General features: G+C 57.6%; 55 protein-coding genes (1 of these 55 cut by a window edge). 22 read left to right on the forward strand and 33 right to left on the reverse strand.

Annotated elements, in window-relative coordinates; translation table 11 throughout:
* Positions 1-5: 5 nt before the first annotated feature.
* Positions 6-5,534: an MG2 domain-containing protein gene (locus ABJZ52_RS22010; protein WP_348187008.1), complete on the reverse strand. Its 5,529-nt coding sequence runs from the start codon at positions 5,532-5,534 to the stop codon at positions 6-8.
* A 316-nt stretch (positions 5,535-5,850) separates the two neighbouring features.
* Here ABJZ52_RS22010 and ABJZ52_RS22015 point away from each other — a divergent pair, with 316 nt between their 5' ends.
* Positions 5,851-6,819, forward strand: a complete 969-nt coding sequence (locus ABJZ52_RS22015; protein ID WP_348187010.1) for an aldo/keto reductase — start codon at positions 5,851-5,853, stop codon at positions 6,817-6,819.
* 67 nt (positions 6,820-6,886) lie between these two features.
* Here ABJZ52_RS22015 and ABJZ52_RS22020 read toward each other — a convergent pair whose 3' ends face one another.
* The 5 genes from ABJZ52_RS22020 to phnC form a co-directional block, all read right to left on the reverse strand.
* Complete coding sequence (locus ABJZ52_RS22020) at positions 6,887-8,092, reverse strand: lytic murein transglycosylase (protein WP_348187012.1); 1,206 nt, start codon at positions 8,090-8,092, stop codon at positions 6,887-6,889.
* An 87-nt stretch (positions 8,093-8,179) separates the two neighbouring features.
* Entirely contained in the window at positions 8,180-9,514 is a 1,335-nt protein-coding gene (gene phnE / locus ABJZ52_RS22025; RefSeq protein WP_348187014.1) for a phosphonate ABC transporter, permease protein PhnE, read from the reverse strand.
* Positions 9,515-9,525: 11 nt separating this feature from the next.
* On the reverse strand, positions 9,526-10,374 hold the full coding sequence (gene phnE / locus ABJZ52_RS22030) for a phosphonate ABC transporter, permease protein PhnE (protein ID WP_348187016.1): 849 nt from the start codon (positions 10,372-10,374) through the stop codon (positions 9,526-9,528).
* Between the two features lie 74 nt (positions 10,375-10,448).
* Positions 10,449-11,369, reverse strand: a complete 921-nt coding sequence (gene phnD, locus ABJZ52_RS22035; protein ID WP_348187019.1) for a phosphonate ABC transporter substrate-binding protein — start codon at positions 11,367-11,369, stop codon at positions 10,449-10,451.
* A 52-nt stretch (positions 11,370-11,421) separates the two neighbouring features.
* Positions 11,422-12,264: a phosphonate ABC transporter ATP-binding protein gene (gene phnC, locus ABJZ52_RS22040; RefSeq protein ID WP_348187021.1), complete on the reverse strand. Its 843-nt coding sequence runs from the start codon at positions 12,262-12,264 to the stop codon at positions 11,422-11,424.
* Between the two features lie 331 nt (positions 12,265-12,595).
* Between phnC and ABJZ52_RS22045 the strand changes: the two genes are divergently transcribed.
* The 3 genes from ABJZ52_RS22045 to ABJZ52_RS22055 all read left to right on the forward strand — a co-directional run bounded on the left by ABJZ52_RS22045 (position 12,596) and on the right by ABJZ52_RS22055 (position 14,632).
* Positions 12,596-13,222: a chloramphenicol acetyltransferase gene (locus ABJZ52_RS22045; protein ID WP_348187023.1), complete on the forward strand. Its 627-nt coding sequence runs from the start codon at positions 12,596-12,598 to the stop codon at positions 13,220-13,222.
* 203 nt (positions 13,223-13,425) lie between these two features.
* Positions 13,426-14,019 carry a L,D-transpeptidase gene (locus tag ABJZ52_RS22050; RefSeq protein WP_348187025.1) on the forward strand — a complete coding sequence of 198 codons (594 nt, stop codon included), beginning with the start codon at positions 13,426-13,428 and terminating at the stop codon, positions 14,017-14,019.
* Between the two features lie 268 nt (positions 14,020-14,287).
* Complete coding sequence (locus ABJZ52_RS22055) at positions 14,288-14,632, forward strand: hypothetical protein (protein WP_348187027.1); 345 nt, start codon at positions 14,288-14,290, stop codon at positions 14,630-14,632.
* Between the two features lie 36 nt (positions 14,633-14,668).
* On the opposite strand, the gene ABJZ52_RS22060 is transcribed toward ABJZ52_RS22055, so the two are convergent.
* From ABJZ52_RS22060 to ABJZ52_RS22075, 4 genes are all read right to left on the reverse strand, one after another.
* Positions 14,669-15,034: a DUF971 domain-containing protein gene (locus tag ABJZ52_RS22060; RefSeq protein ID WP_348187029.1), complete on the reverse strand. Its 366-nt coding sequence runs from the start codon at positions 15,032-15,034 to the stop codon at positions 14,669-14,671.
* 51 nt (positions 15,035-15,085) lie between these two features.
* A complete protein-coding gene (locus tag ABJZ52_RS22065) occupies positions 15,086-16,522 on the reverse strand; it encodes a deoxyribodipyrimidine photo-lyase (RefSeq protein WP_348187031.1) in 1,437 nt (478 codons plus the stop codon).
* A gap of 91 nt (positions 16,523-16,613) precedes the next feature.
* Positions 16,614-17,045, reverse strand: a complete 432-nt coding sequence (locus ABJZ52_RS22070) for an SRPBCC domain-containing protein (protein WP_348187033.1) — start codon at positions 17,043-17,045, stop codon at positions 16,614-16,616.
* Positions 17,042-17,371, reverse strand: a complete 330-nt coding sequence (locus tag ABJZ52_RS22075) for a metalloregulator ArsR/SmtB family transcription factor (RefSeq protein ID WP_348187035.1) — start codon at positions 17,369-17,371, stop codon at positions 17,042-17,044. The genes ABJZ52_RS22070 and ABJZ52_RS22075 overlap by 4 nt, the downstream gene beginning before the upstream one ends.
* 381 nt (positions 17,372-17,752) lie before the next feature.
* Between ABJZ52_RS22075 and moaA the strand changes: the two genes are divergently transcribed.
* The gene (gene moaA / locus ABJZ52_RS22080) at positions 17,753-18,742 is read left to right on the forward strand and encodes a GTP 3',8-cyclase MoaA (protein ID WP_348187182.1); all 990 of its coding nucleotides are present in this window, start codon (positions 17,753-17,755) and stop codon (positions 18,740-18,742) included.
* 4 nt (positions 18,743-18,746) lie between these two features.
* Positions 18,747-19,085, forward strand: coding sequence for a hypothetical protein (locus tag ABJZ52_RS22085; protein WP_348187037.1), 339 nt, complete (start codon positions 18,747-18,749; stop codon positions 19,083-19,085).
* A 13-nt stretch (positions 19,086-19,098) separates the two neighbouring features.
* Here the strand turns inward: ABJZ52_RS22085 and ABJZ52_RS22090 are convergent, their stop codons facing one another.
* Together ABJZ52_RS22090 and ABJZ52_RS22095 are read right to left on the reverse strand one after the other, a co-directional pair.
* Complete coding sequence (locus ABJZ52_RS22090) at positions 19,099-19,818, reverse strand: DUF3306 domain-containing protein (RefSeq protein WP_348187039.1); 720 nt, start codon at positions 19,816-19,818, stop codon at positions 19,099-19,101.
* The gene (locus tag ABJZ52_RS22095) at positions 19,808-20,350 is read right to left on the reverse strand and encodes a DUF3305 domain-containing protein (RefSeq protein WP_348187041.1); all 543 of its coding nucleotides are present in this window, start codon (positions 20,348-20,350) and stop codon (positions 19,808-19,810) included. Before ABJZ52_RS22095 ends, ABJZ52_RS22090 begins: the two co-directional genes overlap by 11 nt.
* 187 nt (positions 20,351-20,537) lie before the next feature.
* Between ABJZ52_RS22095 and ABJZ52_RS22100 the strand changes: the two genes are divergently transcribed.
* Positions 20,538-22,610, forward strand: a complete 2,073-nt coding sequence (locus tag ABJZ52_RS22100; protein ID WP_348187043.1) for a 4Fe-4S dicluster domain-containing protein — start codon at positions 20,538-20,540, stop codon at positions 22,608-22,610.
* A gap of 76 nt (positions 22,611-22,686) precedes the next feature.
* Here ABJZ52_RS22100 and ABJZ52_RS22105 read toward each other — a convergent pair whose 3' ends face one another.
* From ABJZ52_RS22105 to apbC, 15 genes are all read right to left on the reverse strand, one after another.
* The gene (locus ABJZ52_RS22105; RefSeq protein WP_348187045.1) at positions 22,687-23,916 is read right to left on the reverse strand and encodes a multidrug effflux MFS transporter; all 1,230 of its coding nucleotides are present in this window, start codon (positions 23,914-23,916) and stop codon (positions 22,687-22,689) included.
* 101 nt (positions 23,917-24,017) lie between these two features.
* The gene (locus tag ABJZ52_RS22110) at positions 24,018-24,887 is read right to left on the reverse strand and encodes a DMT family transporter (RefSeq protein WP_348187047.1); all 870 of its coding nucleotides are present in this window, start codon (positions 24,885-24,887) and stop codon (positions 24,018-24,020) included.
* A 100-nt stretch (positions 24,888-24,987) separates the two neighbouring features.
* The gene (locus tag ABJZ52_RS22115; protein WP_348187049.1) at positions 24,988-26,001 is read right to left on the reverse strand and encodes a DUF6352 family protein; all 1,014 of its coding nucleotides are present in this window, start codon (positions 25,999-26,001) and stop codon (positions 24,988-24,990) included.
* A complete protein-coding gene (locus ABJZ52_RS22120) occupies positions 26,001-26,495 on the reverse strand; it encodes a DUF6505 family protein (protein ID WP_348187050.1) in 495 nt (164 codons plus the stop codon). Before ABJZ52_RS22120 ends, ABJZ52_RS22115 begins: the two co-directional genes overlap by 1 nt.
* 23 nt (positions 26,496-26,518) lie before the next feature.
* On the reverse strand, positions 26,519-27,304 hold the full coding sequence (locus tag ABJZ52_RS22125) for a biotin/lipoate--protein ligase family protein (protein ID WP_348187051.1): 786 nt from the start codon (positions 27,302-27,304) through the stop codon (positions 26,519-26,521).
* Positions 27,305-27,335: 31 nt separating this feature from the next.
* Positions 27,336-27,527 (reverse strand): DUF6494 family protein, encoded by a 192-nt coding sequence (locus ABJZ52_RS22130; protein WP_348187053.1) that lies wholly within the window; start codon positions 27,525-27,527, stop codon positions 27,336-27,338.
* A 158-nt stretch (positions 27,528-27,685) separates the two neighbouring features.
* Positions 27,686-27,856 carry a hypothetical protein gene (locus tag ABJZ52_RS22135; RefSeq protein ID WP_153769651.1) on the reverse strand — a complete coding sequence of 57 codons (171 nt, stop codon included), beginning with the start codon at positions 27,854-27,856 and terminating at the stop codon, positions 27,686-27,688.
* Positions 27,853-29,241 (reverse strand): c-type cytochrome, encoded by a 1,389-nt coding sequence (locus tag ABJZ52_RS22140; protein ID WP_348187055.1) that lies wholly within the window; start codon positions 29,239-29,241, stop codon positions 27,853-27,855. The genes ABJZ52_RS22135 and ABJZ52_RS22140 overlap by 4 nt, the downstream gene beginning before the upstream one ends.
* 8 nt (positions 29,242-29,249) lie before the next feature.
* Positions 29,250-30,392, reverse strand: a complete 1,143-nt coding sequence (locus ABJZ52_RS22145) for a formate dehydrogenase subunit gamma (RefSeq protein WP_348187057.1) — start codon at positions 30,390-30,392, stop codon at positions 29,250-29,252.
* Between the two features lie 139 nt (positions 30,393-30,531).
* Complete coding sequence (locus tag ABJZ52_RS22150) at positions 30,532-30,738, reverse strand: hypothetical protein (RefSeq protein WP_348187059.1); 207 nt, start codon at positions 30,736-30,738, stop codon at positions 30,532-30,534.
* Between the two features lie 93 nt (positions 30,739-30,831).
* The gene (gene fdh3B, locus ABJZ52_RS22155; protein WP_153769653.1) at positions 30,832-31,431 is read right to left on the reverse strand and encodes a formate dehydrogenase FDH3 subunit beta; all 600 of its coding nucleotides are present in this window, start codon (positions 31,429-31,431) and stop codon (positions 30,832-30,834) included.
* Positions 31,432-31,445: 14 nt separating this feature from the next.
* Positions 31,446-34,343 (reverse strand): formate dehydrogenase subunit alpha, encoded by a 2,898-nt coding sequence (locus tag ABJZ52_RS22160; protein ID WP_348187062.1) that lies wholly within the window; start codon positions 34,341-34,343, stop codon positions 31,446-31,448.
* Positions 34,344-34,436: 93 nt separating this feature from the next.
* Positions 34,437-34,628, reverse strand: a complete 192-nt coding sequence (locus ABJZ52_RS22165; RefSeq protein ID WP_348187063.1) for a twin-arginine translocation signal domain-containing protein — start codon at positions 34,626-34,628, stop codon at positions 34,437-34,439.
* A 98-nt stretch (positions 34,629-34,726) separates the two neighbouring features.
* Positions 34,727-35,335 carry a molecular chaperone TorD family protein gene (locus tag ABJZ52_RS22170; protein ID WP_348187064.1) on the reverse strand — a complete coding sequence of 203 codons (609 nt, stop codon included), beginning with the start codon at positions 35,333-35,335 and terminating at the stop codon, positions 34,727-34,729.
* A 597-nt stretch (positions 35,336-35,932) separates the two neighbouring features.
* On the reverse strand, positions 35,933-37,123 hold the full coding sequence (apbC, locus tag ABJZ52_RS22175; protein ID WP_348187066.1) for an iron-sulfur cluster carrier protein ApbC: 1,191 nt from the start codon (positions 37,121-37,123) through the stop codon (positions 35,933-35,935).
* A 259-nt stretch (positions 37,124-37,382) separates the two neighbouring features.
* On the opposite strand from apbC, the gene ABJZ52_RS22180 reads away from it, so the two are divergent.
* The 7 genes from ABJZ52_RS22180 (at position 37,383) to glp (ending at position 42,842) form a co-directional block, all read left to right on the forward strand.
* Complete coding sequence (locus ABJZ52_RS22180) at positions 37,383-38,060, forward strand: SDR family NAD(P)-dependent oxidoreductase (protein ID WP_348187067.1); 678 nt, start codon at positions 37,383-37,385, stop codon at positions 38,058-38,060.
* A 42-nt stretch (positions 38,061-38,102) separates the two neighbouring features.
* Positions 38,103-38,699, forward strand: coding sequence for a GNAT family protein (locus ABJZ52_RS22185; RefSeq protein ID WP_348187069.1), 597 nt, complete (start codon positions 38,103-38,105; stop codon positions 38,697-38,699).
* 215 nt (positions 38,700-38,914) lie between these two features.
* Positions 38,915-39,376 (forward strand): BLUF domain-containing protein, encoded by a 462-nt coding sequence (locus tag ABJZ52_RS22190; protein ID WP_348187071.1) that lies wholly within the window; start codon positions 38,915-38,917, stop codon positions 39,374-39,376.
* Positions 39,377-39,480: 104 nt separating this feature from the next.
* The gene (fdhD, locus tag ABJZ52_RS22195; RefSeq protein WP_348187072.1) at positions 39,481-40,359 is read left to right on the forward strand and encodes a formate dehydrogenase accessory sulfurtransferase FdhD; all 879 of its coding nucleotides are present in this window, start codon (positions 39,481-39,483) and stop codon (positions 40,357-40,359) included.
* A gap of 53 nt (positions 40,360-40,412) precedes the next feature.
* Positions 40,413-41,069 carry a molybdenum cofactor guanylyltransferase MobA gene (gene mobA / locus ABJZ52_RS22200; protein WP_348187073.1) on the forward strand — a complete coding sequence of 219 codons (657 nt, stop codon included), beginning with the start codon at positions 40,413-40,415 and terminating at the stop codon, positions 41,067-41,069.
* Positions 41,066-41,587 (forward strand): molybdopterin-guanine dinucleotide biosynthesis protein B, encoded by a 522-nt coding sequence (gene mobB, locus ABJZ52_RS22205; protein ID WP_348187074.1) that lies wholly within the window; start codon positions 41,066-41,068, stop codon positions 41,585-41,587. The genes mobA and mobB overlap by 4 nt, the downstream gene beginning before the upstream one ends.
* On the forward strand, positions 41,580-42,842 hold the full coding sequence (gene glp, locus ABJZ52_RS22210) for a gephyrin-like molybdotransferase Glp (protein WP_348187076.1): 1,263 nt from the start codon (positions 41,580-41,582) through the stop codon (positions 42,840-42,842). Before mobB ends, glp begins: the two co-directional genes overlap by 8 nt.
* Positions 42,843-42,853: 11 nt before the next feature.
* On the opposite strand, the gene ABJZ52_RS22215 is transcribed toward glp, so the two are convergent.
* Positions 42,854-43,501: a glutathione S-transferase family protein gene (locus ABJZ52_RS22215; RefSeq protein WP_348187078.1), complete on the reverse strand. Its 648-nt coding sequence runs from the start codon at positions 43,499-43,501 to the stop codon at positions 42,854-42,856.
* Between the two features lie 761 nt (positions 43,502-44,262).
* Between ABJZ52_RS22215 and ABJZ52_RS22220 the strand changes: the two genes are divergently transcribed.
* The 4 genes from ABJZ52_RS22220 (at position 44,263) to ABJZ52_RS22235 (ending at position 47,886) form a co-directional block, all read left to right on the forward strand.
* Positions 44,263-45,039, forward strand: a complete 777-nt coding sequence (locus ABJZ52_RS22220; RefSeq protein WP_348187080.1) for a transporter substrate-binding domain-containing protein — start codon at positions 44,263-44,265, stop codon at positions 45,037-45,039.
* A gap of 94 nt (positions 45,040-45,133) precedes the next feature.
* The gene (locus ABJZ52_RS22225) at positions 45,134-45,847 is read left to right on the forward strand and encodes an ABC transporter permease (protein WP_348187082.1); all 714 of its coding nucleotides are present in this window, start codon (positions 45,134-45,136) and stop codon (positions 45,845-45,847) included.
* Positions 45,844-46,674: an ABC transporter permease gene (locus ABJZ52_RS22230; protein WP_348187084.1), complete on the forward strand. Its 831-nt coding sequence runs from the start codon at positions 45,844-45,846 to the stop codon at positions 46,672-46,674. Before ABJZ52_RS22225 ends, ABJZ52_RS22230 begins: the two co-directional genes overlap by 4 nt.
* 60 nt (positions 46,675-46,734) lie before the next feature.
* On the forward strand, positions 46,735-47,886 hold the full coding sequence (locus ABJZ52_RS22235) for an aminotransferase class I/II-fold pyridoxal phosphate-dependent enzyme (protein ID WP_348187085.1): 1,152 nt from the start codon (positions 46,735-46,737) through the stop codon (positions 47,884-47,886).
* Here the strand turns inward: ABJZ52_RS22235 and ABJZ52_RS22240 are convergent.
* Positions 47,883-48,791, reverse strand: a complete 909-nt coding sequence (locus tag ABJZ52_RS22240) for a LysR family transcriptional regulator (protein WP_348187087.1) — start codon at positions 48,789-48,791, stop codon at positions 47,883-47,885. The two genes, ABJZ52_RS22235 and ABJZ52_RS22240, sit on opposite strands and share 4 nt — an antisense overlap.
* Positions 48,792-49,150: 359 nt before the next feature.
* On the opposite strand from ABJZ52_RS22240, the gene ABJZ52_RS22245 reads away from it, so the two are divergent.
* Positions 49,151-50,032 carry an NAD(P)-dependent oxidoreductase gene (locus ABJZ52_RS22245; protein WP_348187089.1) on the forward strand — a complete coding sequence of 294 codons (882 nt, stop codon included), beginning with the start codon at positions 49,151-49,153 and terminating at the stop codon, positions 50,030-50,032.
* Positions 50,033-50,067: 35 nt separating this feature from the next.
* On the opposite strand, the gene ABJZ52_RS22250 is transcribed toward ABJZ52_RS22245, so the two are convergent.
* Both ABJZ52_RS22250 and ABJZ52_RS22255 read right to left on the reverse strand, forming a co-directional pair.
* Positions 50,068-50,571, reverse strand: a complete 504-nt coding sequence (locus ABJZ52_RS22250) for a DUF302 domain-containing protein (protein ID WP_348187091.1) — start codon at positions 50,569-50,571, stop codon at positions 50,068-50,070.
* A gap of 106 nt (positions 50,572-50,677) precedes the next feature.
* Positions 50,678-51,163: an Lrp/AsnC family transcriptional regulator gene (locus ABJZ52_RS22255; protein ID WP_348187093.1), complete on the reverse strand. Its 486-nt coding sequence runs from the start codon at positions 51,161-51,163 to the stop codon at positions 50,678-50,680.
* Positions 51,164-51,396: 233 nt separating this feature from the next.
* Here ABJZ52_RS22255 and ABJZ52_RS22260 point away from each other — a divergent pair, with 233 nt between their 5' ends.
* Positions 51,397-52,371, forward strand: a complete 975-nt coding sequence (locus ABJZ52_RS22260) for a sulfurtransferase (RefSeq protein WP_348187095.1) — start codon at positions 51,397-51,399, stop codon at positions 52,369-52,371.
* 51 nt (positions 52,372-52,422) lie between these two features.
* On the opposite strand, the gene ABJZ52_RS22265 is transcribed toward ABJZ52_RS22260, so the two are convergent.
* Complete coding sequence (locus ABJZ52_RS22265) at positions 52,423-53,040, reverse strand: uracil-DNA glycosylase family protein (RefSeq protein WP_348187184.1); 618 nt, start codon at positions 53,038-53,040, stop codon at positions 52,423-52,425.
* Positions 53,041-53,190: 150 nt separating this feature from the next.
* On the opposite strand from ABJZ52_RS22265, the gene ABJZ52_RS22270 reads away from it, so the two are divergent.
* Positions 53,191-54,729 carry a HAMP domain-containing sensor histidine kinase gene (locus ABJZ52_RS22270; RefSeq protein WP_348187097.1) on the forward strand — a complete coding sequence of 513 codons (1,539 nt, stop codon included), beginning with the start codon at positions 53,191-53,193 and terminating at the stop codon, positions 54,727-54,729.
* A 16-nt stretch (positions 54,730-54,745) separates the two neighbouring features.
* On the opposite strand, the gene cobT is transcribed toward ABJZ52_RS22270, so the two are convergent.
* Positions 54,746-55,771: a nicotinate-nucleotide--dimethylbenzimidazole phosphoribosyltransferase gene (gene cobT, locus ABJZ52_RS22275; RefSeq protein ID WP_348187099.1), complete on the reverse strand. Its 1,026-nt coding sequence runs from the start codon at positions 55,769-55,771 to the stop codon at positions 54,746-54,748.
* A 129-nt stretch (positions 55,772-55,900) separates the two neighbouring features.
* Here cobT and cobS point away from each other — a divergent pair, with 129 nt between their 5' ends.
* Positions 55,901-56,114, forward strand: partial view of an adenosylcobinamide-GDP ribazoletransferase gene (gene cobS / locus ABJZ52_RS22280; RefSeq protein WP_348187101.1) — the 5' portion only. 614 nt of this gene lie beyond the right edge of the window; the window shows 214 of its 828 coding nt (coding positions 1-214); it begins with the start codon at positions 55,901-55,903; the stop codon falls past the right edge of the window.

Below are 56,114 nucleotides of genomic sequence, written 5' to 3' on the forward strand. Positions count from 1 at the left end.
TCTGCTTACCGAACCGGTCCAAGCACCGCCAGGCGCCCTGTGCTGGTGATTGCGCGGCGCTCCGGCCGATACATGTCCTCGACGGACGCCGGCGGATGCGCATAATTGCCCGGTGTCACGGCCCGGGCGAGATACGCAAAATTCAATTCCGACCCGCCAGTGCGCGTCTGATCGACGGAAACCTCGAACCTGTCACCGTGGAACTGGGCGTGCTCGGGTTGATCAACGGTCTTCAGCCATTGAAGAGCGCCGATATCGCCGGAACGGACCAACCGTAGATTATCAATGACAAGGCCCGCTGGAATACGGTCAACCACCATCAGGCGTCCCGGCGTGTCGGTCAGGGCGCGAACAGTGACGACCACGGCGAGGCGCGTGCCGACCGGAACCGCCCCGGGATCAACCAGGTTGCCATCCAGATCAAACATCCGACGTTCAATGACATAGTCCGTACCACCGGCGGGTTCTGGCAACAGAGGTTGGCCGGACACCGAAACCAGCAGTTCAGTGCCCTCGCCACCCCGGTTTTCAATGCGGCGTATTTCGCGTTCAAGCGTCAGGCCGGAGAATGACCAGACAAGCCGACCGGGCGTCTCCTCACCATCGACCGCAATTTTTGTGGCCGCTGCCTGCTCGTTGAGCTCGCGTGCAGCCATCAGGAGCCAGGCCATGTCCTGCGTAGAATAATAGGAGCGGCTTTCCTGAGCAGCCTTCACAAATTCACTGGCACGAGACTGGTCCGGGCTGTTGGCGCCTGATGCCGAAACATAGGTCAGAACACCAGCACCGTCGCGCAGTGCAGATCCATAGTCAGCCCGGTATCCGCTCCTGGAACGTTCGCCCAGCGCCAAGGTTGCCGCTCTGAAACCTTCCTCGGCACGTTTCGCCTCTCCATAGAGAGCCAGACTTGCGGCAAGTTGAGCCTTGGCAAGCGGCGTTGAGAAGGAGCCAAGCTTGGCGTCCAGATAATACCTGAGATCCCCCATGGATGCCCGGCTGTTGCGGGCCAGAACGTAGAGGCCATAGGCGATTTCCTCACCGCCTTCGGTGAAATCGGAGGCATAGGCCAGACGATTCTCAAGGTTGTCCAGGGCCGTTTCGAAGGCCAGTTCAGGCACATGATAGCCTTCTTCGCGCGCGCGGGTGAGGAAGTCGACCACATAGGCGTCGAGCCAGGGGTCATAGCTGCTGTAGCTGTTCCAGAGCCCAAAGGATCCGTCAGATGACTGGTTTGCCAGAACCCGCTGGATCGCTTTGACGACCCGCTCCCGGATCTCGGGATCATCCCCAAGGCCAGCGGCAGTTGCGACCTGGTTCAGATAAAGCAAAGGCAAGGCCCGGCTGGTTGTTTGTTCCGTGCAGCCATAGGGATAGCGGTCGAGGGCATCCAGAAGACCGGCCACATCGATACGTGCCGCGCCTCCCGCCGTCACCTTGACCGACACGGTTTCGGGCCGCAGCCCTTCAAAGCTGCCAGCATCAAGAGAAAGGCTCGCCCCGCCGGAAAGAGAGAAGCTGGACCTGCGAACCACATCTGGTTGGGTATCGCGAACATCCAATCGCATTCGTTTGACCACCTCCGTGCCGTCGGGGGCTGCCAAAGCTGCGATGATCGTCGCGCTGCCTTGCTCATCAAATGCGGAGACCGGCACGCGAACAAGGGTTTTCTCGCTGACACCAAGCTTCAGCTGACGCACGTGAGGTCCCTCGCGATCCAGACCTGCCGGCCCTTCCGCCGACAGGGTCAGATCATAGACACCAGCCGGACCCTCGACATTGTCGATCTCAAGCTGTAGCCGAGAAACATCGCCTGGTGCCAGGAAGCCAGGCAGGCTCGCCGTCAACACCATCGGTGCGCGGATCTCTACGTCCTGAGATGCGTGACCAACGCCCTCCTTTGTCCAGGCGACCGCCATCAACCGTAGCGTTCCATTGAATTCAGGTATCTCGAAACGCACAGCCGCCTTGCCCTCGCTATTTAGCGAGACGAGACCGGAAAACAGCGCCAGCGGCTCTTCATCCGGAGGCGGCGCTTCAAGGCGCATGGCCATGGCATCACCACCGGAGCGAACCTTGCCACGAACACCAAACGTGCGGTCGATGAGCTGGCCGTAAAGATCGCGCATTTCCGCACCCAACCGCCGCTGGCCGAAATACCAGTCCTCTGGTGCTGGTGGCTCAAACCCGGTCAGGTTGAGGATGCCGAGATCGACGCCGGCGAGCGTCACAAATGCCTGGGTGCCGGCAGCAAGTCCCGCCACCTCGATGGGCACTTCCAGGGTCGTGGACGGACGCAGGGTCGAAGTCGCGGACAGGCTGATATCAAGATCGCGTTCCCCCGGCTCGACCTTGAGCCAGGAAAGCCCGACCGACCGAGACGGCATGCGGTTGTTTTTAAGGTCCATGGGACGATAAAGGCTCGCGGTCACATAGGCCCCTGCCCCCCATTCTTCCGTCACCGGCAGGCCAATTTCTGCCTCACCACCTTCTACTTCGATCGTCCGTGAGTTCAGCAAGCCGCCTGAGACGACGTTCACCACGGCGATTCCATCCATTTGGGACGTCAGGCGCAGGGTTGCCGTTTCGCCGGGACTGTAACTTTTCTTATCGAGACCAACATCGAGATAGTCGGGCGTCTCGGATGTGGCATCGGCAGTGTACCAGCCCGCCGAGAATTCGACGCTGGTTGCCGTCGCCTGAGGTCCGCCGGACTGAACTTCAAGCCGGTATCGGCCCCACTCCACGGGCAAAGACAGGCTTCCGGCCTGTCTGACTTGTATCGACAAGTCGCCGTTTGCCACGCGCTTGGTCGTGGTGATCGGCTCATAGTTCCACGAGCCATCGGTTCGGTACCATTGATAGCGCCGTTCGATGCGCGAGAGCGTCCAGGAAAGGTCTTCGGCGGCGCGTGGCGCACCGTCCTCACCGAGCAGAATCACGTTGAAAGACGCCGGACCGCCTTCGTCGACGCCGCCATCAAACAGAGGCTTGATGCCAATCTTTTCGCCGTCCTGGGCAACCGGCAAATTCAACCTGCGCTCGACATAACGACCGCCGGTCTCCACCAGTCTCGCCACAAGCTCGCCCTTATAGAGGCCTGTAATGCCAGCAATTTCCGGCAAATTCACGCCGAAGGACAAGGCGCCATTGGCGTTGGTCTTCAGCCCGGACGGCAGCGTTTCGCGTGTCGGATAGGAAATATCGTCGGCAAGACCAAAGATGTACCCCGGCTGACTGGAGAGCTTCCGGGTTGGCGTCACGATGATGTCGCCTTCCATGGTCTGGCCGCTCGCCGGGGAGCCATAAAGGAACCTTGCCTCGACGGACACCGGTGTTGCTGCGCTGCGGCTGAAGGACTCGGCGCTGGTTTCCAGGTCGAAATCCACACGTTCAGGCTGATAATCTTCGACCAGGAACGTGGACTGGGACAATGCATCCCCCTTGGGATCCACAAACACCTTCCAGGACCAGACACCCTGTTGTGCCCCTGCAGCCAGGTTGAAGTCCTGCAAATGACCACCGAGGCCGGCGTCCTGCACCAGGTAGCGGGAATGCTCGACGCCATCGGGACGATCGAGGACAAAGGTCAGAGGCAGGCCTTCCTGAGCCACAGCTTTGGACGTGCGGACCAGCGCTTGGGCGTGCACAGTTTCGCCAGCCTTGTAGATCCCCCTATCCGTCCAGGCGAAGACATCAAGAGGTCCCGGCGCAGCACGCCCTTCGACGCCACGGTCGCTCAGGTCGAAAGCAGGCTTTCTCAGATCCAGGAAGGAATAATCCCCTGCCTGCGTTTCAGCGACAACCAAGCTGGGCGCCATACCACCACGTCCTCGTCCAAGCCCGGGCGCAAAGCGGCCAAAACCGTCGTCGTCCGTGGTGACCTCGCCGAGGATTTCGTTGTTGACCGCAAGAAGCTTGAGCGACACGCCGTCGACGGCTTCGGCAGTGTTGAGCGAACGAACATTTACAGCGATGCCGTCATTCCCGCTCAAGGAGGAAAGGCCCAAATCGGACACAATGAACCACTGCGTTGCGAGTGGACCCCACTTGTTTTGCGTATCGAGCTTGGAACGAGCCGTCATTGCATAGACGCCCGGCTTGATATCGAGACCGATCTCGTTCAGCGGCACAGCCGTGGTGATGTCCCTGTTGAGGCTGTTTTCCGTTTCGACCGTTCCCGACCAGACTTTCTCGCCCAGATCATCCGTCAGTTGTTCGGCCTGATAGCTTCCCAATTGGCGGAGGAATTTGCCGTCACGCACGACACTTGCCAATGCACGGTCGCCGACGCGGAAGATCTCTGTGGCGACTTCGCTCGTGTTCACCGACACGATCGGGATCGTCGGCTCGCCACCGGCGGGCAAAACATAGGCGCGGCCGATGAACTGAACGGATGGCGCGCGATCGCGGACGTAGATGTTGAGGTCTACCGATTTCTCAAGAACCTCGCCGTCTGCCGCGGGCAAACCGCTTCTCACGCTCAGGCGGTATCTTTCGCCATGGGTAACGCCATCGACGCAGACCTGCGCCCCGTCGGCCTCAACAGATGTCGTTCCCTGGCCGGTGACGGAGACATAGGGCGAGAAATCGGTGTTACGCGGCAATGAAGACGAGAAGACCACACAGATGCGCGGCGCGGCGGCGTCGGCTGCCACTGTGTGATTGAGAATCCGGAAGCCGTGTTCTGCGACCATCTGATCGTAGCGGCGGCGAAGACCGGGATTTTCATCCAACGCAAGAGCGGCACGCAAGGCCTTGATCGCCGGCTTCCACTGCTGGCGCGCAGCAAGAGACGATCCTATCAGGTCGAGGGAACGCGCGCATTCAATTGCACTTATGGAGCGCAGATAGGCGTTGATGGACGAGGATGTCGCATTTTCCTGTTTGCGCTGACGCTCCTGCCAATCCTTAGGGCTCTGCATCAGCTGGGCCATGGCAAGCCCCTGCCAGGCCTCAAGATCGCCAGGTTCCAAAGCAATAAGCGCTCCGAAATCAGCCTCTGCGACAGCTCCGTCCTTGTTGAGTATTTTCTGACGTGCCTCGCGGCGCAGCTGATCTGCTGTCAAACTGGTCGTGATAGGGCTTTGCTGCAAACGGGCAGAATATGTCTCAGCCGTTTCAAGCAGACTACGATCCAGAAAACCTAGATCTGCCTTGCGGTCGGCCTGTTGGTCTTCCCGTGGCTGCTCGACAGAAACGACCCTGCCCGCAATCGCTCCGACGAAGCTCTGCAACTGACCGAAGTCTGACTTCAAAAAGCACCATCCGGCCGAGGTGTTGTAGGTAAAGGCGCGGCACATGTTGTCGGCAAGACACGCGGCCTCACAGCCTGACAGGTCAACATCCTTGACGGTCCGGTAGTCGCCGCCAAAGAAGTCGGCATCTTCGATTGTGACGATACGCCTTTCTTGCGCGTGAACCGGCACCGCAAGCGTCAAAGCTGCGAAAGCACCAATCGCAAAGTACTGGGGCAACAGTGACCTAAACCGCCGACCACCGACCTTCGCGGCTTCCAAGACATACCGAAACGACATAACCACCTCCCCCCTGGGGCATCGACAAACCTGCGGATGGGTAACGGTACACGCGATCATGACGTTGCCAAGGCAGAAATCAAAAACTGTCGGGCAGAAGCCGCGACGTCCATCGCCGTTCCAGCAGCTGAAACGTCTTCCCGACCGCCCAAAATTCGACGGAGGTGGACTGAAACCGAACAATCACGATCCCGACCGAAAACATCCTGCGCCGTAATATTGACCGTGACAACAGCTTATCCCAAACGCAGTCTTTACGAGCGCAGCTGGATCAGATCCTTATCGTCGCAACACCCATTCAATCTGGAGGTCTGTCATGAAACTCGTGTCCTTGGGACGCACCGGCATCAAGGTGTCCGAACTTTGCTTCGGCACCATGTCTTTCGGCGGCGACGCGGACGAGACCGCAGCTGCCGCTCTTTATGGCGCCTGCCGGGATGCAGGTATCAATTTTTTCGACTGCGCGGATATCTACTCAGATGGCGCGGCGGAAGAAATCCTGGGACGGCAAATCGCTCACGAACGCGATGAGCTCGTGATTACATCCAAGGTCTGGGGTCAGACCGGGAAAGACGCCAATTCAGGCGGAACAAACCGGCGCCATGTCGCGAGGGCGATCGACGCTAGCCTTAAGCGGCTTGGAACAGATCGTCTGGATGTCTATTTCGTTCATCGTTTTGACGATGCAACACCTTTGGAAGAGACGTTGCGCGGGCTGGAGGACGTCGTCCGCTCGGGCAAAGTTCTCTACCTGCGTGCAAGCAACTATGCCGCCTGGCAGATTGCAAAGGCGCTCGGCATTAGCGCAAAGGAAGGCTGGGCGCGATTTGATGTGCTCCAGCCGATGTACAATCTGGTCAAACGCCAGGCAGAGACCGAGATCCTGCCACTGGCCCAGTCAGAGAATCTGGGCGTGATTTCGTACAGTCCCGTGGGAGGCGGGCTGCTTTCGGGCAAATACCGACCAGGCTTAAAGCCCGATGGCAGTCGGCTTGCCGAGAACGCCATGTATGCTGCACGCTACGGCGAAGAGTGGGTCTATGAGACGGCAGAGAGTTTCACGCTGTTTGCCGAGAAGATGGGCGTCCATCCAGTATCCCTCGCAGTTGCCTGGGTTGGCGGGCACGAGGGGATCACGGCGCCGATCATCGGCGCACGGCATACGGAGCAGCTCAGGCCTTCGTTGCAATCGATCGACATCGACATGACCGAAGAGCTTCGCAGCGAGATTTCAGCTTTGTCCCGCACGCCGCCGCCCGCGACCGACCGGCTGGAACAGCGATAACCTGAAACGATATGCTGTCCCGGTTTTCTAGTCGGGGCAGCTTACCGCCACTTTCAAGAAACGGTGCTTATTGACCACCTAGCTTGTTGTAGACTGTCCAGCCAGGGCGGCCTGTGACCGGAAGACCGTAGCGCGCTTCCGCCTTTTTGATGCCCGCACGGGTGGCGGGGCCTACCTTGCCGTCGGGCTCGCCGACATCGAAGCCATTGCGATTGAGCAACTTCTGCAGCTCCAGCCGCTGTGCCCGCGATAATCCCGGATCATTGGTCGGCCAAGGCGTCTTGAACGGCTCACCGCCAGACACGAGCTGCGATAGAAGCGCAATCGCAAGACCATAGGACGTCGAAGCGTTGTAGGAACGCAGCGCCTTGAAATTGCGGGTGACGAGAAACGCCGGTCCGTTCGCCCCGGCAGGCCGTATCAGGGCGGTGTCCTGCTTGCTCTTGAAGCTGCTGCCGTCGATGTTCCTGAGACCGCGTTTCGTCCAGGTGCTCATGGATGCGTATTTCTTGCGCCCCGACGGACCCGAGTAGCCTTTGGGCACTTTCACCTCGAAGCCCCAGAGACGGCTGTTGCGCCAACCCGCGTTTTTCAGGAAGTTGGCCGTCGATGCAAGCGCATCCGGAACGGAGTTGACGAGGTCTTTTCGGCCATCTCCGTCAAAATCTACAGCAAGACTGATGTAGGTCGAAGGCATGAATTGGGTCTGGCCGAACGCGCCAGCCCATGATCCGCGAAAATCGCTGTGGGGCACGTCACCGCGCGAGGCGATCTGCAGGGTCTTGATCAGCTCGCCGCGGAAGTATTTTGAGCGACGTCCACCGGCGCAGGCCAGATTTGCCAGCGCATGTGGCGTATAGAAATCGCCGCGGAACTGGCCATAGTCGCTCTCGATGCCCCAAACGGCCAAAACGACGTGACGGTCAACGCCGAAGCGTTTTTCGACCGACGACAGCGTGGAACGATGTTTCTTCAGAAGTTTCTTGCCGTCGGCGATCCGCTGCGGATCCACCAGAAACGCCATATAGTCCCAGATCTGGGTCTTGTGCTCCGGCTGCGAGGTCGAGAAGCGGATGACTTTCTCATCGTAGGCAACGCCCGAGAGCATCTGGTTGGCGATCTGGGGCCGAACCCCGGATTTCACCGCCTGAGCCTTCAAGCCGGTCACGCAACTGTCGATCGATGCGGCTTGCGCCGAGGGGCCACCAGAAAGAGCCAATAGTCCTGATATCAGTCCGGAAAGACATGTGCCTTTCCGGATCAAAGCCGACATTTCAAATCGCATTTCCAGCCCCGCAGCTCGCCGAATCGATGCCAGACACGCTGACGATCTATCGAGTCTGAATTAGGGCAAGAACGTTTATTTTCCCTCGATCAGCTTGCGACGCAGCCAGCTCGAGCTCTGATCCATCACGATCACCACGAGGATCGTCAGAATGATGATGTAGCTGGTGTTCTCCCAGTCGCGGGAGGTCTTCATGGTTTCGACCAGCATGAGGCCGATACCGCCTGCGCCAAGCGCCCCAATCACGGTGGCTGAACGGGTGTTGGATTCCAGATAGTAGAGCACCTGAGACACAAAGACCGGAAGGATCTGCGGGATCACGCCGAAGCGGTAGCGTTGCAGCTGGTTAGCACCTGTCGCCCGAACCCCCTCGACTTGCTTGTTGTCGATGTTTTCAAGCGCCTCGGAGAACAGTTTGCCGAGGGAGCCCGTGTCGGTGAAGGCGATTGCCAATGCACCGGTCAGAGGGCCAAGGCCGAAAGCCCGGATGAAAATCAGCGACCAGATCAACATGTCGATGCCGCGCAAAAAATCGAACAGTCGGCGCGTACCAAAGCGCAAGAAGACAGAGGGCGTAAAGTTCCGGGCGGCCAGAAAGGCAAGCGGAAGGCCGAATGCGGCGGCCGTTATGGTTCCGAGCACGGCCATCATGATCGTTTCCAGGAGCGCAAGGAAGATCTCGCCGTGCTGCCAGTCCGGATTGTCCAGGAACTCATGCACGATGTGCCAGAGATTTGGGTAGTCCGGATCCATGCGGTCGGCGCTGAGTGCCAATGCATAGAGCTGGCTGAAGGACATGCCATAAAGGTCGGAGTTGAAGGAGAACCAGAAGTTTTCCCAACCACCGAAGAAGTTATGCACCTCGATCTTGGTGCGGGTCACCTGCACACGCCGGTCAAGCGTCGGGCGCGCATCAAGCTTCTTGGGGTTTGTCTTCAGCCAGTCCGGCTGATCTCCTGGCGGCACCGTGATGTCGACCCCGGAATTGGTCGCCGTCGCAGTGATGACACCGTAGCCAGGAACAGTGAAGGTCATGGTCTTGCCGACGATCTCGACGAGATAGCCCTCGCCCAGATCCACAACCGAATTGTTTCCGTCTACCTGGACCCAATCGGGGTAGTTGGTGTCATCATAGGCTGCCCGACGCTCGCCCTCGATGGCGACCTCGAGTTGATCCCGACGGATGTTCTTGGTGACGTGCACCTTGTAGGCGACGGAGTCTGTCGCAAGGATAGCGGCTCTCTCCGGCTGCGCCTTGGACAAGAGCCCCGCGACATCGAAGGCGAACCATGTGTAGATCAGGTAGCCAAGGATGACCAACGGAACAAAGATCGTGAACAGGGTTCTGTTGCGAACCTTTGCCCGGACCAGATCAGGCGTGACAACCGGCTCAAGGGTATCGGTGGACATGGACTTTTCCCTTAGTGAGCTCGGCCGGAGCCGACCAGCTTGCCACGGAGGTAGGACGAGGCCTGATCGATCAGCATGATGGTGAGAAAAAGCAGCACGAAGATCGCAGCGGTTTCATCTCCAGCCCCCTGCCCCCAGCCAATGGTGCGTCGAAGCTCCTGTCCGATGCCGCCGGCACCGACGAAACCGAGAATGGCCGACGCACGCACATTGATTTCCAGGCGCAGCAGGAAATAGCTCAGGTAGTTGGGCGCAACTTGCGGCAGCACCGCATAGCGGATGCGTTGCAGCCAGCTGGCACCACAGGCGCTCAAGCCCTCGATCGGCTTGCGATCTATATTCTCGTTGACCTCGGAGAACAGCTTGCCAAGTGCACCCGCAGTGTGAAATGCGACGGCGATCATGGCCGGGACCGGGCTCGATCCGAGGACGAAGATCAAAAACAATGCGATGATGAGTTCGGGGAATGCGCGCATGATATCCATCATACGACGTACGACCGGGATCAGCGGCCCCCAACTGTCGACGTTGCGGGTTGATGCCATTGCCAGCACAAGCGCCATTGCGCCGCCAAGCAAAGTGGCAACTGCCGCGATATTCAATGTTTCCAGCATCGCTGGCACATATTGAATGATCAGGCCGAAGAACGCTGGTCCGGCGTTCCAGGCCTCAAGGACAATTTCACCGGGGTAATCAAAGAATTTCGAGAGCCCCTGAAGGAAGCCGCCGGAGTTCATTTCGTTTGATTTCGAAAATCCGGAAACCAGAACGGCAACGACCAGCAAAAGTCCCATGAGGGAGTAAAGCTGGCGACGTTTGCGTAAGGAGAGGATTTCCTGCTCCAAAGCGGCGACGGCCATGTCGAAAGTCCTTAAAAGAAGTCCAAAGAAAACGCGGGCCAACTTGCGGCCCGCGTTCCTGTTTCAAAGAACGATTAGTTCTTGTTCTTTGCCTTACGTGCTTCAACGATGTTGACGTAGGCTTCGTGAGTGATCGGCATGAAGCCCTTGGTCTCACCTGCTGCGATGTTGTAGGCACAATCAGGGTCAATGGAGTTCAAGGAGGCAATCAGGCCGGTCATCTTGATCTTGACGTCTTCCGGCAGCTTCTTGGACAGAACAATCGGGCCTTCCGGGATGACCGGAGACTGCCAGATCTGCTGCAGTTCGGTCATGTCGACCAGACCAGCATCAGATGCCTTGCGCAGGGCGCCGGAGTTGTAGCCGTCTTCCCATTCGCCAAGGCCGTCAGCCCAGGTCACGCCAGCATCGATGTCGCCGTTGGAAACCGCAACGATGGTCTGCTCATGACCACCGGTGAACTTCACGTCGCCGAAGTATTCGCCCGGCTTCATGGAGTAGCCTTCCTGCGGGATGGCGATGGACGGGATCAGGTAACCGGATGTGGAGTTCGGATCACCGAAGCCGAAAACCTTGCCCTTCATGTCGTCAAGCGAGTTGATCTCGCTGTCGACGCGCGCAAAACCGATGGAGTAGTAGCCGTAGCCGCCATCGACGTTGACCTTGACGAGAACCGGATCAACAGCTTCCGGGTCGGTCAGGTGAACCTTGGCGTAGGAAGAAGCGCCAAGCCATGCAAGGTCAAGGTTGCCGCCGAGCAGGCCTTCGATCACGCCGTTGTAGTCGGCAGGAGCAAAGAGCTTGACCGGAACGCCGAGAAGGTCAGCGGTCTTTTCTTCGAGGCACTCGTAAGCGCGCAGGCGGTCAGAGGCGTTTTCGCCACCGAGGATGCCGATGCGGAATTCGGTGATGTTGTCTGCAGCAACTGCGGAGGTTGCGTTCAGGGCAAGCATGCTAACCGCAGCAAGGGCGGCAAACTTAGAAACGAGGTTCATCTGGGGCACTCCCAAAGAGATGGATACTGATGACGATTGAAAGGAGCCGGGTCTAAACCACGGCCGCAGCTGCCGGCGTCATCGCACCGGCAGGATCTGTTTTCCGAACGCTTGCGTCCGGTGTATCGATGGCGGTCGATGTCGCCGCTTCGTTGAAACTTTCGTCGGCGCCGTAAATCTCGCGAGCCACTTCGGTGGTCAGCAGCTCCGGCTCTCCATCGAACACAACCTTGCCGTCGCGCATTCCGATGACGCGGTCGCAATAGGTGCGCGCAGTATCGAGCGTGTGGAGGTTGCAGATCACGACCTTGTTGTCGCGCTCATGGATCTCCCGCAGAGCGTCCATGACGATCTTGGCGTTCATCGGATCGAGGGATGCGATCGGCTCATCGGCCAGAACCATGTGCGGATCCTGCATGAGAGCACGGGCAATGGCGACGCGCTGCTGCTGTCCGCCGGACAGTTCTTCTGCCCGCTTGGTCGCTTCCTGGACAATTCCCAGGCGATCAAGCGCTGCGAGCGCCGTGTTCACATCATCGGCGCTGAAGATGTTGAACATGCTCTTGAGCGTCGACTGAGCGTTCAACCGGCCGAGCATGACATTGGTGACGACATCAAGGCGCGGGACGAGGTTGAACTGCTGGAAGACCATTGCGCAATCGCGCTGCCAGCGACGCATCATCGCGCCCTTGAGGCTCAGAATATCCTCGCCTTTGAAAATGATGCGGCCGGATGTCGCCGGTGTCAGGCGATTGATCATCCGCAGAAGCGTGGACTTGCCCGCCCCGGACCGCCCGATGATGCCGACCATCTGCGGCTTGTCGATAGTGAAGCTGACCCGGTCAACCGCTGTGCGGGTGCCAAAGTCCTTTGTGACGCTTTCGAAGTGGATCACCCGGAGGCCCTGTCGCTGAATTAGAATTTCCAGCTGCGACAAGAGCCACGACTATATTACAGAGAAATGACAACAGCTCTCTGCTGACTTGAAGTTTTGACAACTAATAAATGACAGTTCAGTGACATCAAAAAATCATTTACACATATCTCATTCATATTTCTTAATATAATAACGTTCTCCACCAAACAAATCTCATCCCTCCCACTTCACAAAAGGCGACTATCGACCCCAAAAATGAAAGTTCATCAAAACATCATCAAACTGTCAAAGTATTTAACTCCGTCGCAGCGTAATCACCGCAGGTTATTTCATTCCTGCAAGGTGACAAATGCCCGGCCCAACCGACAAATCCGCCCTCACGTCTGCCCCGAACATTCATCCTGATGCAATCGTACTGGACTCCGAACTCGGCGTCTGGACCGAAGTCGGCGCTCATACAGAGATGCGCCAGAGCCAGATGGGCGACTATTCCTATATTGTACAGGGCGGTGATGTGGTCTGGTCGACCATCGGCAGGTTCTGCTCCATCGCCCGAAATGTGCGGTTGAATCCAGGCAATCACCCCACATGGCGCGCTTCGCAGCATCATTTCAGCTATCGCGCTGCAGCCTATGATCTTGGTGACAACGACGACAGTTTCTTCGAATGGCGGAAAAAGGACTGGGTGACACTGGGCCATGATGTGTGGATCGGCCACGGGGCAACGGTGCTTGCCGGTGTTACCGTAGGAACCGGCGCCATCGTGGCTGCCGGCGCAGTTGTCTCCAAAGATGTTGAACCCTACACAATCGTTGGCGGCGTTGCTGCGAAGGAAATCAAACGCCGTTTTTCGGCAGAACAGAGCGACGCTCTTCAGGCAATCGCCTGGTGGGACTGGGACCACTTTATTCTCAAAGCCAGGCTTCCTGACTTCAGAGTTCTGTCCATCGACGCCTTTATCGAGAAATACAGATAGCAAAGCGTCTCGGCAGCACTGATCAGACCATCGGCATCGCGCCCTGCGTGCACCGCAGCCTAAGCTCTCGCTCACAAGTCCGTGAGCAAGCGTTGATGAACAGCGCCAAGAGATAGCATTAACCCAACGGCAAGGCTAAAAGTCTAGGATTGAATGAGTTTAATTGCGTCTACTTTTTAATACCGAACCATTGGGGACTTAGGATGGGTAAGGGAATTTTCGCGATCTGCGCGGCGCTGATCATGTTTGCAACCAGCGCAGCTTTCGCCGCGCCAGGTGGTCAGTTTTTTGACCCAGACAGCAAAAAATGGGTAAGCTACGGTCCATCCTATGGCGGAAAGTCGCCAATTCGGAGAAAGAAAGTCAGATACAGTGGTCCCTATAGCCCGGGCACCATTGTGGTCGATACCGAAGAGCGCCGCCTCTATCACGTTCTGCCTGGTGGCAAGGCCATGAAATATGGCATTGGCGTTGGCAAGGACGGTTTTCAGTGGTCTGGCACGCACCGGATCACCCGCAAGGCGGAATGGCCGGGCTGGACACCTCCGCCACAGATGCGTGCTCGTGAACGCGCCAAAGGCCGGATCCTGCCGGCACACATGAAGGGTGGTCCAAACAACCCGCTGGGCGCACGCGCGCTCTACATCGGCTCGACCCTCTACCGCGTACATGGCACCAATGAACCGTGGACAATCGGCAGCGCCGTGTCTTCCGGCTGCATTCGCCTTGCAAACGAAGACATCATCCACCTGCACAAGAACGTCAGCGTTGGATCGAAGATCATCGTCAAACGCTGATCGTTCTTTTGAGCTCAGTCGAAAAGCCGGCCTTGTGCCGGCTTTTTGCATTCTAAGCCCTTCCTCAGACCACTGGCATCTCGCTCCTTTCTCTGGCTAAATAAGAAAAAAGGAGAGCCAGATGCCTTGCTGGGAATTTTGGAGGTCAAGGGGGTGTCAGCCATCTGCAACATCAGACAAACACTCGACGGCCAGGTCCAAATTCCTGTGTCTGGCTCTGTCGTTATGCTTGCTAACGGCGGTTCAATCACGTCCTGCGACAGCTGAAATGCCTGTAGCAGATCCCTTGACCGAACGCGGACTGGCCCTTTCCAAACTCCATTGCGCTCGCTGCCATATCGTCAGCGAGTCGGATCGCTTCGCCGGCACATCCTCGACGCCGTCTTTCAAGACCATGATCGAATTCCTGAAGGATTGGGAAGAGCGCTTCGGCAGTTTCATGGCGCGGAACCCGCATCCTGCCCACATCCGGCTGGACGGTGACGACCCTCGGCCCGAACACCTGCCGGCCACCATTCGCGAGGTACTTCTTTCACTCGATGATATCGAAGCGATCCTCGCCTATGTGGATCGAATGGCGATCGATTTGGGAAGGAAGCAGCCTGAAGACTGAGGCTGCCTCCAGATCCCGCTCGGCCACGAAAGCGCTTCAGCGTTCGCGTGAAAGGCCTTTTTCTTCCAATTCCTTAAGGTACCCGCCCCAGTGCTTGTCCTTTTCGTTGGCAAGCGCGAGAAAGTAGTCCCAGGTGAAGATACCGGTGTTGTGCATGTCGTCGAAATGGATGCGGACGGCATAGTTTCCGACCGGTTCGATCTTCATGATGCCGACATGCGACTTGCCCGGCACCGTCTTTTTCTGAGAAGGTCCATGTCCCTGGACCTCTGCCGACGGCGAACATACGCGCAAGTATTCCGCACTGTATTCATGGGTTTCCCCCGTATCGAAGGATACGAGCAATGTCTGCTTGTCGTTCTTCAGGCGCAGTTCCGTCGGCCAGGCTTTCTGTTCGCTCACGTGCTGTGTCTCCGGTGCTTTGCGCGGACGATAAGCGCGTCACAGCAAAGATCAAGCCGCGTCTTCGTTTGCCCGCTTTACCGACTGGTAGCCCTCCAGTGCAGCATCACGGGCCTTGAAGTGATCCACAATGGGCCTGGGATACGTGTTTCCCAACCGGACACCGGCCTTTACAAGGGCCGCCCCCGGCGCATCGAAAGGAGCATTGAGATATGTCGTATCGAGCTCTTTCAGCTCCGGCACCCATTTACGCACATAGTCACCCTCCGGGTCGAACTTCGCGCCCTGGGTCATGGGATTGAAAATCCGAAAATAAGGCGCGGCATCGGCTCCGCTGCCCGCCACCCATTGCCAGCTCGCCGCGTTGTTGGCCAGATCAGCATCCAGCAAAGTATCGCGGAACCATGCCTCGCCATGGCGCCAATCAAGACGCAAGTGTTTGATCAGAAAGCTGGCGACGATCATGCGCACCCGATTGTGCATGTAACCGGTGTGCCAAAGCTCGCGCATGCCGGCGTCGACAATCGGGTATCCGGTCTGGCCGGTCTGCCAGGCCCTGAGGTCTTCTTCACTCTCCCGCCATGGATAGGCATCGAATCCCGGCTTCCAGTTCGCGTGCGGGATCGTCGGGAAATGGTAGAGCAAGTGATAGGCAAACTCGCGCCAGCCAATCTCGCTGAGAAATTTCGAAGCATCCTTGTCGAGGTTTTCCGCTTTCTCCGCTGCAACAAGCGTTTCCTGCCGAATCTGGCTTGGCGAAATCTCGCCGAAATGAAGGTGAGGCGACAATCTGGAAACATTCGGCAGATCGGGCCGATTGCGCAGTTCGCCGTAACCTTTCAGATCCCTGTCAAGAAAGGCGTTCAAGCGATCTCGCGCACCCTTTTCGCCCGGTACCCAAAGCTCATCCCAACCTTCGGCCCAGTTCGGTTGCTCTGGCAAAAGCTTCAGCTCGTCAAGCGAGCTTTCAGCGTCGAAGGAGGCCAATTCAAGCTTCTCAGGTCCTGGGAGAGGCGTCGAAAAGATCTTCTGTTGGGCCGCACGCCAGAAGGGCGAATAGACCTTGAAAGGACCGCCGGCCTTTGTTTCCAACTCCCAGGGTTCGAACAGAAGAGACGCCTTGAAACTGCGGACATTGACACCTGCCTCTTTCAAGCTCGCCTTGATTTCACTGTCTCTCTCGATGGCTTGAGGTTCATAGCACCGATTCCAGTGCACTGCCTCAGCGCCGGTCCGTTCGACCAAGGCAGGCAGCGCGACCCTCGCATCACCGCGCAGGATCAGAAGATCGCCCAGATCCTGCGCCAATGATTTCAGGCTGTGGTGGAGCCACCAACGGCTCGCACCACCAAGTGGATGTGTCTCCCCGCTTGATGCCGGGTCCTCCAGAATAAACACCGGAAGAACTTTCCCCTGCGCGGCGGCTTCGCTCAAGGCAGGATTGTCGGAGAGGCGAAGGTCCTGACGGAACCAGACGATGGTGATCATGAGCCATTCTTTGTGAGCGTTTTCAAAGCTTACGCAAGTGCCGGGTTTCAGATCACTGAAAATATCGCTTGGCTGCAAGCCCCCGGATCACCTAGGCAGGGATCAAGGCCTTGATCGTCTCGCGCAACTTGCCAAAATGTTCATCCCACCCCCGGTCAAGGGCAGTCAGAAGAGACAGGGCCGCCTCTCCGGCCGCAACCTCAACGCCTTCATGGCTCAAGGACAGCCGCGTCCCGCCCGCTGTTTCTTCCAGTTCCCAGATCACTTTCGTCATGGCACCATTCAACGGCTTGACTGTAAACGACCAGACGAGACGGCTGACCGGATCCATTTCCAGGACAGTCCCCCAGCAGAGTTTTTCGCCATTGTCCCGGTCAAGCAGGGCGTAGTCCTCACCTTGCACAAGATCAGAACTGGCCGGGTGAAACCACTTCTCCAACTTGCTCTTCTGGGTAAGGAAAGCCCAGACAGTTTCAGGAGGGGCGGCAAAAAATACGGTTTTTACAATCGTCGTACCAGTCATTCCTGTTCTCCCGTTTCACTTTCGATGGCCGTTTTAAAGCTGGCGAGGCGCTCATCCCAGAACTGGTCGAAATAGCCGAGCCACTCGATGGCACTTTTCAATCCGGCAGGTTGAAGCTCGTGAATTCGCTCGCGGCCCTCCGCACGGCTGGTGATCAGCAACCCTTCCTCAAGCATCACCAGATGTTTCTTCACGGCGGCGCGGGTCATGTCGAAATGACCCGCGATTTCACCAAGCGTCATGCTGTCCTTCTTCAAAAACATCAAGATTTGCCGCCTGGTCGGATCAGCCAGAGCGCGGAAGGTTTGCTGCGAACCGAGGTTCATTGGCCTCTCCCCTCCGCGAGCTGTAGCCCCCAAGACCTTTCATCCAATGACATCGCTCTATTCCCCCCACTCAAAATGATACCAAAAAGTATCGTATTTAAATGATACCCGCAAGTATCATTTATTTTCCGGAGAATTTCAGGAAGCCGGGAAGAAAACGGATCAAAAAAGGCGGAGTGAAGCCGGGTCAAAAATCTTTGTCCCTTCCGGATATTGCGCTTGATCCAAATTGCATTAGGTTAGTTTCAAGTGCCGAAAAGGCATCCGGCCGGACGCGCGGCGGGACTTAGGGAGAGATGAATGTCGGGTGGTACGACGGACCGTTCAATGTCCACTTCAACGCCCATCGATCTGGGCAATACCCCCAGGGAAAAGCCGATGATGATCGACCCGTTTGGGCGCGCTGTATCCTACCTCAGAGTTTCGGTGACCGACCGCTGCGACTTCCGCTGTGTCTATTGCATGGCCGAAGACATGACGTTTCTGCCCAAGCGCGAGGTTCTCTCGCTTGAAGAACTCGACCGCCTTTGCACCGCCTTCATTGAAAAAGGTGTTCGCAAACTGCGTTTGACGGGTGGTGAGCCGCTGGTCCGTAAGAACATCATGAGCCTGATCCGGGGCCTGTCGCGTCATATCGACAGCGGCGACCTTGAGGAACTGACGATCACAACCAACGGGTCCCAGCTTGCAAAATTGTCGCCTGAGCTGCGCGATTGCGGCGTGAAGCGGGTCAACGTTTCCATGGACACTTTGGACGCGGATCGTTTCAAGGCCATCACCCGCTGGGGGGATCTCGGCAAGGTCATGGAGGGTATCCAGACCGCGAAAGACGCGGGCCTCGACATCAAAATCAACATGGTCGCTCTAAAGGGTGTCAACGAGCACGAGATCATTCCGATGATGGAATGGTGCCATGCCAACGGCCATGACCTGACCCTGATCGAGACGATGCCTCTGGGCGAGATCGACGGGGACCGGACGGATCAGTATCTGCCACTTTCGCTTGTTCGTGCGCGCATGTCCGATGCCTTTACGATGGAAGACATTCCCTACAAGACTGGTGGCCCTGCCCGCTATATGGCGGTGAAGGAAACAGGTGGCCGCATCGGCTTCATCACCCCGATGACCCATAATTTCTGCGAAAGCTGTAACCGGGTCCGCGTGACCTGCACGGGCCAGCTCTACATGTGCCTCGGCCAGGATGACATGGCCGACTTGCGGGCGCCGCTTAGAGCTTCGGAAGGGAATGAGCTCCTGAGCGCGGCCATTGATGAAGCCATCGGCCGCAAGCCAAAGGGACATGATTTCATCATCGACCGACGCACCAAGCAACCTGCCGTCACACGGCACATGAGCGTGACCGGCGGCTAGCACCATGGGTGACGAGCAGGATACCAGCTCGCAGTCGGCATCGCCCTTGGCTGACAAAGGAAGCAGGGTCGCCGCTTTTGCGATCGCCATGTCTTGTCTTGCGTTGATGGTCTGGCTTGGCCGCGAGAATGTCCCCTTCGTTCGCGACACCATAGCAATGGTCACGGGCAATGAACCGGAAGCGCAAACGTCAGGCAATCCAGAACTTGATGCCTGCCTCGCCAAACGTGTCGGAGATATCGACCAACTGCTTGCAGAGGGGATGATCAAGGACAGCCAGTACCCGTCTTTCAAGCGCCGCGCGACGTCCTATTGCGAAACACAGTTTCCAGCCGGTGGCTAGAATCTAACACTCTTTAATCCGTCGAGAAGCTCATGCGACGACGGATCGAAACCTTCTGAGGCGGGATGTCCTGCTTTGCGCTGTCCTCAGAGGTCTCATCTACCACCTGATCCTCGGTGTGGTCAGGCATCGGCAACTCTTCCCCCGGCCCAAGTCCTTCGACCGGCGTCAGCTCATCTTCTTCCTCTGGACAAATATGCTGTCTGGCGTCAGCGTCGGCCTCAAGACCCAGCGTATCAGCCGAAGCGAGGCGTTGGCGCGCATCCGCAAGTCTGGCTGACTTCTCCTCCATTTCCGCCGCCACTTCCTCGGCTTTATCGGCGTAACCCTTCCCGACTTTCCAGGCGCTCTGGAAATGTTCGAGAGCGCCCTCGGCAACTCTGAAGTCCTCATCATAGTCATTGAGACCATCGACCACAGCGAGAACAGGATTGCTGCGCCAGAGTTTGCGAAGGGCAGCGTTCTTGAGTTCAGTTGGAACACCCTTCTTCATGAAGACGGTGAAATCGGATTCATAGACAAGGCTGTCCAAATCAACAGCTTCGGCGGCCTCACGATTTGCGACCAGTTCAGGATCCTCCTGCATGTCTGGCGCAGTCGCGCCGTCTTGAGGATCCAAGATCGCCGGTTCGCCAACTTCATTTGAGGCTGTTTCGACATCTTCCGCTTCGCCCCGCTTACGCCGGGACCAGCGCTGAAGAAAGCCCTCGCTCTCGGAGGTCTCACGTGTCATTGCGTGACGTCCCCTCGCGCCGTCCGCCGGGCTCAAAGATCGGCACCTTGCCGAATTTCAACTCCTCGCCGGAATGAGGCACGCGCTTTCTCTTCCTGAATTTTTCCGGGTCAGGCATCTGCTTCAGATAATCGACCATCCAATGCAGAATTTCCGTTGGGACTGGAAGGCGCTCGACCACACCTTCACCGGAATCGAGTGCGCCCATGGCCTCATACGGATCTGCGGTAACACCACGGACCTTGAAGGGGACCGACTCACTGTCAGCGTCGTCCAGCATCACCCAAAGCGCAGGGGCTTCGGTCTCAATGTTGGCATCATAAGCCTCTCCCATGCGCCGGTGCAGGGTCAGGGCAACCGGACCGTAGGTGAAGACACGCGTGTCGCCATCCGGTTCAGCTTCCTGCCATGTTCCGTCACCGCCAGCATCAGACAGAATGGCGACTGGCAGCCAAGTATGATCAATCCAGGCATGCCGGCTCTTTCGCTGTTCCAGAACGATGCAGACCTGACGTGTGATCTCGACTTCCAAGGCATATTCTCCCGATCTCGCAAGTCATTTTAGGCCATTTGTGGCCTCGGGCAAACCTTTGAAAAGGCGAGGATCAATTGCCGTGGGGGGCAAGAGTTTCACGGCAGTTCGACCTTGCAAATGATGCCACCACCTATAAACTTGGAATGATTATAAAAAACGGGGTTACTCCCACCGGAGATCGTCGATGCCAGCTTCCCAGGTGCCTGCCAGCAAAGGCCGCATCCTCGTCTGCAACTGTTTCAAGACAATGGCGCTCGATGACACAGCCCAAGCTCTCGGCGAGCGCCTTGCTGCCCCTGTTTGCAGTCAGTTGTGCCGCGATGAGATCAACGTATTTGAGACAGCACTCGAGGGTGACGGCCCGCTGACCGTGGCCTGCACCCAGGAAGCGCCGCTCTTTCGCGAGATTGCCGAAGAAGCTGGCACTGAAGATCGGACTCGCTTCGTCAACATCCGGGAAACAGCGGGCTGGACAACAGATGCCGTCGACCCGACACCAAAGATCCTCGCTCTTCTGAAGGATGCAGATAACGCCTCGGCTGCAAGGCCGACGCCGGTCAAAACCATTGCATCCGATGGTCTGTGCCTGGTCTACGGCGCCGGGCAAGCCGCGCTGGATGCCGCTTTGGCGCTGGAGGACAGCCTTTCGGTGACATTGGTTCTCACGTCGAGCGACGATGTGGTTCTGCCCTCCGTGCTGCCGTTTCCGATTTTTCGCGGGAAAATTAAGACGCTCAAAGGCTCGCTCGGAGCCTTTGACGTCGTGCTCAACGGCTATGCGCCGATGCTCCCCTCCTCACGGCGCACGCCCGAATTTCTGATGCCACGCGACGGGGCAAAATCAAGCTGCGCGCTGGTCGTCGATCTCAGCGGCGAGATCGCTTCGATTACCGCGCCGCAAAAGCGCGATGGCTATCTCCGCGCGGATCCCGCGGATCCACTTGCCGTCGCGCGCATCTTGCGGGACGCGGGCGACCTGGTCGGAGAGTTCGAGAAACCACTTTATGTTGCCTATGATGCTGACATTTGCGCCCACAGCCACGCAGGCAAGACCGGTTGCTCCAACTGCCTCGACGCCTGTCCTGCGGGCGCGATCCAGTCGACGGGCGAGAAGGTCGCAATCGACGCTGGCATCTGCGGCGGATGCGGCAGCTGCGCAGCCAGCTGTCCGACCGGCGCCATCAACTATCAGTATCCCCATCGCGAAGACCTACTTGGGCGCGTTCAAGGCCTACTGATCGGCTATCAAGAGGTAGGCGGAAGTGCACCTGTGCTTCTCGTTCATGACAGCGACCATGGCGCAGACGTCATTGGTGCTCTGGCCCGTTTTTCGGACGGCTTGCCGGGCAATGTCCTACCCATGGGTATTCATGCGGTCACAGGCTTCGGCCATGAGGCGATGGTTGCAGCGTTTCTTGCCGGGGCTGAACGGATCGTGTTCCTAAGCGATCCCGCCAACCGGGATGAGATGCTGCCGCTGGAAAACGAGGCCGAGCTTGCCCGTGCCCTTGTCACTGGCATGGGACACACTTCCGAGAACAGGATCGCGATTGTCTGCGATAGCGATCCGGACAAGCTCGCCGAGGCGCTGTCTGATGGCTCCTATGCCGGGCCGTTGATCTCAGCCCCGCGGCGGATCGCTGCAGTGGGCGGCAAACGGGATGTTGCCCGCCTGGCCATCACAACGCTCCACAGTGCATCGCCAGAAGCACCGGCTCTTCTTTCCTTGCCGGAGCAAGCTCCTTATGGCCGGATCGCCATTGACCGCGACGGCTGCACACTCTGCCTAAGTTGTGTTTCGGCTTGTCCGGCAGGTGCGCTTTCCGACAACCCAGACCGCCCTCAGGTCAGCTTCATTGAATCAGCCTGCGTCCAATGCGGCTTGTGTCAGACCACCTGCCCGGAAAACGTCATTTCGCTCGAGGCACGGTTCAACACGGAAGCTTCGGCCATGCAGCCAATGGTTCTGCATTCGGAAGAACCTGCGACCTGCACCTCTTGCGGCAAGGCCTTCGGTACCAAGTCCACCATCGAGCGGATCAAAAGCCAGCTGGCAGGCAAACACCACATGTTCCGTTCGGACGCTCAGGTCAATCTGATCGAAATGTGCGACGACTGCCGTATCAACGCGCAGTGGAACATGGAGGACAGCCTGCTACGGACGACCAGCCCGCGCCCACGTCTCCGCACCACGGATGACTATCTGGAGGCTCAGGAAAGCGGTCTTTCGGTTGAGGACTTCCTCAAGGAGCACTAGAGCTCCAACCCGAACACACAAAAAGGCGATGCTCAGAAATGGCATCGCCTTTTTTCTTAGTCCGGAGACGGAGGTGTCAGGCGCGGCGTTCCAACGCGATGGCAGCAAAGACGCAGCTGTAGGCTCCGACGGTTCCCAAAGCCATCACCGTCACCATCGGCCAGATAGACGCGGGCCACATGGCGTCGGACAAAAGCCAGGCGACAAGAGCACTGGTGAAGGCACCCAATCCGATCTGAAGACTGCCGCTCAGGCCTGACGCCGCGCCAGCAAGCTCCGGCTTCACACTGACCGCGCCAGAAACGGCGCTTGGCAGGCAGATGCCGTTGCCCAGACCGATCATGAACATAGGGAGAAACAACGCGAGCGGATGCGCCAGACCAAACCCGGCATCAATGATCAATGCGACGATGGCAATCGCCGGCAGCGCTGAGCCGACCACCACCATCTTCAACACGCCGACGCGTGCAGCGAACCGCCCAGAAATGCCATTTCCGACGATGTAGCCTACCGCCACGAACATGAAGTAGAGCCCCATCTCGGCGGGACCCATGCCGAACTTTTGGGCGGCAATAAAAGGCGCGCCGCCCAGGTAGGCGAAATAGACGGATGACGTGAACATGGCTGTCAACGCATAGGCCCAGAACAGCTTGTGACGGCCAAGGCTGCGATAGTTGCGCCAAAGTCCCGATAGCCCCCCGCTGGAGGTCCTTTTGTGATTCGTCTCATGAAGGTTGAACAAGGACGCAACAAGAACGACTACACCGAGCCCGACCATCAGGTAGAATCCCCCCTGCCACCCGTAGCTTTCGTCCAGCAGCCCGCCGAACACCGGACCGAGCATTGGACCGACGGTCATGCCCATCGTCACGTAGCCAATCATGCTGGCTGCCTTGTCGCGCTCATAAAGGTCGCGAACGATGGCACGGCCCAAAGAAAGGCCGGCGCAGCCGCCAATCGCCTGCACGACACGTGCGAGGATCAAGATCTCTATGGTCGGAGCCAACAGGCAGAGAACGCTTCCGACCACATAAAGCGCCATCCCGGCCAGAATGACGGGGCGCCGACCATAGCGATCCGACAAGGGCCCCAGGAAGATCTGCGCCAAGGCAACTGCGGCAAAATACACCGACATTGTCAGCTGGACCGTCGCCGTGGTGGTGTCGAATGCCTCGACCATGCCGGCAAGAGATGGGAGGAATATATTCATAGAAACGGGCGCGACCGTCGAAATCGCGATCAAAATCGCAAGTGACGGGACCCGTCTCGGGGCCGTTTCATATGCTGTCGATGTCTTGGTTGTCATGCGGCGGACGCAGGCCCCTCGCGGAAGGATGGATTGTGGACAATAAGAGGCGCATCCGGCGAAAACAAGCTCACCGGATGAGAAGAAAGATGTTGATTTGACTATCCGCCTGACAGACGCCTTTCGCGCCAGAAGCTGTAGATGCCAGTCAGAATGATGATCGTTGTTCCGATGATTGTCATGGCATCGGGAACCTCGCCCCAGACGATGAACCCAATTGCCAGCGCCCATAAAACCGCCGAGTAACGAAAGGGAGCGACTACGGAAATATCGCCGGAGCGCATGGCCAGAATGATGAAGATATAGCCGAAGAGGATAAACCCGGCAGCGCCGGACAAACTCAGATAATCCTGAAGGACCATCGGCTGCCAACCCTCTGACACCGAGAGCCCAGCCCCCATGATCGTTACGCCCACAGCCGTCATGAGACTGACGCCATAGGTCGGGATTTTCTCCGGCATCTGCCGGGTAGAGAGATCGCGCACTGCCATGAACATGACGCCAGCCAGCGCAACGAGCGCCCATGCGTCGAAGCCTTCGAACCCGGGTCGGATGATGAGCATCACACCTGTCAGGCCGACGCCAATTGCCGTCCAGCGCCGCCAGCCAACGGGCGCCTTGAGGAAGATGGCCGCAGCGGCGGTCACGACCAAGGGAAGCGCCTGAAGAATTGACGTGGCATTGGCGATAGGCATCCGCATCAAGGCGGTCAGATACAGGAGCGTCGCACAGACCTCGGCGAGGGTTCTGAGAAGAACCATCGGATGGATGAGAAACCGCGCCGAGCGGAACACACCTGTGACCTTACAGACGACCGCCAACAGAACGATACAGATCGCACCCCGCACGAAAATCATCTGCCCGAGATGCAAATGATCAGATGAAAATTTCACCAGGGTGTCGTTGAGCAGGAAAGCAGCATTCGCCACGAGCATCGCACCGATTGCAGGCCCGTTGTCCCGACTTTCCAAAACAGCTCTCCATGAAAAGCGAACAGGAGCATGCCCATTCACCAACCCTGCTTAGACCCTGGTGATCAACCGTGCAATGCCGGTTTCCTCGAAAGGCAATCTAGCTTCCCGACGCCAACGGCAGGTTCACCAGAAGGTTCTGCGGCTTCATCCGGATCTTGTTTTCACGGCTCATGGCGAGACCAAGCCAGACCGGCTTGCCGCGCAGATCCGACCGCATGTCGGTTCGATTCTCGAAGTCCATTCTGAACAGGCAAAGAATGCGCATATTGTCCGCCTCGGAAATACCTTCCTCATTGTAGAGCGCGTTGAGGATCCCCGTTGCATCTGCATCCAGGCCAATGTGCCAGGACCATTGCTCGTCACGAATCTTTTGAACCGGCTGGATGCGGACATCGACACCAGTAAAATGGCGGATCCAGTCCTCCAGAACACGCGCAAAAGCGTCCGGTCCAGGTTGCGTAAAGCGAAAGTCGAGCGCTGTATCAAATCGGTCGGAGCGATCCCAGTAGATCTCGCCATTTTCCTCGCCGATCACATCGAGCGCGACCTCTCGCATGGGCGTGCCCGCCTCCATGAGGAGTGCGCCCAGGCCACCGAGGCCGCCTGTTTCAGACATCATCTCGACGATCTCGGCGTCGGCGATGGTGACGGTGCCTTCGTTCAGGCTCACCATCTGCTCGCGAAAGAAGAGCTCTGCGGCACGCAGACGGACGGGGTCCTGACAATTGCGCAAAATATTGCGCAAGATCAGATGAACCAACTGGTCGATGAAGACCGGCGGTACGGAAATGGTCTGCGCCTTGAAAAGCGCGGCATATGCCGCCTCAACGGTCTTGTGCTTCAACAGATGATCGCGGAACGCCAGAACCACCCGGTAGTTGTCTGCTGTATCCTGATCAACCATCGGTGCGAGATCGCTGTCGCTCACCTCGGTGAACGGATCGGTCATGAGCTGCTCGAAAAGCCGGTGCTCGACCTCACAGGATTCTTCCACCGGATGGATCTCCGGCCGGGTCAGATAGGCACGCACAAGGTCAGGTGTGACACGCAGCCAGCCGTTGCCTTCCCGTTCAACGAGGTGATATCCGGCAGACTTCCAAAATGGCCGCATCAGGGCTCCTCCACCACGTCCCAGACCAGCGCGTGCGGCTTTTCTCCGGGAGGGGTCACAATATGAAAACGTTCATTGATGAGACCGTCGTCGCCGATTTCACGTTTCAAGGCAAGCAGGGTGTCAAGCGCCGCACCTTCGGCAAGCTCGCGGCCGAAGGCGACTTCTTCGCGCGCGGCCGCCAGCGCTGCCTCTTCGCCAGGGGCACCAAACTGGTCCAGAAGATACTCCGCCAGCAGCCCTTCGCAGCTGACAACATCATCCTCAGTCGCCTCAGCAACACTGACGACGGTTGAAAACCCGAAAGAGCCAAGCGCGAGGAAGCCACTTACGAACGCTTGCCTTTCCTTGCCTGCGATCGCGGCGGGATCACCGTAGCGACCGAGTGAAAAGACAAAACTGCCCGGAATGGCCCATTCGTTTTCTCGCGCGGCCAGCGGAAAGACATGGCTGTCAGAGGCGTCGAAACGGATCGCACGCAGCAGTCGCGGCATGGCTATGGTCTCCTGGTTGAAAGTCAGCCCGCGTGCTTGTCGTTTTGACCAACGACAGGCTGGGCGCACCCTGCGGATGAGAGGTGATCGACTGCTTCGAAAACCCTCGCGTCTTCGCCGACTTTCAGCAACAGATTGCCGTAATTGTCCAGGCCCATAAAGTTGCCGATGACAGGTGTCTCGCCATCCAGAATCGATACGGTCTTTCGGTAGCCATCGCAGCGAAACAGCCAGGCTTCATGCACAGGCTTGAAACCATCGCTTTCCCAACGGTGAACCCATGTCAGAAAATGACGGGCAAGGGATTCAAGAGCTGGCACAGCTTCCACCTCCACGCCCCCCTCGTCCCAAAGGGTTGTCGCAGCAACGTCCTCTCCGGGCTCAGCATCCGAGGTTGGTTTCAAACCAATTTCCAGACCAACCACCATCCAGTCAGGCGCACCGTTTTCGTCATCACCGTCGCTGACGATCATCTGCGCAGTGCCCAGGCGTGCCCTGTTGGCATTGATCGCAACGGGCCAATTCCAGGAGATGCCCATTTCAGGTGGACAGATCGCGCCGAGCGCGTCCGCAGCCGAGACCATCAGCACGAAGAGCATTTCCTGTACCCGGCTGCGCTGCACATCCGGTTCGAGCACAATTGCAAAGGCAATTGCTTCCGTGTCGCACGACCAGAAGAGGTCGCCCGCCTCCCCTTCCCCACTTCCGGCAGCCGCTACTGCAGCTTTAAATGGATCAAGCGGCGGCAAAACCGGATGGCCACTCAACAGGGGTGGCAGCGACGGATTGAAATTCAGCGGCTCGTTCATGGATAGGTACTCTGAAACATCTCAAGCCGCATCAGTCGAGCTCAATCTTGCCTTTCACTTCATGAACGAAGTCGGTGCCATCAATTGTCACCGTGACTTTGGCGTCCAGAGCGCCGGAAGACAGCTCAGACTTGCGAACATAGTCTTCCAGAGCTTGCTGTGAGGTCACGCCAACCTGCTTGAGGAACTTGCGCATGGACATGTTGAATGTGTCGTTGTTCATCGAAGGGTCTTTCATTGACGGATGGCAAAAGCCTGCACTGATGACGACGTTAAGAGCACATCAATCACAGTTTCCGCGGGTTACAAGTCGTTGACATTCTGATTCAACCAGCTTCCAGATTGAATCAGAACTGTGTCTTAAAACATTGTGATTATTGCTTATTCATGAGCGCCTGAGCGATGACCCATGCCTGGATCCAGTCGGACTGCGTCATTCTTGTGGCTGGTATTGACGCTGACGGCTGAATAATCGAGTTGCTTGGTCAACACGAACCAGGCTCCCAAGCTGATCAGAGACATGGCGCAAACGCCAAAAACAAATGCCTTCATTGGGCTTTTTCTCCCGTAGGGGTGAGCGGACTTTCGGGATCTGTCGCGCGTTTCAGGAAGGCCACCAGCGCATCGCGGTCTTCGACCGATTTAAGCCGCTGGATTGGCATTTTCGATCCTGGCGTGATCACATCCGGACCGTAGTCGAAAAGGTCCGAGATCGTGTTCTCGTCCCAAATGAAGTCAGCGGACAAAAGAGCCGGTGAATAGGCATAGCCTGGCAAGGTGCCTGCCCCGCGCCCAAAGACGCCGTAGAGCGTTGGGCCTGCCCTATTTCCTCCGTCCGGGGTCAGAGTATGACAGACAGAACACTTGCGAGCGAATTGAAGTTCGCCTGGGTCGTCGGTATCAGACACTTGAAAACGGCGTGGAAAATCTACCTCGATCGGCTCGAAGGGCTTGCGTGGCGCGACTTGCCAGAGATGCACTTCATCATCGAGGCCCGCGTAAAACAGCGCGTGTCCAGATGACGAAAACGCCAGCCCCCAAACCGGACCATAAGGATTTTGAAATTCCTCCAGAAGCTCCCAGGTTCCGGTATCGAACACTCGGATGACACCATCTCCGCCACCACTGGCCGCCCGGTTGCCGTCCTGAGAGATCGCAAGAGACAGGACTGGCCGGCTATGTGCCGGAAGGACCTTTGTTTCCGCAGCGGTTTCGATATCAAGCACGCCAACCTTGCCATCGGTGACACCGAAGAGAAGGCTTCGTCCATCGGGCAATTCTTTTAGCGCATTGACGCCCCAACCGAGATTGACCAGTTCCCGTTCGAAACCACCGCTTGCGAGATCAAATTGACGGATACCGCCGTCATAAGAAGCCGTGAACACCTTCTCACCGCTTGTCGAAAAGACGACGGAATTCACATTGCCCCGATGCGCATCGAGCGTTGCGACAAGACCTGGGTCGTCGGCATCAAGATCGTAGACCCGCGCTTCATTCTCCCAGGATGCGATCGCAACATGGCGCCCGGTTGGAGAGACCGCGAGGCTGAGCACCTTCTCGCCGCGGCCGGGAAAGCGGTTGCGGATGGCGCCCGTCGCAAGATCCCAGACGATCACGTCACTGTCGTCGGCCACAGTGACCGCCCTGTTGCGAGGAAGAAACGCTGCGTCATTGACCGCGGCGTTGTGGCCAGTCAGCCGCAGAGGATCTGAAAGCTTGCCGTGCGCGTCGGGCTCCTGCCAGAGTAACGCCGTGTAGTCAAAGGACGTCGATAGAAGACGGTCGCCGCCTCGCTCCAGAACAACCGACTTCACCGGACCACCGTGGCCGACCAACCGCTCGGGCCAGTCCTCCGCCGCAGGCACCGCGGTCGCGAGAAACCCGGCGACCGGCAGTGCCAAAACACCAGCTGCGATGCTCCACGACACCCGGTTCATTGAGTGTCCTACTCGGCAGGTTGCGGCGCAGGTCCGCCGCCGGGAGCGTCATGAATGTCATCCAGGTTTTCTTCGACCCAGAGAGAATGGTGCTCCTTGGCCCAGTTCAGGTCCACCTCACCCGACCCCATCGCGTCAAAGGCACGTTCCATTCCGACCGTCCCAATGTAGATGTGTCCAAAGATCACGCAGATCATGAAGATCGCCATGATCGAATGCCAAAGGCTGTTGAGCTGCTGCTCCTGCAAGATAGTAAGCGCCGTCGGAAGCTCAGTGCCCAAGACCATGTTTATCTTGCCGAAGGTGCCGGCAAAGAAGTGTGTGGTGAAAGGGAACATAAGCGCCCAGCCCGAGATAGACAGCGATACGCCCCCGACAATCACCAGCCAGAAAAGAATCTTCTGCCCCGCGTTGAACTTCCTGGCTGGCGGATGCAGCTTCGAAGAGAACATGCCGCCTGCCTGAAGAAGCCACTTGATATCCGTACGGTCAGGCAGATTGTGCTTCACCCACATGACCAGGATCATCACCAGCCCTGCCATAAAGGCGAAGGCCAGATAGTTGTGCAGGTACTTTCCCATCTGGGTGATGAAGCCGAAGGCCCCGTCACCGATAAGCGGCTTCAACACGTAGCGACCATAAAGAATATTCAACCCGGTCAGGCCGAGAATGACGAAAGACACAGCCAGCATCCAATGGCCTAGCCGTTCCACTTCACGGAACCTCGTGATCGTCTTGTCTGATGGACCGTTTTCAATGCGGATCCGGCCGCGGATAGCGTAGAAAAGACCAAGGATGACGATCGTGCCAAGCAACGCCCAGCTGGCGTAGAGCGATAGAGGGCCATTGCGAAGTGAGCGCCAGGCCTCGCCCTCGGACTGAATCAGGGTGCCTGCCTTCTTGTCCGGGATCGACACATTTCCATTCACGCCTTCGCGCACGGCGCGCCAATAGTCGGACTGGGAGTTCACGCCCAAAGTGTCGCCGGGAACAGCGCCGCCGACCAGGTTCTGTTGATCGACGGGATCTTGCCTCAAGGACTGCGCCAGCGAATGCCCCGGCAGCAACACGACGCATGTCAACAGAAGGCCAAGCAGGACAAACGCGCTCAAGATCGTCCGCATCGCTGTTGTCATCCTGTTCCCGTTCATAGGATCCTCCTGGGTCAATTCATGTCTGCTGTCATGCAGTGATCCGACCTTTTCCAGCTGGATGCCGCCTGCCCCTTTGAAAACGGAACTGCGGCTGGGGTCGAACCTTCCTTGAAATCATCAACCGGCACGCAGCCGATCAAAATTGCTGCTTCATGCCTCGCGCGCGAAGCTCGCGGCGTTGATCTTCTGTCAGTGCATGGTCCTGTCGGCCGTGATAGACGCCCTTTTCCAGCGTGATCACACGGTTTTCTTCAGATTCCCGGCAGCCAGTCAGGGCGGTGAGGCCCAGCAGAGAGATGGCCAAGGCCAGTTTTGCAGACCGTCTGGTCAATTCACAGCTCATCGACGCTTTCCTGCAGTTTCATGGCGAAAGAACGGAGACAGCTGGTGAGCCGCCTCCGTCCCTGTTCGTTTCAATGCACAGAAGAAGCGGAACCTAGAAGTTTCCGGCCTTCTGATCATATGCAGTGCCCCAGCCCCAGGCGCCGGAGCCAAAGCCACGAGCGACCACGCGCTCGCGGTAGATCGCGGAGACAACGTCACCGTCACCAGCCAGCAGAGCCTTGGTTGAGCACATTTCCGCACAAAGCGGCAATTTGCCTTCGGCCAGACGGTTGCGACCGTATTTCTGGAACTCGGCAGCCGAATTATCTTCTTCCGGGCCACCGGCACAGAAGGTGCACTTGTCCATCTTGCCGCGAGAGCCGAAGTTTCCGACCTGCGGATACTGCGGCGCGCCGAAGGGGCAGGCATAGAAGCAATATCCGCACCCGATGCAGAGGTCCTTGGAGTGCAGCACCACGCCCTCATCGGACTGATAGAAGCAATCCACCGGACAGACCGCCGTACACGGCGCATCCGAACAATGCATGCAAGCGACTGAGATCGAGCGCTCACCCGGCTTGCCGTCATTGATCGTGACAACACGGCGGCGGTTGATGCCCCAAGGCACCTCGTTCTCGTTCTTACAAGCGGTAACGCAGGCGTTGCACTCGATGCAGCGTTCAGCGTCACAGAGGAATTTCATACGTGCCATGTGTCTTCCCTCCCTTAGGCTGCGCGCTCAATGCGGCACAGAGTGGCCTTGGTTTCCTGCATCTGGGTCACGCTGTCGTAACCGTAAGTCTGAGCAGTGTTGGTTGCTTCACCGAGGACGTAAGGATCTGAGCCCTTCGGATACTTGGAGCGCTGGTCCTCGCCCTGGTAGTGCCCACCGAAGTGGAACGGCATGAAGGTCACACCGCGGCCAACGCGTTGCGTGGTCATGGCCATGACCTTGACCTTGCCGCCTTCAGGGCCGTGCACCCAGACCATCTCGCCATCACGAATACCGAGGTCATTCGCATCAGCAGGGTTGATCTCGATGAACATGTCCTGCTGCAGCTCAGCGAGCCATGGGTTGGACCGGGTCTCATCACCGCCGCCCTCGTATTCGACCAGACGGCCGGAGGTGAGGATCATCGGGAAGTCCTTGGAGAAGTCATTCTCCTGGATCGACTTGTAGGCCGTGGGGAGGCGCCAGAAGGTCTTGTCCTCATAGGTAGCATACTTGTCGAGAAGATCCCGGCGATTGGTATAAAGCGGCTCGCGATGGACCGGGACCGGATCCGGGAAGGTCCAGACGACGGCGCGGGCCTTGGCGTTGCCGTAGGGTGCGCAGCCATGCTTGATCGCCACGCGCTGGATGCCGCCGGAAAGGTCGGTTTTCCAATTGGTCTTGTCGCCAGCAACTGCTTCGATGGAGGCGCGTTCCTCGTCCGTCAGATCACCATCCCAGCCAAGGCTCTTGAGCATCGCCATGGTGAACTCGGGATAGCCGTCCTGGATCTCGGAATCGACCGGCCAGGAATCTTCAGCCAGCAGATTGTCCCCATCCCGCTCGACACCGAAGCGCGCACGGAACGGCATGCCGCCCTCAGCGACCGGCAACGACGGATCATAGAGGTTCGCAGAGCCTGGATGGCCCATCTCGGCTGTACCCCAGCACGGCCACGGCATTCCGTAGAAATCTCCGTCGCACGGACCGCCGAGCGCACGAAGCGTCGTGCGGTCGAAAGTGTGCTGGTTCTCCATGTGGAGCTTCATCCGCTCCGGTGACTGACCAGTGTAGCCGATTGTCCACATACCCTTGTTGAATTCGCGGGTGACGTCTTCAATCAGCGGCTCCTCGCCATTGACTTCGATGTTCTTGAACATCTCGTCGGCGAAACCGAGCTTCTTGGCCAATTTGTACATGATGGTGTGGTCAGGCAGGCTCTCGAACAGAGGCTCAACCACCTTCTCACGCCACTGCAGCGACCGGTTGGACGCCGTAACCGAGCCAGACGTCTCGAACTGGGTCGTCGCTGGCAGTAGATAGACGCCATCCTTGCGATCAGACAGAACGGCCGACATGGTCGGATAAGGATCGATCACGACCAGCGTGTCGAGCTTTTCCATCGCCACTTTCATGTCCGGAAGACGGGTCTGTGAGTTCGGGGCATGTCCCCAGAACACCATGACCTTGGTGTTTGCCGGCTGCTGCAGCTTGTCTTCATCCTCAAGGACACCATCAATCCAGCGGGACACGGGAATGCCCTTCTGGTTGATCATGGCAACATCCTTGCCATCAGCGCCTTTCATGGTGTTGAAGCGACCGCGAATATAGTCGTTTTCAACATCCCAAACGCGTGACCAGTGCGCCCATGCGCCATCGGACAGGCCATAGTATCCAGGTAGCGTATCGGCGAGAACACCAAGATCCGTCGCCCCCTGAACGTTGTCGTGACCGCGGAAGATGTTGGTGCCGCCGCCAGCCTTGCCCATGTTGCCCAGGGCAAGCTGCAATACACAGTAGGCCCGGGTGTTGTTGTTGCCGTTGGTGTGCTGAGTACCACCCATGCACCAAATCACGGTGCCGGGACGATTGTTGGCAAGTGTCTTTGCAACGCGCTTCATCTGAGAGCCTGGAACGCCCGTAACACGTTCAACTTCTTCAGGATCCCAGTTCGCGACCTCGGCCCTGATCTGATCCATGCCCCAGACACGCTGGCGGATGAATTCCTTGTCTTCCCAGCCATTTTCAAAAATGTGCCAGAGAATGCCCCAAACCAGCGCCACGTCTGAACCAGGACGGAAGCGAACATATTCGGTTGCATGTGCCGCGGTGCGCGTGAAGCGCGGGTCACAGACGATCAGAGGAGCGTTGTTTTCTTCCTTTGCCTTCAGCACATGCAGCAGGGAGACAGGATGTGCTTCGGCGGGATTACCACCGATGATGAAGATGGCGCGGGAATTGTGAATATCGTTGTAGGAGTTGGTCATCGCTCCGTAGCCCCAGGTGTTGGCAACACCTGCAACCGTCGTGGAGTGACAAATACGAGCCTGGTGGTCGACGTTGTTCGTGCCGAAGAAGGCAGCGAACTTGCGCATCAGATAGGCTTGCTCGTTGTTATGCTTTGCGGAGCCGAGCCAGTAGACGCTGTCAGGACCTTCTTCATCGCGGACCTGAAGCATCTTGTCGCCAAGTTCTTCAATCGCCTGATCCCAGGAGATGCGCTCCCATTTCCCGCCAACCAGTTTGGTCGGGTACTTGAGGCGGCGCTCGCCATGAGCATGTTCACGTACCGAAGCGCCCTTGGCGCAATGGGAGCCGAGATTGAACGGGCTGTCAAAACCAGGTTCCTGGCCGACCCACACACCATCCTTGACCTCGGCCAAGACCGTGCAGCCGACAGAGCAATGAGTACAGACCGACTTCTTGATGTCGACCTTGCCAACAGTTGCTGCCTGGGCCTGCGCTTTTTGAACCATGCCGCCGGAGGCAGCTGTAACGGCGGCAAGACCGCCAGCCGCCACGCCAGAGCGCCGCAGAAAGGTCCTGCGATCCATTGTCGCCGAGCTGAAATCAGCAAAGGCGGAGGACAAACGGCCGCGCCGCGCGACCCCACTTGTCTTTTTCCTGAGCATTTTCGTTTCTCCCTCAAACGGGACAGCACAGGTGTTACCCTGCCGGTCCCGGGCGAGCCGCTTCATCGCGTCTGAAGCAGCCAGCCAATTGCTTTAAAAGCGTGCGGTTTCGTAGACTTTCTTGACGTGATCGGTTTCCCGGTATCCGGATCCTGCGTCCGCGTCCGCCGCTACAACCTCTGCGCCACCAGTAACGACAGATGCACCACTTGCGAGGGTGCCGAGACCGGCAAGCTTAAGGAAATTGCGCCGATCAGCGGTATCCTTTGTTTTTTTGTCCGTCATCGTTTCTCTCCAGCTCTCTGATTTTCCGCCGTCCAGCCTCTCCAGACCATGGACAGCGACATCCAGCTTCCCGGCGCCGCAACGCGCCGCTTTCCGACTTACTCTGTCATGGCGAAAGCGTCGGCCTCCACCGCCATGAAAACACGTCCAAGCGCCCCGACGGCCGCGTAGAACGCGTCGGTGTCAGTTGCGCTGAGATCCTTGAAAAAGTGCCCGGCCCAGGACCCGATGTGTTCAACGAAAAACTGCCGTTGTTCATCAAGTGTCGCCACCTGGCCAAAGTCGCCCGAAATGAGGCCTTCCATCATCTGCATGAGGGCTGCGATGTGATCCTCGGGCTCGGAAACACCTTCAGAGCGCTCAATTCCATAGCGAGACATGGTGGCGCGAAGGTCAGCCAACGGCTTCTCGTGCAAGAAGCCGGTAAGATAATAAGATCCGTAGGGGACAAATTCGCCGCGACCGAGACCGATAAAAAGATCTTCATAGGCACGCAGCAGTTTTTCGGCAGTCGTAGTCTCCGCTGCAGTCGAAAGTCCGGCGAGCGCCTGACCAACAGGCGTATCGTCTGCCTGGAGGCCACGAATAGCCTGCAGATCTTCCTCCGTCGGCGCCGCCTGCAGCATCCGACCGATGAAGCCATATAGGATAGCACGATCCACGTCTTCAGACGCAATATCGGCTTGAACCGACGTCACCTGTGACATCCAAAATTTCTCCCTCAGTGACGAATGATTGCTCTGAATGACAACAGTCGCAAATGAAATCATTTTTGCATCGCAGCATTAAATGCAAATTCTTGTTATCAGAACTAAATTTTCTCTACCCAAGTAATTATGATCACAAAAAACATCAAAAAGACATTTCAAGCCTCACTGAGGCAACCAGGGAAGCGTATTCTGATTTGAAACGACGTTGATAAGTCAGGCGACTCAACACCGAGAGAAGATCGCCGAGCGTGAACGCAAAATGATCGAGATACCGACTTTGCCTGAGCCGCCTTCGTGAAAGATCATACATATCAATATTTTGAGCGTCACCACCTCAAGCTGAAAGTTCCCCTACGCAACTTTAACAATGCATCAATCCGGGCATCTCGAAATGGTTTATCGCTCCGTTTCGGCCATGAATTTTGCAGCGCACAACAAAACTCAAAGCGAAAGACCTTTTCGTCAGCAGCAAAGCTGTACGCAAAGGTCATAAAAAAACCGACCCTGACAACGGGTCGGTTCAAGGATGATCTCGTCGACGGATGTGAGACGGATCAACAGCCGCACATCTGACGAGAGCTTCCAGTTTGGGCGTTATTCCATCACGATATTGGGGGCAGCTCGCGTGCCTTCGCCTTCATAGCGAGCGATTTCCTCCATGACCCGTGATGCGATTTCCCGGTAGACCGCTGTGTGAGCACCGTCGGGGTCAGAGACGACCACCGGCGTGCCTGCGTCCGAGGTTTCACGGATCTGCATGTCCAAGGGGACTTCTCCAAGGAAAGGCACACCAAGCTTTTCAGCTTCGGCCCTGGCACCGCCATGACCAAAAATATCATGCCGACTGCCACAATCAGGACAGAGAAAATAGCTCATGTTTTCAACAATTCCGAGGACCGGGACGTCGACCCGGCGGAACATGTTGAGCCCCTTGCGGGCATCGATGAGTGCCAGATCCTGAGGCGTCGAGACGATCACTGCGCCAGCCAGCGGCACTTGCTGAGCCATGGTGAGCTGCGCATCTCCCGTGCCCGGCGGCATGTCGACAACAAGAACATCGAGTTCGCCCCATGCAACTTCCCGCAACATCTGGGTCAGGGCGGAAATCACCATAGGGCCGCGCCAGATCATCGGAGTTTCTTCTTCGACCATGAACCCCATGGACATGACCTTGATGCCATACCCTTCCAGCGGCTTCAGAATTCGACCAGAGACCGGTTCCGGCCGGCCCGTAACATTAAACAGCCGCGGAACGGATGGACCGTAGATATCAGCGTCCAGCACCCCAACCTTCAGGCCGTTGGCTTGAAGACCGAGCGCTAGGTTGGCCGTGGTCGTCGACTTGCCGACGCCACCCTTGCCCGAAGCGACTGCGATGATTGTCTTGACGCCTGGCACGCCTGGCTTCTGACCGGTCTGTTCCGAGGCCTGGCTCTTCGCTCTCGCCTGCATGGGCGGGGGAACGTCTCCGGCCTGCGCCTTGCTTGGCGCCGGTCGAACAGGAGCTGCCGGAGCTGAGCCGGAGCTCCCGGCGGCCTTTTCCGCGGTCAGCGCGACCATTGCCGCCTCTACACCGTCGATTTCCTTGACGACCTTCTCTGCCGCTTGGCGCAGGGGTTCCAGTTGCTGGGCACGTTCGGCCGGCACGGTGATTGAGAAAGCCACGCGGCCGTCTGATACAAAAACATCCGAGACCAGACCAAGTGACACAAGATCCCCCTCAAGATCCGGTCCCTTGACCTTGGACAATCGGTCCAGCACGGCTTCCTTGATCGCTTCGCTCATTGAAAATTCCTGATTTCGCATCCCTGGGTCGGGCAAATCACCCGGCGGATGTGCTTAACGTAGTCATGCTTGGTCCGGCGTCAATGTAACCGGACACACAACGTGCCGTGCACCGTTGGACCAGCAGGACGCCACAATGCCCCTTCCAGGGAAAATCACCTTTGCATGGTGTCGCATCAACCGTTAGGTCTTTTGGAACCTCATATCCTGGCCTGTGTTATACGCATTGGCCTCACCTCAATCAGCAAGAGTGGTTCCAATGACAAGCATTCTGATCACTGGTGCCAATCGCGGAATTGGCCTGGAACTCGCCAGAGCAGCCGTCGACAAGGGTTGGTTGGTTCATGCTTCAGTTCGAACACAGGCGCAGGCTGAAGAATTGTCCATGTCGCTGCCCGACGTGAAAACAATGGTCTTTGACGTGACTGACCGGGAGGCAATTGCAAAGGCGGCTGCCGGATTGACTGCTCCGATCGACGTTGTGATCAACAATGCAGGCGTCATCGGACCGGACAGACAGTCCCCTTTGAACATGGATTTCGAAGGCTTTGCCCAAACCCTTGCGATCAACACGCTTGCTCCGCTTGCGATCGCCCAGGCGTTCTTGCCTCATCTGCGCCAGTCGGAACACGCCAAGATCCTGACGGTCTCCAGTCAAATGGCCTGGATGGGCTATGCCAAGTCAGATCGGATTGCCTATCGCGCCTCAAAAGCTGCGGTGAACAAGGTCATGCAAGGTCTTGCGACCGACCTTGAAGCCGAGAAAATCGCCGTTTGCCTGATTGATCCGGGCTGGGTGAAGACTGATATGGGCGGTGCGGAAGCCGATAACGATGCGGGAGATGTTGCCAAAGGCATTTTGAAGATCGCGGAGGACCTCGAGATTTCAAAGACAGGCGCATTCTTCAAGTGGACGGGCGAAGAGCGGCCGTTCTAGTCTCGACGCCAGTTGCAAGATTCGTTTTCAAAGGCTCCCCCAATGTGCTGGCCCGATCCCTTTTGCACCCAAGGCAATTTCGTAAGCCTGGTTCCTCTGAGTCTGGAGCATGCGGAGGATCTTGCCGCCGCAGCCGCTGACGGGGATGTCCACAAGCTCTGGTATACGAGCGTGCCAGCACCCAAGGCCGTTCCGGCGGAGATCGAGCGAAGGCTGGGCCTTCGAAAAGAAGGCTCGATGCTGCCTTTCGCCATTTTGGGCAAGTCCAGCGGCAAGGCCGTCGGCATGACAACTTACATGAACATCGACGCGCTCAACCGACGCGTCGAAATCGGCTCAACCTGGTATCGCAAGGCCGTGCAGCGCTCACCCTTCAACACTGAGTGCAAGTTACTCCTGCTGCGACACGCATTTGAAGAACTGAACTGTATCGCCGTCGAGTTCCGGACCCACTTCATGAATCGGCAGAGCCGGACCGCAATAGAACGCCTTGGCGCAAAGCTCGACGGCATCTTGCGATCCCACCAGCAGATGGAAGATGGATCCCTGCGCGACACGGCGGTCTATTCGATCATCGCCAGCGAGTGGCTTGCCGTGAAAGCAAACCTTGCCTGGCAGCTGGAAAAACCACGCAGCTAGCACTTTCCGATGCTCCGCTGACTTTATTGTTGTTTTTTCCATTCGCAGATCTTGCGATTGGGTCAATTTTCAAGTTAATATCAAATCAATCCCGCCCAATATCCAAATTATACTATTGGATTCAGACTATTTTCATTCCCAAGCGACAGCGTTTCCTTTCGAGATAATTTTGACTTCACAGCAGTCAAAAGCTCATCGCAAGAAAGGGTAACAAGATGCAGGATCTTTTCTATCTTTGCTACAAGAGCGAGATGTCGGACACACAGGACCGAGCGGCTGCGGACACCCAGGTCGCCAATATCCTGGATGCGGCACGTCGGCATAATTCCGCAGCACGCGTGACCGGCTGTCTTCTCTTTACCCACGACTACTTTTTTCAGATCCTCGAAGGTTCGGAAAAGGACGTCAAAACCACCTTTGCCCGTATCAGCAAGGACACGCGGCACAAGAATATCGAGGTGCTGAGCCAGGGCGAGCTCGACATGCGCCGGTTCCCTGAATCGTGGATGGGCTTTTCGGAACACGCCGTTTCGGAAGAAGCGCTGTTCGGAGAGATCGGAGAGGCCATCGCCGACGCGGACGGCAACCTCACCTACTCGGAAGCGATGGTGGTGTTGAGCAACATTGCCCACCTGATGGATCCATCCAGCGACCAAAGGGCGACGGCCACCGGCTGAAGCCGCGTCAAATCGTGGTTGCGACGCTTCGCACGCCGGTTAAGCCCTTGCGCTCTATTCCACGGCTCTCATAATCTGGTGGAGTAATCCACCGGAGTCGTTTCTTGACCGACAGCTACCTTCTGCGCCCGGAGCCTGAAGCCGAAGGCCTTTCCACATCCGTGCAAGGGATCGATCAGGACGGGAAACCTGTGACTACGCGTGTGGTCAGTGAAAAGGCGCTCACGCTCTTTCTCAATTCCCAGGAAGTCGTCACGATGATGACCATCGGCGACCATCCGGACTTGCTCGCCGTTGGTTATCTGAAAAACCAGAATATGCTGCAGGCGGATGACGCCATTACCGGCATCGACTACGATGATGACCTTGAAGTGGTCGTGGTCCGGACGGAACGCGAGACCAACTACGAGGAAAAGCTGAAGAAGAAGGTGCGCACCTCCGGCTGCGCCCAAGGAACGGTCTTCGGCGATGTAATGGATAGTTTTGAGGGCATTGAGCTGCCGCAATCAGTCGAGCTCAGGACCTCCTGGCTATACGCCCTGACCAAGACCATCAACACCACGCCTTCACTCTACCTGGAGGCTGGCGCAATCCACGGCTGCGTGCTCTGCCAGGGAGACAAACCCCTCGTTTACATGGAAGACGTCGGTCGCCACAACGCTGTCGACAAGATCGCTGGCTGGATGACGCTCAACCAGGTGACGCCCGCTGACAAGATCTTCTACACCACGGGCCGGCTGACCTCTGAGATGGTGATCAAGACGGTCATGATGGGCATTCCGATCCTTGTTTCGCGTTCAGGCTTCACGGCCTGGGGCGTCGACCTGGCAAAAAAGGCTGGTTTGACGCTCATCGGGCGCGCACGTGGCAAGCGATTTGTCGCCCTAGCGGGGCAGGACCGCATAACTTTCGATATGGCGCCGGAAGCCGCTGATGAGGAACCCGCCGACGTGCGTCGCAAGGGCGCCTTCAGCCATGGCTGAGGCAGACAGCCGCCAGATACAGCGCCCGCAGGCTCATGGAACTTGAAGACACAATGACATTACAACCGTCTCATCCGATTTCTTCGAACAAGGTTCTGGCCTGCGTGCTTGCCGGGGGGCAGTCGCGCCGGATGGGCGGCGGCGACAAGACCTTGCTGGAGATTGGCGAAAAACCAATGCTGGCGCGGGTGCTGGACCGTCTGCGGCCTCAGTGCGAAAAGATCATTCTCAATGCCAATGGCGATGCAACGCGGTTTGCCGCATACGAGCTGCCGGTTGTTCCCGATACGATCGGCGACTACGCGGGCCCCCTCGCCGGCATTCTGGCGGGACTGACCCATGCGCGCACGCATATGCCTGAGGTGACCCACGTGGTGTCAGTGGCAGGCGACACGCCATTTTTTCCAACGGACCTGGCAAACCGGCTTTGTGCCGCCGTAACGTTTGACCGCCCTGTGATCGCGCTTGCGACATCCAAACACAAGCTGCACCCGGTCTTTGGCCTTTGGCCCGTCGAGCTAGCTGATGATCTGACAAGCTGGCTTGCCGCCGGCGAAAGCGGCAAGGTGCTGGCATGGGTTGATCGTCACGACAGCGTCGAAGTTGACTTCGCCGACGATCCGGTCACCGGTCTTGATCCGTTTTTCAATGCAAACCGACCCGAAGACATCGCTACCGCACATAGAGCGCTTGAAAGAAATTCTGCATGAGCAACAATCGTGTCTTCGGCGTCACCGGGTGGAAAAACTCCGGCAAGACGCAGCTTGTCGTGCGATTGGTGGAAGAATTCACGCGGCGCGGCTTCAAGGTTTCAACCGTCAAACACGCCCACCACAACTTCGACATCGACCGTCAAGGAGCGGACAGCTACCGGCACCGCGAGGCTGGGGCGAGCGAGGTCGCATTGGTATCGGGCCGCCGCTGGGCGCTGATGCATGAGTTGCGCAGCGAGGACGAGCCGCCACTCGATGCGATCCTTGACCGCCTGGCGCCATGCGATCTGGTGATCATCGAAGGTTACAAACGGGAGAATCATCCCAAGATCGAAGCAAGGCGCCGGGAGAGCAAGAATTCCGAACCGCTGTCAGAAGGTGATCCGGCGATTGTGGCCATCGCAAGCGATCACGCTATTTCTGATCAAAGACTTCCGGTCTTCGACCTTGATGACATTTCATCGATTGCCGACTTCATCGCTACGGTGAGCGAATTGAAAGAGACAAATGACTGACAAAGGCAAACTGCTGGACGACTGCTTCCTGCACGACCGTGACAGGCTTCGCCATCACGAAGCCCTCAAAATCTTGCGTGAACGACTGTCTGCCGTTGCTGGCACCACCCGAATTCCGCTCGAGGAGACATGCGGCCGAATTCTGGCGGAAGAGATTGTTGCGAACCGTGATGTGCCACAGGCAGACAATTCGGCGGTCGATGGCTATGCCTTTCGCTTCTCTGACCATGATCCAGCGGGCGGCTTCTTCCGCCTCGAACAACGGATTGCGGCGGGCCATCCGAGCGCAATCGAGATCGGCCCTTGGGGCGCGGCGCGCATTTTCACTGGCGCCATCATGCCACCCGGCTGTGATACGGTTGTCATGCAGGAAGACTGCGAGCTTCATGACCAGGACGGCCAGTCTTTCGTTATCGTCCCGGCCGGGCTCAAGCAGGGCGCCAATTGCAGAAAAGCAGGAGAAGATGTCGCCGCCGGAACAGTGTTGTTGCGCCCCGGACATCTTATCAGGCCCCAGGACGTAGCTGCCATTGCCTCCACGGGAAAGGCGCAGTTGCTGGTTTACGAGAAACTCAAGATCGGGCTCTTGTCGACGGGTGACGAGATCCGGAGACCAGGCACGGACCTGAAATCCGGTGAAGTCTATGACTCCAACCATTTCCTGTTGCGGTCGCTTACCCAGACATTGCCGGTGGAAATTGAAGATCTTGGCGTTCTGAAGGATGATGCCGCATTCATCGAAGAAACGCTTTCTGCAGCAAGTGAGCGCTGCGACGTCCTGCTGACAACCGGCGGTGCGAGTCGCGGCGAGGAAGACCACATTCTCAGGACGCTCGACCGGCTTGGAAAGCGGCACATGTGGCAACTCGCGATCAAGCCGGGACGTCCGATGATGTTCGGCCAGATCGGGCCCTGCGTCTTCCTGGGCCTTCCCGGCAATCCGGTCGCCGCGATGGTATGTTTTCTGTTGTATGCGCGGCCGGTTCTAAGCGTTCTTGGCGGTGGTCCTTTTTTGGAAGCCCGGCGCTTTCAGGTACCGGCTGATTTCTCAGTGCCACGGAAGAAAACAGACAGAAGAGAGTTCTACCGCGGCATTCTGGCCAGCGATGACACGGGCAAAACCATCGCACGCAAGTTCGAACGCGATGGTTCAGGACTGATCACAGGTCTGCGTGAAGCCGACGGGCTTATTGAAATACCGGAAGATGCGGCGTCGGTAGCGCGGGGCAGCCTCGTGGACTTCCTGCCCTTCTGACGTCAAACAACCTAGACTTCTTCGGCCGCTATGATCCAGGTCTCATCAAGGGCCGCCTTCTGCCATTCCTGCCAGGCTGGCAGCACCCTCATCCTCTGCATATAGGCTTGTGCGACCGGGTCGTTTGTCGCTTCATAGGTTGTAAGGCGGCTCACGACGGGCGCGTACATCGCGTCGGCCATGGTGAAGTCACCGAAGAGAAACGGGCCACCTGACGTTTCGAGACAGTCGTTCCAGAGACCAACAACGCGGTCAATGTCCTTTTGGACCGACACGCTGATCGCAAGTGACCCGGCCGGCCGGTGGAAGTTCATTGGAAATGCGGAACGCATCGCCGCGAAGCCGGAGTGCATTTCTGCTGAAGCGGCACGGACACGAGCCCTCGCAAATCTATCCGCAGGCAAGAGCCCCGCGTCGGGATAGATCTCGGCGATATACTCAATAATCGCCAGAGACTCCCAGACCGTCAGCTCGCCATCCTTGAGAACCGGCACCTTGACGGTCGGCGAAAAGGTCTTGAAGGCCGGATTGCCATTTTCGAACTCAAACGGGACAAGCGTTTCGCGAAACGGGATGTCGTTTTGTCTGAGAGCCAGCCAGGGCCGGAACGACCAGGATGAATAGTTCTTGTTTCCGATAAACAGCTCAAGATCGGGCATCAGGCTTCTCCTTCTGGGCGGGCGAGCCAACCGGCAAAATCTGTCCGATGGACCGCTTTTGCCTGTCTAAGTCGAGTACCGACGAGCGTCCAATTCAATAAAATCATGTTTTTTATGAGTGTTTTCGATCGGCATCATTGGCATCGCCTTGCTTGCATCTCAGGTTCAAGCTGAATGCGTGTTTTGAAAGGCAGGATTTGCAATGACTTCTACCGGGCCGATCTCGTCCGCCGTTGCCCTCCCCCAAACCAAGCAAGAATCTTCCGGAGCGAATACCGATCACAACCGCAGTCAGCCAGCAGATCCACGCACTCGAGCGGCATCCCGGAGCACGTATGCTTAACCGGACACCGGGTGATTGCCGGCAACGGAAGCGGGAGAGCGGTACGGAATTCTTGCAGGAGATATCCTCGAACGAGCAGCCGACGCCGATCAGTCGGCACGTCGTTTCGATGATGAGATGACTGGTTTCCTTATCTAACAGGGAGCCGTCAAGAGCCGCTGATCCGACCTGCGCCCTACAAAAATCTTTTTAGATGCAAGATCTTACTCGCGTGCCTTTCATAAATGCGAGTTGTCCACAAAAGTGACCGCGAGTTTCCGCAAGGGTTCGCAATCTGCACACGAAAACAGGGCCTTAACTCACGTTTTTTTGCAGTCACGCTTGAATTTTGGGCGGAAGTGTATGGAATAGGGGGATCGGGTAAAGAATGGCGTTTTGAAGCCACATCAGCCCTCAACAGGTAGCAGGGGATTTTTACATGCGTATCAAGCATTTGGCAGCGGCGACCGCTCTCGTCTTGGCCGCGGTCGGCGGCGCGGAAGCAAAAGACTGGTCCAAGGTCCGTATCGGAACAGAAGGTGCCTATCCTCCTTTCAACTCGCTAACCGCCGACGGTAAGCTGGTCGGCTTCGACATCGACATTGCCGATGCACTTTGCGAGGAAATGAAGGTCGAATGCGAATTCGTCGTTCAGGACTGGGATGGCATGATCCCGGCACTTCAGGCTGGCAAGTTCGATGCCGTGATCGCCTCCATGTCGATCACCGAAGAGCGCCTGCAAAAGGTCGACTTCACCAACAAATACTACAATACGGGCCCAGCGATCGCCGTCCCAAAAGACAGCAAGCTCACCGGCACCACCGATGAAGAACTGAAGGGCGTGCTTCTTGGTGCTCAGTCCTCGACAACGCATTCCAACTATGCGGAAGAGAAGTTCCCTTCCGCCGATCTCAAACTCTATCCGACACCGGATGAGTACAAGCTCGACGTTGCCAGCGGCCGCGTCGACGCCGTGATTGATGATGTTGTTGTGCTCTCTGACTGGCTCAAGAGCGATGATGGCGCCTGCTGCAAGCTTCTCGGTGCCCTGACGCCGGATCCGGAAATCAACGGCATTGGTGCCGGCATCGCAATCCGCAAGGAAGACGGTGACCTGAAGGCCAAATTCAACACGGCCATCGAAGGCGTCATCGCCAGCGGCAAATACAAGGAAATCAACGACAAGCACTTTGATTTCGACGTCTACGGCGGTTAACACCGGCCTCGGTATTGATCTTGGGCGCGGCGGCACTCGGCTGCTGCGTCCATGGTCCCGCTGAAACAACACCTGCAGAGGCATCGCCAGGCGCATGAACGAGGCTTTGACGCTCATATCCTTTGGCGACGCCGGTTGGGGTGATGAAATCGCCCGAGGCGTGTTCATTACGATCACGCTGGCGCTGGCCACGCTGCCCTTCGGCCTCTGCCTCGGTTTCTTTCTGGCACTTGCGAAGAAGTCCGACGACCCATCCATGCGGATGGCGGCAAACATCTACACCACGATCTTTCGCGGCCTGCCTGAACTCCTCACGCTCTTTCTGGTTTATTACGGCGTTCAGATCGGCATTCAGCAGCTGGTGAAGTTCGCCGGGTTTGACCTCTATATCGAGCTCAATTCGTTTGTGGCGGGCATGGTCGCTCTTGCGCTGGTCTTCTCCTCCTATGCATCCGAAGCCTTTCTCTCTGCCTTTCGCGGGATACCACAGGGCCAATATGAAGGCGGCTATGCGCTCGGTCTTTCGCGCGGCCGTACAATGCGGCTCATCGTGCTGCCACAGCTCATCCGCCTCGCCCTTCCAGCGCTTGGGAACCTCTGGCTGATCTTGCTGAAGGAAACCGCCCTCGTCTCCGTGATCGGCCTGGCAGACCTGGTGCGACAGGCGGGCATTGCGGCGAGAGTTACCAAGGAACCCTTTCTCTTCTTCGGCATTGCCTGCCTGATCTACCTAATGTTGGCGATGATCTCGTCTTTCGGGCTGGTTCGCATCGAGCGCTGGTCCAAACGTGGTGAGGCCGCCCGATGAGTTCGCTTGCACAGTCCATAGCCCCTCGCCCAGCGCCAGCACAGCCCGCACGCGCCTGGAGCGCGACGCGCATCGTCGGTCACGTCCTGATGGCCATGTGGATCATCGCAGGCGCATGTCTTGTCTATTACCTGGCCTCGAATATCTTCAGCCCCTTCGTGCTAAAGTACTGGGGCAAATACCTCGACGGCTTCATCATCACGCTTCAGATCGTCTTTGTCTCGCTTGGGCTTGGCGCCGCACTCTCCGTCCCGATCGCGCTCGCCCGGTCATCTAAAACGGCGCTCTTTCGCTGGCCTGCCTACGGTTATGTGTATTTCTTTCGCGGCACACCGCTGCTCGCCCAGACATTCCTGATCTACTACGGCGCAGGCTCATTCCGCGCAGAGCTGACAGACGTTGGCCTGTGGTGGTTCTTCCGCGACGCATGGTACTGCATCATTTTCGCCTTCACGCTCAACACGTCTGCTTATCAGGCCGAAATTTTGCGGGGGGCCGTCGAGAATGTGTCAAAGGGACAGTGGGAAGGTGGCCGCGCCCTTGGCCTGACAAAACCGGTGATTTTCTTCAAGATCATCCTGCCGCAGGCCCTTATGGTCGCGCTTCGGCCCTATGGAAATGAGATCATCCTGATGATCAAGGGCTCCGCAATCGCTTCCATCGTCACAATCTACGACCTGATGGGTGAAACCCGGCGCGCCTTTTCGCGCTCCTATGATTTCCAGGCCTATATCTGGGCCGCGGTCTTTTACCTGATCGCCGTAGAGACCCTGAGGCGCATCTGGGATCGCCTGGAAGCCCGACTGACCCGGCACCTGAAACGCTGACAAGGCTCTTCAGGTCCTCTATTTCTCTGCACCCTTCCCTGACCTTCAAGGATCCCGGCCATGGTGAAAACCGATCTTCATACGGACAGCCTGCTCGCGCATGGCGGCGGGGGATTCGACGCAGCAACCGGAGCTGTCGTTCCTCCGCTCCAGACGGCCACAACCTTCGTGCGGGACGAAAACTATGATCTGGTCAGCGGCGACCATCTCTACAGCCGCGACGACAATGACCTGTTTCGCAAGACGGAAGGCCTGATCGCCCACCTCGAAGGTGCCGCAGACAGTCGGCTATTTGCCTCGGGCATGGCGGCTATTGCCGCGATCATGCGCACGGTCAAGCCTGGAGGAACCATCCTGCTCCAGTCGGAGATCTACTGGGGCACCACCCTTTTCTTCCGCAAGAATTGCGAGCGAACAAACATCGCCCTGATCGAAGTGGATGCGACCGACCTTTCGGCTCTGAAGGACACCATCGAAACGGCGCAGCCTGACCTGATTTTTATCGAAGTTCCAAGCAATCCCTTCCTGGCCGTGGTGGACATTGCTGCCGTTTCCAAGCTCGCCCAACTGACCGGCTCCACTGTCTGTGTCGATGCAACCGCTGCAACGCCGCTGATCATGAAGCCCCTTTCCCTGGGCGCTGATCTGGTGGTGCACTCGGCCACCAAGGCGCTCAACGGTCATTCGGACGTTCTTGGCGGTGTGGTCTCGACCGCATTGCCGGACTGCGAGGCGTGGCAGTTCATTTGCGCAGAACGCCATGACGCCGGTGCGGTGATGGGATCTTTCGAGGCCTGGCTGCTTCTTCGCGGCCTGCGCACTCTGTCGCTTCGGGTTGAACGCATGAACGCCAACGCCCAGGCTTTGGCCGAACATTTTGCCGGCCATCCGAAGGTCTCTGAGGTGCTGTACCCGGGCCTTGAGACACACAAGGCACATAAGCTCGCCAGCAGCCAAATGAGTGGCGGCTACGGTTCACTCATGTCCTTTATCTTGAAGGGATCTCGCAAGGATGCCCTCAAGGTAACGGGCGCACTAAAGCTGTTTCAGAGGGCAACGTCTCTCGGCGGCGTCGAAAGTCTCGTGGAACATCGAGAAACCATCGAGGGACCAGGCTCAGGCATTCCTGACACACTGTTGCGGCTTTCGATCGGGATCGAACACATCGACGATCTGATCGGAGACCTGGAGCAGGCTCTCAATGCCGTTTAGCCGGTTGAGGCTCCGCAACAAGCTTCAGCCTCGCGCGCGCGCTGTTTGATCCATGATATGAAGGCCTTGAGTGGCGGGCGCGGAATCCCGGGTCTCCTAACAAGGTAGTAGCCAGACGCCTCAGACCTCAAATCCTCGAACAACACACGCAATGTACCGGCCTGGATGTCATTCTCGACGAACACCCTCGCTGTCGCGGAAATACCATCTCCGCGGCGCAGTCCATCCAGAACCATATAGCCCGGCAAATGGGTGATATTCAGCTTTGTGCGCGGAACCACGCCTTGTCCTTCGAGCCAGATCGACAACTCATTGGTACCCAACTCCTGCAACCAGGGAAAATCCTGAATATCCGAGGGATCTTTTATTTCCCTGTCTCCCAAGAGCTTGTTCGCGCCGACAACGACGTAGTTCGAGGCAAGCAGCTGTTCACTTTTCAACCCCGGCCAATCGCCACTCCCAAAGCGGATTGCGAGATCCACGCCACCGGGAGCAAATTCGACCACATCGCTCGTCGGGTTGAGCATAAGCTCGACATTCGGGTTTTCCTGCCGGAAGTCGGAAATCCGCGGCATCAGCCAACTCACAGCAAATGACGGGGTCATCGTTATATTGAGTGGCCGTTCCTCATCGTTGCGTCGCAAGTCCTCTACCGTTTCATAGATCCCTGCAAACGCATCCCGCAGTCCCGCCGCCAGATGTTCGCCATCCGATGTGAGGCCAAGCCCCCGCCCCTCGCGCACAACCAGCTGCGTTCCAAGGTGCCCCTCCAATCCCCGCACCTGTTGGCTGACGGCGGCATGGGTGACATTGAGTTCACGCCCAGCTGAGGAAAAGCTCTTTTTCTCTGCCACAGCAGAAAACGCTCTCAAGGCACTCAGTGAAGGCAGTCGACGCCAATCCATATGTAAATCCAACTTACATTTTAAAATTTTTGCTGACTCGCATCAAAACAGTGAAAACGCGATATTTCAAGCATCAACGCACTGGAGGAATGTAAGTCATGCTAAACATATACGCATCATCACTGCTAACCGCGAGCCGGTTCACCCCATTCACAAGGCCAACCGGCACCTTGACTGATGGGCTTGCAAAAAAGACGCAGACGCCGTCCATTAAGCTCATCAAGCGGTATCGCCCACGGTTCTGGATCTGATCAGCTTGCCTGAAGGATCCCGGCAGAAACCTGAGCGAAAGACCGATCTGACTGACAGGCCCGGCCACTAGCCGGGCCTTTCCTTGAAAGCGGAGGGAGCCAGGGAACATGGCAAAAGTTGCATTCATTGGACTTGGAGTGATGGGTTATCCGATGGCAGGGTACCTCAAGACCAAGGGCGGACACGACGTCACCGTCTACAATCGCACCACTGCCAAGGCGGAAAAGTGGGCTGCGGAGTATGGCGGTTCTTTTGCCAAGACGCCGAAAGAAGCCGCTGAAGGTTGTGATTTCGTTTTTGCCTGCGTCGGCAACGACGCGGATCTCAGGTCCGTGACCACTGGCGAAAACGGCGCTTTTCATGGCCTCAAGGAGGGGGCTATCTTCATCGACAACACCACCGCTTCTGCAGAAGTTGCGCGCGAGCTTTATGCGGCCGCGAAAGAGCGCGGATGCGGCTTCATCGACGCACCTGTGTCCGGTGGCCAGGCTGGTGCTGAAAACGGCGCCCTGACCGTTATGTGCGGCGGCGATGCGGACGCCTTTGAAAAGGCCCAACCAGTCATCGAGTGCTTTGCGAAGTTTGTCGGACTGATGGGCGAAAGCGGCGCAGGTCAACTGACCAAGATGTGCAACCAGATCTGCATCGCAGGCCTGGTGCAGGGTCTTTCGGAAGCTGTTCATTTTGCCAAGAAGGCCGGACTTGATGTTCCAAGCGTCATTTCGGCGATCAAGGGCGGCGCCGCCCAGTCCTGGCAGATGGAAAACCGCTGGGAAACCATGAACGCTGGGCAGTTCGAATTCGGCTTTGCCGTCGACTGGATGCGCAAGGACCTGGGGATCTGCCTCAATACTGCCAATGACACCGGCGCGCGGCTGCCGGTCACCGCACTGGTCGATCAGTTCTACGCGGAGGTTCAGGCCATGGGTGGAAATCGCTGGGACACATCCAGCCTGATCGCCCGCCTGGAAAACGCCGACAAGAAATAGTCCGACATCATCCAGTCCCAGGATTTTGCAGCCGGCTACTCGTCGGCTGCTTCCTTCACAATGCCTTCCAGCAGCATATTGACTTCGCCGATGGCTTTTTTCGAGGCCTCGGAACCGGTTTCAGCGAGCTGGCGAAATCCTACCATCACCGTTCCAGGATCGCTGACCGCCTCATAAGCGAAGACTGCGTATGGGCAATAGGCAATGTTCGCGATGTCAGCCTCCATCACCTTGCGCGACAGGTTGGCGGAGCAGAAAAGCATGGCTTCAGCGTTGGCGTAGAGATCCTTCGCGCCGCCGACATCATCCTTGGTGCGCGCCAGCATCTCACCGATGTGTGACTTGTGATCAATCACAAGCCCACGATTGACGATCGCAGATTCCAGATCGAACCGCACATCCTCAAAGTCTCCGGTCACCTGGTAGACGGTGACGCCCTCCGGCCCGGACCATTGTGCCATATCGGCCGACGACGCTCCGACCGGCATGGCAAGCGCCAAGCCGGATGCAACCAAGGCTGTCTTGAACAAACCATTCATCACTGTTCCTCCCGTGTGAAATGACGGCTTCACAATAGTGGAAACATTGCCATTCGGCTTGAGACATCTCAAATATCATATGCTTTTAGTCGCAGCTTGATCCGCCTTAATCCCCTCTGGGTTTTTCCTTGGGCACATAGGCCAGCGGCAACTCCGTTGTGTACTTGATCTGCTCCATCGCAAAGGTCGTCGACACATCCGTGATGTCGATCTTGGCAATCAGCTTCTTGTAGAAAGCATCATAGGCCTCAATGTCCGGCACGCAGACGCGCAGGAGATAATCCACCTGCCCAGCCATGCGGTAGAATTCGACGACCTCAGGAAACTCGCCAATAACATCAGCGAATTTCTTGAGCCAATCCTCAGAGTGCTGGCTTGTGGTGATCCCGACAAAGGCGGTCACCTTTGCATTCACCTTCGCAGGATCGAGCAAGGCGACACGCGCCGTAATCACGCCCTCCTCCTCCATCTTCTGAATCCGCCGCCAACAAGGCGTTGTCGACAGACCAACCCGGCGGCCGATCTCGGCGACTGGAACGGTGCAATCCTCCTGCAGGATGGAGAGGATACGGCGGTCGATACGATCAATCATTGCTCTGACACTCCAGATCCGTCAGGCCGTTTGGACAAAAACAGGCCGGATTCAGTTTCCCAGGCGGCGGACCCACCTTGGAATGAATTTCCAATTCGAGTCCCCTCAGTGGAATTTGAGATTTTTCTTCTAACACCAGGCAGCTTTACGCTTGATGAACCCCATCTAGAGTGCCAATTCCATCATCACAAGAGAATTTTTTTCCAAACCCATCACACATTGGAGAGATCCGGATGCTTGGAAGCCTCAAATCCCTTTCCGGCCCGCTTGCCGGTTTCATCGCAGCGATGACGGTTCTTGCAGCCCCCGCGTCAGCGGCACCTGAAGTGACCCCGCTTGTGTCAACCGAATGGCTTGCATCGAACCTGGACAACGACGAGATCGTCATCATCGACACCCGCTCGAAGATCTCCAAGTCCGGCAAGGATGACTACCTCAAAGGCCATATCCCGGGGGCCGTCTGGTCTGAGTATCCGGGCTATTGGCGGACCGAGCGGAATGGTGTTGTCGGCGTCCTGCCGTCCGTTGAGAAGCTGGAAGCTGCCCTTTCCGAGCTGGGTGTTTCCGAAGACAAGGCTCTCGTTATCATTCCCGCCGGTTCCTCAAGCCTCGAATTCGGCTCGGCCGCACGAATCTTCTGGACCATGAAGTATCTCGGCCACGACGCAGTCGCGATCCTCGACGGCGGACATGCAACCTGGGTTGCAGAAGGCCGCGAACTTGAGACAGGCAACGTCACTCCCGAAGGTGACCTGTTCGTCGCTGACGTCCGCGATGAGCTTCTGGTGTCCACGAACGAAGTCGTTGAAGCCATGGGCACGGACACTGTACTTCTGGACGGCCGTCCTGCGGCACAGTTCTCCGGCAAGCAGAAACACGGCAAGGCGACCCGCTTCGGGCACATTCCCGGTGCAGTGAACTTCGACCAGGACCAGTTCTACAACAAAGGCTCGAACCGCCTGAAGGACAAGGCCGAGCTCGCCTCGCTGTTGCCCGCAAGCCTGAAGGACAGCTCAGCCAAGGTGGTCTCCTACTGCAACACCGGGCACTGGGCCGCCACCAACTGGTTTGTACTGACGCAGGTACTCGGACAGGAAAATGTCACGCTCTATGATGACAGCATGGTCGGATGGAGCCGCGACGAGAGCCTGCCGATCGAGGCGACTGCAAAGCCGGAACAGCCAGCCAAGCAGGTCAAGACCAACTGAGTTCCGGTTCCTGTCAAAGGACCTTCGACTTAGCCTGACTGATCGCCCGGTTCACAAGAGCCGGGCGATTTTTTGTTGCAGCACCGGAAGTAGCTCGCTTTCGAACCACGCATTTTTCTTCAGCCAGCTATTGTTGCGCCAGGAGGGATGGGGCATCGGCACCACCGCAGGCTGACGGTCTGGGCCCAGGTATTCTCGCCAGCTCTCCACGGTCTCGGTCAGGTTTTTCTTCTTGTCCCGGCCAAGATGGTAGGCCTGTGCGTATTGGCCAATGACGAGGATCAGCTCAATTTGCGGCATGGCTGCAAAGATCCTGTCATGCCAGTGCGCGCGGCATTCACGGCGCGGCGGAAGGTCGCCGCCCCTGCTGTCCAGACCGGGAAAGCACAGCCCCATGGGAACGATCGAGATTTTTGCGGCGTCGTAGAAAGTATCAGAATCGACGCCCATCCACTGACGCAGCCGGTCGCCGGAGGGATCAGTGAAAGGCCGTCCGCTTTTGTGGACCTTCGTTCCTGGCGCCTGACCGCAGATGCAAATTCGAGCTTGGTCAGAGAGCTGAATGACGGGCCGGGGCTCGTGAGGAAGCGGCCCGACAAATGGCTGTTCAACGCAAATACGGCAGGCAGAAATCTCCTTCTTCAGATCTCCCAGCTCATCCTTTGCCATTGCTGTGCCATGCACCGGCTTCTCCCAACCCTCAGTCATCGCTTACGTTTCGTTTACCACATACCTGAGGGCGATCTTAAGAAATCGTGAGTCAGATATGTCAAACGACGAACTACCGATCAAGCTTTTGAAAAGAGTGTTCAGACGGACATGGGATACGAGGCCCGCACCATCCGCGACGAGAAGACCGCGATCAACCGAAGACGGGCGATGCGTCGGCGCGAGGTTGCACGGACGGTCCGGGACGTGCGTACGCGTATCGGGTCCAACGATAGCCTGCCCAATGACTTCGAGCTCGAAAGACAGCATCTTTTTGCGGACACGCGATTGAATTCGGCCTTTGCCGTCCCCATGCTTGCCCTGATCGTTGCCGCCATTTCGTCGCTCTGGATCCATCCTGCGCTCGTTGGCTTCTGGTTCATCCTGAATTTTTGCATGCATCTTCTGGCGATCGGAACGTGCCGGGCGTACGAGCAGGCACCTTCTGCCAGTCGTCAGGAGAAACCATGGCTGCGGCGCTTCACGCTGAGCGACCTGCTTTACGGCAGCAGCTGGGCCCTGTTCTTTCTCTTGCCGAAGCAGAACCAGACGGGCGACGGATTTCTTGTCTTCCAGTTTGCCACGATGCTGATCGTGGTCGCGATCACGACCATGCAATCGGCCACCCTGCCCCGTGCCTTGCTGGCGGGCACACTCCCGGTCTCACTGACGGTCACGGCGACTTTTTTGAAGCAGCCAGAACCGATCCACTACACGCTCGCGGCGATGGCGGTCGGTGCTCAGGGCTTTTTCTTCATTCTGGGCAATCAGCTCCTGAAGAACGCAAATACGATGCTCGAATACCGGGCCGAGAAAGATCACCTGATCGCGGAACTGGAAACAGCCAACGCGTTGTCAGACGAATCCAGACGCCGGGCGGAAGAGGCAAACCTCGCCAAGTCTCGTTTTTTGGCCACCATGAGCCACGAACTGCGCACGCCGCTGAACGCCATTCTGGGATTTTCAGAGGTGATGAAAGACGAAGTCCTCGGCCCGATGCAGAATGCCAACTACAAAAGCTACGCTGCTGACATCCACCATTCGGGCGCACATCTTCTTAACCTGATCAACGAGATCCTCGACCTGTCACGGATCGAGGCCGGGCGTCATGAATTGCAGGAAGAAGCGATCTACATCGACGCCCTCGTGGAAGAATGCTGCAAGATGATGCAGATCCGGGCCAAGGCCAAGGACATCTGCATTCAGGAAAGCCATACCGGCGACCTTCCGCGGATCTGGGGTGATGAACGCGCCCTGCGCCAGGTTATCTTGAACCTCTTGTCAAATGCGGTGAAATTCACCCCGGTCAATGGAACGGTCCAGATCACGCTGGGACGCACGGAGGACGGCGGCCAGTTTGTGTCCATCAAGGACAATGGCCCGGGCATTCCCGAAGCAGAAATACCCGTTGTGCTGCAAGCCTTCGGACAGGGCGCCGTCGCGATCCAAAGCGCGGAGCCGGGAACCGGTCTCGGTCTCTCGATCGTTCAGGCGCTTGTCACGATGCATGGTGGGCACTTCGACCTACGGTCCAAGTTGCGCGAAGGCACCGAAGTGATCTTCACCCTGCCCAAATCTCGGGTGATGGAGAGCATGCCGGCCTATGAAACTCCGGCCGACCGGAACGCCCAGCGCCGCCGTCGCGCCTGACGCACCACCTTGCAGTTTAGCCGTCCTTAGAGGCGACACCTGCATCAGAAAACGTCGCCATACCGGAGTGCATTTCAGCCGCAGCCTTGACGATACCGGTTGCAACGGCTGCGCCCGATCCTTCACCGAGCCGCATCCCGAAATCCAACAGAGCCGACTTTTCCATCAGATCCAGCGTGCGACGGTGAGCGGCTTCTGCCGACACATGCGCAAAAAGACAATGATCCAGCCCGCTCGGATCCATCGCATAAACCACCGCTGCCGCTGCGGTCGTGACAAAGCCATCGATGATCACAGGCACGCGCTGGAGGCGTGCGGCAATGATGAGGCCGACCATGGCCGCGATTTCACGCCCACCGACACGCCGCAGAATTTCCAGAGGATCTTTCTCGCCGTTTAACCGAGCAACCGCGGTTTCAACAGCGGCGCGCTTGCGTGCAAGGCCCTCATCGTCGACGCCAGTTCCGCGACCAATCCAATCTTCCGCCGATCCACCGAAGAGCCCGTTGAGGACAGCTGCAGCGACCGTCGTGTTCCCAATCCCCATCTCGCCCAGGCAAATCAGGTCGATGCCACCCGCCAAAGCCTCCATGCCGTAAGCCATGGTCGCAGCACAATGGGCCTCGTCCATCGCATCTTCCTCGGTAATGGACGGCGTCGGCATTTCGACGGCAAGGTCGAACACCTTCAGACCGACGTCATTTGACCGGCAGATCTGATTGATCGCGGCCCCGCCGGCAGCGAAATTCTCCACCATCTGACGATTGACTGAGCTTGGAAAGGCAGAGACGCCCTTGTCTGCAACGCCGTGAGCTGTTACGAAAATGGCAACCAGCGGACGTGTCACCTTTGGCTTTTCATTGCCCGACCAGGCTGCCAGCCACTCGGCAATTTCCTCGAGCCGCCCCAGCGAACCTGCCGGCTTCGTCAGCTGAGCGTCGCGCGCCCGGACCGCCGCCAGTGCGCCTTCGTCCGGCCCCGGCATGGATTGCACCAGATTGCGGATGTCGTCGAACGGCAGGGCAGATTCAGAAAGGGACATGGGGGCGTTGCTCCGGAGCTAGCCTGTTGGGGCCTGTTGTAAGCCTATTGTCGTCGGTCTCAGGTCTTGGTTCCACGGTTGCGCCGATCTATAACGGCCACCGGACAAAAAACAAGGTTGGGATACGTCATGGACAGGCAAGAGGACCGGCACAGGCTTGATCTGCGCCTCGCCCTGGCAGACCTGGTCGCAGACACAGCCGCATGCGTCCGTTTTTTTTCACGTCTGCCCGTGCCCAAACTCTGCGACACCGATGACCCGGCCCGTCTGCCGGATTTTTCCCAAATCTCCAGGGCGATCCCACTTGCCGGCGTCGCGATCGCCATGCCAGCGAGCCTTCTCC

It is taken from the genome of Roseibium sp. (assembly GCF_039982295.1).
In the GTDB taxonomy this organism is placed as follows: Bacteria; Pseudomonadota; Alphaproteobacteria; order Rhizobiales; family Stappiaceae; genus Roseibium.

What these genes read in the sequence shown, in the direction of transcription:
- ABJZ52_RS22010 (WP_348187008.1), bottom strand. Translation starts at nt 5,534, where the DNA reads ATGTCGTTTCGGTATGTCTTGGAAGCCGCGAAGGTCGGTGGTCGGCGG.
- ABJZ52_RS22015 (WP_348187010.1), top strand. Translation starts at nt 5,851, where the DNA reads ATGAAACTCGTGTCCTTGGGACGCACCGGCATCAAGGTGTCCGAACTT.
- ABJZ52_RS22020 (WP_348187012.1), bottom strand. Translation starts at nt 8,092, where the DNA reads ATGTCGGCTTTGATCCGGAAAGGCACATGTCTTTCCGGACTGATATCA.
- phnE (WP_348187014.1), bottom strand. Translation starts at nt 9,514, where the DNA reads ATGTCCACCGATACCCTTGAGCCGGTTGTCACGCCTGATCTGGTCCGG.
- phnE (WP_348187016.1), bottom strand. Translation starts at nt 10,374, where the DNA reads ATGGCCGTCGCCGCTTTGGAGCAGGAAATCCTCTCCTTACGCAAACGT.
- phnD (WP_348187019.1), bottom strand. Translation starts at nt 11,369, where the DNA reads ATGAACCTCGTTTCTAAGTTTGCCGCCCTTGCTGCGGTTAGCATGCTT.
- ABJZ52_RS22045 (WP_348187023.1), top strand. Translation starts at nt 12,596, where the DNA reads ATGCCCGGCCCAACCGACAAATCCGCCCTCACGTCTGCCCCGAACATT.
- ABJZ52_RS22050 (WP_348187025.1), top strand. Translation starts at nt 13,426, where the DNA reads ATGGGTAAGGGAATTTTCGCGATCTGCGCGGCGCTGATCATGTTTGCA.
- ABJZ52_RS22055 (WP_348187027.1), top strand. Translation starts at nt 14,288, where the DNA reads ATGCCTGTAGCAGATCCCTTGACCGAACGCGGACTGGCCCTTTCCAAA.
- ABJZ52_RS22065 (WP_348187031.1), bottom strand. Translation starts at nt 16,522, where the DNA reads ATGATCACCATCGTCTGGTTCCGTCAGGACCTTCGCCTCTCCGACAAT.
- ABJZ52_RS22070 (WP_348187033.1), bottom strand. Translation starts at nt 17,045, where the DNA reads ATGACTGGTACGACGATTGTAAAAACCGTATTTTTTGCCGCCCCTCCT.
- ABJZ52_RS22075 (WP_348187035.1), bottom strand. Translation starts at nt 17,371, where the DNA reads ATGAACCTCGGTTCGCAGCAAACCTTCCGCGCTCTGGCTGATCCGACC.
- moaA (WP_348187182.1), top strand. Translation starts at nt 17,753, where the DNA reads ATGATCGACCCGTTTGGGCGCGCTGTATCCTACCTCAGAGTTTCGGTG.
- ABJZ52_RS22085 (WP_348187037.1), top strand. Translation starts at nt 18,747, where the DNA reads ATGGGTGACGAGCAGGATACCAGCTCGCAGTCGGCATCGCCCTTGGCT.
- ABJZ52_RS22090 (WP_348187039.1), bottom strand. Translation starts at nt 19,818, where the DNA reads ATGACACGTGAGACCTCCGAGAGCGAGGGCTTTCTTCAGCGCTGGTCC.
- ABJZ52_RS22100 (WP_348187043.1), top strand. Translation starts at nt 20,538, where the DNA reads ATGCCAGCTTCCCAGGTGCCTGCCAGCAAAGGCCGCATCCTCGTCTGC.
- ABJZ52_RS22105 (WP_348187045.1), bottom strand. Translation starts at nt 23,916, where the DNA reads ATGACAACCAAGACATCGACAGCATATGAAACGGCCCCGAGACGGGTC.
- ABJZ52_RS22115 (WP_348187049.1), bottom strand. Translation starts at nt 26,001, where the DNA reads ATGCGGCCATTTTGGAAGTCTGCCGGATATCACCTCGTTGAACGGGAA.
- ABJZ52_RS22120 (WP_348187050.1), bottom strand. Translation starts at nt 26,495, where the DNA reads ATGCCGCGACTGCTGCGTGCGATCCGTTTCGACGCCTCTGACAGCCAT.
- ABJZ52_RS22125 (WP_348187051.1), bottom strand. Translation starts at nt 27,304, where the DNA reads ATGAACGAGCCGCTGAATTTCAATCCGTCGCTGCCACCCCTGTTGAGT.
- ABJZ52_RS22130 (WP_348187053.1), bottom strand. Translation starts at nt 27,527, where the DNA reads ATGAACAACGACACATTCAACATGTCCATGCGCAAGTTCCTCAAGCAG.
- ABJZ52_RS22135 (WP_153769651.1), bottom strand. Translation starts at nt 27,856, where the DNA reads ATGAAGGCATTTGTTTTTGGCGTTTGCGCCATGTCTCTGATCAGCTTG.
- ABJZ52_RS22140 (WP_348187055.1), bottom strand. Translation starts at nt 29,241, where the DNA reads ATGAACCGGGTGTCGTGGAGCATCGCAGCTGGTGTTTTGGCACTGCCG.
- ABJZ52_RS22145 (WP_348187057.1), bottom strand. Translation starts at nt 30,392, where the DNA reads ATGAACGGGAACAGGATGACAACAGCGATGCGGACGATCTTGAGCGCG.
- ABJZ52_RS22150 (WP_348187059.1), bottom strand. Translation starts at nt 30,738, where the DNA reads ATGAGCTGTGAATTGACCAGACGGTCTGCAAAACTGGCCTTGGCCATC.
- fdh3B (WP_153769653.1), bottom strand. Translation starts at nt 31,431, where the DNA reads ATGGCACGTATGAAATTCCTCTGTGACGCTGAACGCTGCATCGAGTGC.
- ABJZ52_RS22160 (WP_348187062.1), bottom strand. Translation starts at nt 34,343, where the DNA reads ATGCTCAGGAAAAAGACAAGTGGGGTCGCGCGGCGCGGCCGTTTGTCC.
- ABJZ52_RS22165 (WP_348187063.1), bottom strand. Translation starts at nt 34,628, where the DNA reads ATGACGGACAAAAAAACAAAGGATACCGCTGATCGGCGCAATTTCCTT.
- ABJZ52_RS22170 (WP_348187064.1), bottom strand. Translation starts at nt 35,335, where the DNA reads ATGTCACAGGTGACGTCGGTTCAAGCCGATATTGCGTCTGAAGACGTG.
- apbC (WP_348187066.1), bottom strand. Translation starts at nt 37,123, where the DNA reads ATGAGCGAAGCGATCAAGGAAGCCGTGCTGGACCGATTGTCCAAGGTC.
- ABJZ52_RS22180 (WP_348187067.1), top strand. Translation starts at nt 37,383, where the DNA reads ATGACAAGCATTCTGATCACTGGTGCCAATCGCGGAATTGGCCTGGAA.
- ABJZ52_RS22185 (WP_348187069.1), top strand. Translation starts at nt 38,103, where the DNA reads ATGTGCTGGCCCGATCCCTTTTGCACCCAAGGCAATTTCGTAAGCCTG.
- ABJZ52_RS22190 (WP_348187071.1), top strand. Translation starts at nt 38,915, where the DNA reads ATGCAGGATCTTTTCTATCTTTGCTACAAGAGCGAGATGTCGGACACA.
- mobA (WP_348187073.1), top strand. Translation starts at nt 40,413, where the DNA reads ATGACATTACAACCGTCTCATCCGATTTCTTCGAACAAGGTTCTGGCC.
- mobB (WP_348187074.1), top strand. Translation starts at nt 41,066, where the DNA reads ATGAGCAACAATCGTGTCTTCGGCGTCACCGGGTGGAAAAACTCCGGC.
- glp (WP_348187076.1), top strand. Translation starts at nt 41,580, where the DNA reads ATGACTGACAAAGGCAAACTGCTGGACGACTGCTTCCTGCACGACCGT.
- ABJZ52_RS22215 (WP_348187078.1), bottom strand. Translation starts at nt 43,501, where the DNA reads ATGCCCGATCTTGAGCTGTTTATCGGAAACAAGAACTATTCATCCTGG.
- ABJZ52_RS22220 (WP_348187080.1), top strand. Translation starts at nt 44,263, where the DNA reads ATGCGTATCAAGCATTTGGCAGCGGCGACCGCTCTCGTCTTGGCCGCG.
- ABJZ52_RS22225 (WP_348187082.1), top strand. Translation starts at nt 45,134, where the DNA reads ATGAACGAGGCTTTGACGCTCATATCCTTTGGCGACGCCGGTTGGGGT.
- ABJZ52_RS22230 (WP_348187084.1), top strand. Translation starts at nt 45,844, where the DNA reads ATGAGTTCGCTTGCACAGTCCATAGCCCCTCGCCCAGCGCCAGCACAG.
- ABJZ52_RS22235 (WP_348187085.1), top strand. Translation starts at nt 46,735, where the DNA reads ATGGTGAAAACCGATCTTCATACGGACAGCCTGCTCGCGCATGGCGGC.
- ABJZ52_RS22240 (WP_348187087.1), bottom strand. Translation starts at nt 48,791, where the DNA reads ATGGATTGGCGTCGACTGCCTTCACTGAGTGCCTTGAGAGCGTTTTCT.
- ABJZ52_RS22245 (WP_348187089.1), top strand. Translation starts at nt 49,151, where the DNA reads ATGGCAAAAGTTGCATTCATTGGACTTGGAGTGATGGGTTATCCGATG.
- ABJZ52_RS22250 (WP_348187091.1), bottom strand. Translation starts at nt 50,571, where the DNA reads ATGAATGGTTTGTTCAAGACAGCCTTGGTTGCATCCGGCTTGGCGCTT.
- ABJZ52_RS22255 (WP_348187093.1), bottom strand. Translation starts at nt 51,163, where the DNA reads ATGATTGATCGTATCGACCGCCGTATCCTCTCCATCCTGCAGGAGGAT.
- ABJZ52_RS22260 (WP_348187095.1), top strand. Translation starts at nt 51,397, where the DNA reads ATGCTTGGAAGCCTCAAATCCCTTTCCGGCCCGCTTGCCGGTTTCATC.
- ABJZ52_RS22265 (WP_348187184.1), bottom strand. Translation starts at nt 53,040, where the DNA reads ATGGCAAAGGATGAGCTGGGAGATCTGAAGAAGGAGATTTCTGCCTGC.
- ABJZ52_RS22270 (WP_348187097.1), top strand. Translation starts at nt 53,191, where the DNA reads ATGGGATACGAGGCCCGCACCATCCGCGACGAGAAGACCGCGATCAAC.
- cobT (WP_348187099.1), bottom strand. Translation starts at nt 55,771, where the DNA reads ATGTCCCTTTCTGAATCTGCCCTGCCGTTCGACGACATCCGCAATCTG.